52 protein-coding genes (1 of these 52 running past the window's edge) are annotated in these 56,141 nt (G+C 72.4%); 27 read left to right on the forward strand and 25 right to left on the reverse strand.

The window, feature by feature from the left end; translation table 11 throughout:
* The first annotated feature begins 153 nt into the window (after positions 1–153).
* Together thiD and thiC are read left to right on the forward strand one after the other, a co-directional pair.
* The gene (thiD, locus tag AB0F61_RS25775; protein ID WP_357814324.1) at positions 154–939 is read left to right on the forward strand and encodes a bifunctional hydroxymethylpyrimidine kinase/phosphomethylpyrimidine kinase; all 786 of its coding nucleotides are present in this window, start codon (positions 154–156) and stop codon (positions 937–939) included.
* A 17-nt stretch (positions 940–956) separates the two neighbouring features.
* Positions 957–2,549 (forward strand): phosphomethylpyrimidine synthase ThiC, encoded by a 1,593-nt coding sequence (gene thiC, locus AB0F61_RS25780; RefSeq protein WP_357814327.1) that lies wholly within the window; start codon positions 957–959, stop codon positions 2,547–2,549.
* A 156-nt stretch (positions 2,550–2,705) separates the two neighbouring features.
* Here the strand turns inward: thiC and AB0F61_RS25785 are convergent, their stop codons facing one another.
* The 4 genes from AB0F61_RS25785 to AB0F61_RS25800 all read right to left on the reverse strand — a co-directional run bounded on the left by AB0F61_RS25785 (position 2,706) and on the right by AB0F61_RS25800 (position 7,854).
* Entirely contained in the window at positions 2,706–5,732 is a 3,027-nt protein-coding gene (locus AB0F61_RS25785; RefSeq protein WP_357814330.1) for a hypothetical protein, read from the reverse strand.
* Between the two features lie 78 nt (positions 5,733–5,810).
* The gene (locus AB0F61_RS25790) at positions 5,811–6,119 is read right to left on the reverse strand and encodes a cupin (RefSeq protein WP_007465195.1); all 309 of its coding nucleotides are present in this window, start codon (positions 6,117–6,119) and stop codon (positions 5,811–5,813) included.
* On the reverse strand, positions 6,116–7,066 hold the full coding sequence (locus AB0F61_RS25795; protein ID WP_357814491.1) for an LLM class F420-dependent oxidoreductase: 951 nt from the start codon (positions 7,064–7,066) through the stop codon (positions 6,116–6,118). Before AB0F61_RS25795 ends, AB0F61_RS25790 begins: the two co-directional genes overlap by 4 nt.
* A gap of 2 nt (positions 7,067–7,068) precedes the next feature.
* A complete protein-coding gene (locus tag AB0F61_RS25800; protein ID WP_357814333.1) occupies positions 7,069–7,854 on the reverse strand; it encodes an ABC transporter ATP-binding protein in 786 nt (261 codons plus the stop codon).
* Positions 7,855–8,125: 271 nt separating this feature from the next.
* Between AB0F61_RS25800 and AB0F61_RS25805 the strand changes: the two genes are divergently transcribed.
* Together AB0F61_RS25805 and AB0F61_RS25810 are read left to right on the forward strand one after the other, a co-directional pair.
* The gene (locus AB0F61_RS25805; protein ID WP_357814335.1) at positions 8,126–9,157 is read left to right on the forward strand and encodes an ABC transporter substrate-binding protein; all 1,032 of its coding nucleotides are present in this window, start codon (positions 8,126–8,128) and stop codon (positions 9,155–9,157) included.
* A gap of 103 nt (positions 9,158–9,260) precedes the next feature.
* Entirely contained in the window at positions 9,261–10,115 is an 855-nt protein-coding gene (locus tag AB0F61_RS25810) for an ABC transporter permease (protein ID WP_357814338.1), read from the forward strand.
* Positions 10,116–10,284: 169 nt separating this feature from the next.
* Here the strand turns inward: AB0F61_RS25810 and AB0F61_RS25815 are convergent, their stop codons facing one another.
* On the reverse strand, positions 10,285–11,463 hold the full coding sequence (locus AB0F61_RS25815) for an ABC transporter substrate-binding protein (protein WP_357814340.1): 1,179 nt from the start codon (positions 11,461–11,463) through the stop codon (positions 10,285–10,287).
* Positions 11,464–11,907: 444 nt separating this feature from the next.
* Between AB0F61_RS25815 and AB0F61_RS25820 the strand changes: the two genes are divergently transcribed.
* The 4 genes from AB0F61_RS25820 (at position 11,908) to AB0F61_RS25835 (ending at position 16,481) form a co-directional block, all read left to right on the forward strand.
* Positions 11,908–15,018 (forward strand): sensor histidine kinase, encoded by a 3,111-nt coding sequence (locus tag AB0F61_RS25820; RefSeq protein ID WP_357814343.1) that lies wholly within the window; start codon positions 11,908–11,910, stop codon positions 15,016–15,018.
* Positions 15,015–15,422 carry a roadblock/LC7 domain-containing protein gene (locus tag AB0F61_RS25825; protein WP_007465177.1) on the forward strand — a complete coding sequence of 136 codons (408 nt, stop codon included), beginning with the start codon at positions 15,015–15,017 and terminating at the stop codon, positions 15,420–15,422. Before AB0F61_RS25820 ends, AB0F61_RS25825 begins: the two co-directional genes overlap by 4 nt.
* A gap of 89 nt (positions 15,423–15,511) precedes the next feature.
* On the forward strand, positions 15,512–15,877 hold the full coding sequence (locus AB0F61_RS25830) for a DUF742 domain-containing protein (RefSeq protein WP_124778091.1): 366 nt from the start codon (positions 15,512–15,514) through the stop codon (positions 15,875–15,877).
* Positions 15,858–16,481: an ATP/GTP-binding protein gene (locus AB0F61_RS25835; RefSeq protein ID WP_184178649.1), complete on the forward strand. Its 624-nt coding sequence runs from the start codon at positions 15,858–15,860 to the stop codon at positions 16,479–16,481. Before AB0F61_RS25830 ends, AB0F61_RS25835 begins: the two co-directional genes overlap by 20 nt.
* Before the next feature lie 43 nt (positions 16,482–16,524).
* On the opposite strand, the gene AB0F61_RS25840 is transcribed toward AB0F61_RS25835, so the two are convergent.
* Genes AB0F61_RS25840 through AB0F61_RS25860 form a run of 5 tightly spaced genes read right to left on the reverse strand, consistent with a single transcriptional unit; the run spans position 16,525 to position 24,086 of the window.
* Entirely contained in the window at positions 16,525–17,613 is a 1,089-nt protein-coding gene (locus AB0F61_RS25840) for a uroporphyrinogen-III synthase (RefSeq protein ID WP_357814347.1), read from the reverse strand.
* On the reverse strand, positions 17,613–17,960 hold the full coding sequence (nirD, locus tag AB0F61_RS25845) for a nitrite reductase small subunit NirD (RefSeq protein WP_357814350.1): 348 nt from the start codon (positions 17,958–17,960) through the stop codon (positions 17,613–17,615). The genes AB0F61_RS25840 and nirD overlap by 1 nt, the downstream gene beginning before the upstream one ends.
* Complete coding sequence (gene nirB / locus AB0F61_RS25850) at positions 17,957–20,494, reverse strand: nitrite reductase large subunit NirB (RefSeq protein ID WP_357814352.1); 2,538 nt, start codon at positions 20,492–20,494, stop codon at positions 17,957–17,959. The genes nirD and nirB overlap by 4 nt, the downstream gene beginning before the upstream one ends.
* The gene (locus AB0F61_RS25855; protein ID WP_357814355.1) at positions 20,491–21,930 is read right to left on the reverse strand and encodes an FAD-dependent oxidoreductase; all 1,440 of its coding nucleotides are present in this window, start codon (positions 21,928–21,930) and stop codon (positions 20,491–20,493) included. Before AB0F61_RS25855 ends, nirB begins: the two co-directional genes overlap by 4 nt.
* Complete coding sequence (locus tag AB0F61_RS25860) at positions 21,927–24,086, reverse strand: molybdopterin oxidoreductase family protein (protein WP_357814358.1); 2,160 nt, start codon at positions 24,084–24,086, stop codon at positions 21,927–21,929. The genes AB0F61_RS25855 and AB0F61_RS25860 overlap by 4 nt, the downstream gene beginning before the upstream one ends.
* A 237-nt stretch (positions 24,087–24,323) precedes the next feature.
* Between AB0F61_RS25860 and AB0F61_RS25865 the strand changes: the two genes are divergently transcribed.
* The 7 genes from AB0F61_RS25865 to glmM all read left to right on the forward strand — a co-directional run bounded on the left by AB0F61_RS25865 (position 24,324) and on the right by glmM (position 29,785).
* The gene (locus AB0F61_RS25865) at positions 24,324–25,019 is read left to right on the forward strand and encodes a methyltransferase domain-containing protein (RefSeq protein ID WP_357814361.1); all 696 of its coding nucleotides are present in this window, start codon (positions 24,324–24,326) and stop codon (positions 25,017–25,019) included.
* Between the two features lie 89 nt (positions 25,020–25,108).
* Positions 25,109–25,366, forward strand: a complete 258-nt coding sequence (locus AB0F61_RS25870; RefSeq protein ID WP_088950199.1) for a DUF6364 family protein — start codon at positions 25,109–25,111, stop codon at positions 25,364–25,366.
* Positions 25,356–25,649 carry a hypothetical protein gene (locus AB0F61_RS25875; protein WP_151488090.1) on the forward strand — a complete coding sequence of 98 codons (294 nt, stop codon included), beginning with the start codon at positions 25,356–25,358 and terminating at the stop codon, positions 25,647–25,649. The genes AB0F61_RS25870 and AB0F61_RS25875 overlap by 11 nt, the downstream gene beginning before the upstream one ends.
* Positions 25,650–25,778: 129 nt before the next feature.
* Positions 25,779–27,161, forward strand: coding sequence for a nitrate/nitrite transporter (locus AB0F61_RS25880; protein ID WP_357814365.1), 1,383 nt, complete (start codon positions 25,779–25,781; stop codon positions 27,159–27,161).
* Positions 27,162–27,370: 209 nt separating this feature from the next.
* Positions 27,371–27,814 (forward strand): 50S ribosomal protein L13, encoded by a 444-nt coding sequence (gene rplM, locus AB0F61_RS25885; protein ID WP_053653864.1) that lies wholly within the window; start codon positions 27,371–27,373, stop codon positions 27,812–27,814.
* Positions 27,815–27,834: 20 nt separating this feature from the next.
* Complete coding sequence (gene rpsI / locus AB0F61_RS25890; RefSeq protein WP_357814368.1) at positions 27,835–28,311, forward strand: 30S ribosomal protein S9; 477 nt, start codon at positions 27,835–27,837, stop codon at positions 28,309–28,311.
* Between the two features lie 118 nt (positions 28,312–28,429).
* Entirely contained in the window at positions 28,430–29,785 is a 1,356-nt protein-coding gene (glmM, locus tag AB0F61_RS25895) for a phosphoglucosamine mutase (protein ID WP_357814370.1), read from the forward strand.
* A gap of 20 nt (positions 29,786–29,805) precedes the next feature.
* Here glmM and AB0F61_RS25900 read toward each other — a convergent pair whose 3' ends face one another.
* A complete protein-coding gene (locus tag AB0F61_RS25900) occupies positions 29,806–30,552 on the reverse strand; it encodes an ABC transporter ATP-binding protein (RefSeq protein ID WP_357814373.1) in 747 nt (248 codons plus the stop codon).
* Positions 30,553–30,554: 2 nt separating this feature from the next.
* On the reverse strand, positions 30,555–33,380 hold the full coding sequence (locus AB0F61_RS25905; RefSeq protein ID WP_357814376.1) for an FtsX-like permease family protein: 2,826 nt from the start codon (positions 33,378–33,380) through the stop codon (positions 30,555–30,557).
* Between the two features lie 92 nt (positions 33,381–33,472).
* On the opposite strand from AB0F61_RS25905, the gene AB0F61_RS25910 reads away from it, so the two are divergent.
* Positions 33,473–34,105, forward strand: coding sequence for a PadR family transcriptional regulator (locus tag AB0F61_RS25910; RefSeq protein ID WP_357814378.1), 633 nt, complete (start codon positions 33,473–33,475; stop codon positions 34,103–34,105).
* 9 nt (positions 34,106–34,114) lie between these two features.
* Here AB0F61_RS25910 and AB0F61_RS25915 read toward each other — a convergent pair whose 3' ends face one another.
* Together AB0F61_RS25915 and AB0F61_RS25920 are read right to left on the reverse strand one after the other, a co-directional pair.
* Complete coding sequence (locus AB0F61_RS25915; RefSeq protein WP_357814381.1) at positions 34,115–35,308, reverse strand: pyridoxal phosphate-dependent aminotransferase; 1,194 nt, start codon at positions 35,306–35,308, stop codon at positions 34,115–34,117.
* A 182-nt stretch (positions 35,309–35,490) separates the two neighbouring features.
* Positions 35,491–36,315, reverse strand: coding sequence for a hypothetical protein (locus AB0F61_RS25920; RefSeq protein WP_357814383.1), 825 nt, complete (start codon positions 36,313–36,315; stop codon positions 35,491–35,493).
* Between the two features lie 237 nt (positions 36,316–36,552).
* Between AB0F61_RS25920 and glmS the strand changes: the two genes are divergently transcribed.
* Positions 36,553–38,466: a glutamine--fructose-6-phosphate transaminase (isomerizing) gene (glmS, locus tag AB0F61_RS25925; RefSeq protein WP_357814386.1), complete on the forward strand. Its 1,914-nt coding sequence runs from the start codon at positions 36,553–36,555 to the stop codon at positions 38,464–38,466.
* 6 nt (positions 38,467–38,472) lie between these two features.
* Here the strand turns inward: glmS and AB0F61_RS25930 are convergent, their stop codons facing one another.
* Positions 38,473–40,065 carry an alpha/beta hydrolase gene (locus AB0F61_RS25930; RefSeq protein ID WP_357814389.1) on the reverse strand — a complete coding sequence of 531 codons (1,593 nt, stop codon included), beginning with the start codon at positions 40,063–40,065 and terminating at the stop codon, positions 38,473–38,475.
* The gene (locus AB0F61_RS25935) at positions 40,062–40,358 is read right to left on the reverse strand and encodes a hypothetical protein (RefSeq protein WP_357814391.1); all 297 of its coding nucleotides are present in this window, start codon (positions 40,356–40,358) and stop codon (positions 40,062–40,064) included. Before AB0F61_RS25935 ends, AB0F61_RS25930 begins: the two co-directional genes overlap by 4 nt.
* A gap of 174 nt (positions 40,359–40,532) precedes the next feature.
* On the opposite strand from AB0F61_RS25935, the gene AB0F61_RS25940 reads away from it, so the two are divergent.
* The 6 genes from AB0F61_RS25940 (at position 40,533) to AB0F61_RS25965 (ending at position 45,981) form a co-directional block, all read left to right on the forward strand.
* A complete protein-coding gene (locus AB0F61_RS25940; protein WP_357814393.1) occupies positions 40,533–40,901 on the forward strand; it encodes a holo-ACP synthase in 369 nt (122 codons plus the stop codon).
* A gap of 55 nt (positions 40,902–40,956) precedes the next feature.
* Positions 40,957–42,426 carry an NAD(P)H-hydrate dehydratase gene (locus tag AB0F61_RS25945; protein WP_357814395.1) on the forward strand — a complete coding sequence of 490 codons (1,470 nt, stop codon included), beginning with the start codon at positions 40,957–40,959 and terminating at the stop codon, positions 42,424–42,426.
* A gap of 90 nt (positions 42,427–42,516) precedes the next feature.
* The gene (gene alr / locus AB0F61_RS25950) at positions 42,517–43,635 is read left to right on the forward strand and encodes an alanine racemase (protein ID WP_357814398.1); all 1,119 of its coding nucleotides are present in this window, start codon (positions 42,517–42,519) and stop codon (positions 43,633–43,635) included.
* Positions 43,632–44,735, forward strand: coding sequence for an alpha/beta hydrolase (locus AB0F61_RS25955; RefSeq protein ID WP_357814402.1), 1,104 nt, complete (start codon positions 43,632–43,634; stop codon positions 44,733–44,735). Before alr ends, AB0F61_RS25955 begins: the two co-directional genes overlap by 4 nt.
* A complete protein-coding gene (gene tsaE, locus AB0F61_RS25960; RefSeq protein WP_357814405.1) occupies positions 44,732–45,214 on the forward strand; it encodes a tRNA (adenosine(37)-N6)-threonylcarbamoyltransferase complex ATPase subunit type 1 TsaE in 483 nt (160 codons plus the stop codon). Before AB0F61_RS25955 ends, tsaE begins: the two co-directional genes overlap by 4 nt.
* Before the next feature lie 65 nt (positions 45,215–45,279).
* Entirely contained in the window at positions 45,280–45,981 is a 702-nt protein-coding gene (locus AB0F61_RS25965; protein ID WP_357814408.1) for a uracil-DNA glycosylase, read from the forward strand.
* A 42-nt stretch (positions 45,982–46,023) separates the two neighbouring features.
* Here AB0F61_RS25965 and AB0F61_RS25970 read toward each other — a convergent pair whose 3' ends face one another.
* Positions 46,024–46,728 (reverse strand): helix-turn-helix transcriptional regulator, encoded by a 705-nt coding sequence (locus tag AB0F61_RS25970; protein ID WP_357814411.1) that lies wholly within the window; start codon positions 46,726–46,728, stop codon positions 46,024–46,026.
* A 436-nt stretch (positions 46,729–47,164) separates the two neighbouring features.
* Here AB0F61_RS25970 and tsaB point away from each other — a divergent pair, with 436 nt between their 5' ends.
* Genes tsaB through AB0F61_RS25990 form a run of 4 tightly spaced genes read left to right on the forward strand, consistent with a single transcriptional unit; the run spans position 47,165 to position 49,629 of the window.
* The gene (gene tsaB / locus AB0F61_RS25975) at positions 47,165–47,842 is read left to right on the forward strand and encodes a tRNA (adenosine(37)-N6)-threonylcarbamoyltransferase complex dimerization subunit type 1 TsaB (RefSeq protein WP_357814414.1); all 678 of its coding nucleotides are present in this window, start codon (positions 47,165–47,167) and stop codon (positions 47,840–47,842) included.
* Positions 47,839–48,321, forward strand: coding sequence for a ribosomal protein S18-alanine N-acetyltransferase (gene rimI / locus AB0F61_RS25980; protein ID WP_357814416.1), 483 nt, complete (start codon positions 47,839–47,841; stop codon positions 48,319–48,321). The genes tsaB and rimI overlap by 4 nt, the downstream gene beginning before the upstream one ends.
* Complete coding sequence (gene tsaD / locus AB0F61_RS25985) at positions 48,314–49,360, forward strand: tRNA (adenosine(37)-N6)-threonylcarbamoyltransferase complex transferase subunit TsaD (RefSeq protein WP_357814419.1); 1,047 nt, start codon at positions 48,314–48,316, stop codon at positions 49,358–49,360. Before rimI ends, tsaD begins: the two co-directional genes overlap by 8 nt.
* 14 nt (positions 49,361–49,374) lie before the next feature.
* The gene (locus AB0F61_RS25990; RefSeq protein ID WP_357814422.1) at positions 49,375–49,629 is read left to right on the forward strand and encodes a hypothetical protein; all 255 of its coding nucleotides are present in this window, start codon (positions 49,375–49,377) and stop codon (positions 49,627–49,629) included.
* Positions 49,630–49,653: 24 nt separating this feature from the next.
* Here the strand turns inward: AB0F61_RS25990 and AB0F61_RS25995 are convergent, their stop codons facing one another.
* From AB0F61_RS25995 to AB0F61_RS26030, 8 genes are all read right to left on the reverse strand, one after another.
* Entirely contained in the window at positions 49,654–50,397 is a 744-nt protein-coding gene (locus AB0F61_RS25995; RefSeq protein ID WP_357814425.1) for a DUF4142 domain-containing protein, read from the reverse strand.
* A gap of 142 nt (positions 50,398–50,539) precedes the next feature.
* Positions 50,540–50,836: a DUF1707 domain-containing protein gene (locus tag AB0F61_RS26000; protein WP_357814427.1), complete on the reverse strand. Its 297-nt coding sequence runs from the start codon at positions 50,834–50,836 to the stop codon at positions 50,540–50,542.
* 19 nt (positions 50,837–50,855) lie between these two features.
* A complete protein-coding gene (locus tag AB0F61_RS26005; RefSeq protein WP_357814431.1) occupies positions 50,856–52,037 on the reverse strand; it encodes an ROK family protein in 1,182 nt (393 codons plus the stop codon).
* A gap of 22 nt (positions 52,038–52,059) precedes the next feature.
* Entirely contained in the window at positions 52,060–53,322 is a 1,263-nt protein-coding gene (locus AB0F61_RS26010) for an ABC transporter permease (RefSeq protein WP_357814434.1), read from the reverse strand.
* Positions 53,319–54,137, reverse strand: a complete 819-nt coding sequence (locus AB0F61_RS26015) for an ATP-binding cassette domain-containing protein (protein WP_357814437.1) — start codon at positions 54,135–54,137, stop codon at positions 53,319–53,321. The genes AB0F61_RS26010 and AB0F61_RS26015 overlap by 4 nt, the downstream gene beginning before the upstream one ends.
* 111 nt (positions 54,138–54,248) lie before the next feature.
* Positions 54,249–55,340 (reverse strand): substrate-binding domain-containing protein, encoded by a 1,092-nt coding sequence (locus AB0F61_RS26020; RefSeq protein WP_357814440.1) that lies wholly within the window; start codon positions 55,338–55,340, stop codon positions 54,249–54,251.
* Between the two features lie 181 nt (positions 55,341–55,521).
* Complete coding sequence (gene ybaK, locus AB0F61_RS26025) at positions 55,522–56,001, reverse strand: Cys-tRNA(Pro) deacylase (RefSeq protein ID WP_357814443.1); 480 nt, start codon at positions 55,999–56,001, stop codon at positions 55,522–55,524.
* Between the two features lie 10 nt (positions 56,002–56,011).
* Positions 56,012–56,141: the end of a methyltransferase domain-containing protein gene (locus AB0F61_RS26030; RefSeq protein ID WP_357814447.1), read on the reverse strand. It continues 1,067 nt past the right edge of the window; only the last 130 of its 1,197 coding nucleotides appear in the window; its start codon lies off the right edge, out of view; its stop codon occupies positions 56,012–56,014.

Consider the following 56,141-nt stretch of genomic DNA (forward strand, 5'->3'; position numbering starts at 1 on the left):
AGCGAGGTGCCGGCCGGGTTCGACGCGGTCACCGTGACGTCGGGGGCACGCCGACGTCATTGTCGTGGGCGCCGGTCCCGGTGGATCGGCTAGCCTGACCGCCCGGAGTGGGCACGGTCGGCCGCAGCCCCAAACCGCAACCAGGGAAAACCGATGACCCCGCGAACACTGCTGACCATCGCCGGCTCGGACTCCGGCGGCGGCGCGGGCATCCAGGCCGACCTCAAGGTCTTCGCCGCGCTGGGCGCGTACGGCACCAGCGTCCTCACGGCGGTCACCGCACAGAACACCAGGGGCGTCGACGCCGTCCTGCCGTTGCCGCCGCGCACGGTCACCGAGCAGTTGGACAGCGTGCTCGCCGACTTCACCGTCTCGGCGGTCAAGACGGGGATGCTCGGCACCCCGGCGGTCGCCGACGCGGTGGCCGAGGCCGCCCGGGACGGTCGGCTGCCTCAGCTCGTCGTCGATCCGGTGCTCGTCGCCACAAGTGGACACCGGCTCGGCGTGGTGGGCGCGGTGGAGCGGCTGCTGCCGTACGCCAGGGTGGCGACGCCGAACTGCGCGGAGGCCGCGGCCATCACCGGACGCCCGGTGGACGACGTGGCCGGGATGGTCGTGGCCGCCGAGGCCCTCGCGGCCGGCGGCCCGGAGTACGTCGTGGTCACCGGCGGTGACCTGGACGGCGGTGAGGCGGTCGACGTGTTGCACGGCGGCGGCGTGAGCACGCTGCTGCGCGCCCCCCGGGTGGACACCCGGCACACCCACGGCACCGGGTGTTCGTTCTCGGCGGCGATCGCCGTGCGGCTCGCGCTCGGCGATCCGGTGCCGGCGGCCGTGGGGGCCGCGAAGGAGTACGTGCTCCGTGCGCTGACCGGCGCACGGGGTTGGGAGCTTGGCGCGGGGCGTGGACCGCTGGACCACTTCGGCTGGTCCGCTTGATCACCAGGGAGGCTGTCATGCAGGCACGAGGCAAGGTGTACGTCGAGGGTTCGCGGCCGGATGTGCGGGTGCCGTTCGCGGAGGTGGAGCTGACCGGGGATCTTCCGCCGGTGCGGCTCTACGACACGTCCGGCCCGGGGTCGGACCCATCGGTGGGGTTGCCCGCGTTGCGGGGTCCGTGGATCGCCGAGCGCGGTGACGTGGCCCCGGTGCGGGGTGCGGGTACGCCGCTCGCCGGCGCGGACGGTCGCCGGCCGACGCAGCTCGCGTACGCGCGGGCCGGTGTGGTGACGCCGGAGATGGAGTTCGTGGCGATCCGGGAGAACGTCGACCCGGAACTGGTCCGGGCCGAGATCGCCGCCGGGCGGGCGGTGCTGCCCCTCAACGTCAACCACCCGGAATGCGAGCCGGCGATCATCGGCAAGGCGTTCCTGGTCAAGGTGAACGCCAACATCGGCACCTCGGCGGTCAGCTCGTCGGTCGCCGAGGAGGTGGAGAAGCTCACCTGGGCCACCCGCTGGGGCGCGGACACCGTGATGGACCTGTCCACCGGGAAGCGGATCCACGAGACCCGCGAGGCGATCGTGCGGAACTCGCCGGTGCCGATCGGGACGGTGCCGATCTACCAGGCGTTGGAGAAGGTCGGCGGCGACCCGGTGAAGCTGAGCTGGGAGGTGTTCCGGGAGACCGTGATCGAGCAGGCCGAGCAGGGCGTGGACTACATGACCGTGCACGCCGGGGTGCTCCTGCCGTACGTGCCGCTGGCCGTGGATCGGGTGACCGGGATCGTCTCCCGGGGCGGTTCGATCATGGCGGCGTGGTGTCTGGCGCACCACGAGGAGAACTTCCTCTACACCAACTTCGCGGAGCTGTGCGCGCTGCTGGCGCGCTACGACGTGACGTTCTCCCTCGGTGACGGGCTGCGGCCCGGTTCGATCGCCGACGCCAACGACGAGGCGCAGTTCGCCGAGTTGCGCACCCTCGGCGAGCTGACCACTGTCGCCTGGGAGCACGACGTGCAGGTGATGATCGAGGGTCCCGGTCACGTGCCCATGCACAAGATCAAGGAGAACGTGGACCTCCAGCAGGAGTGGTGCCACGAGGCACCCTTCTACACGCTCGGCCCGCTGACCACCGACATCGCGCCGGCGTACGACCACATCACCTCGGCGATCGGCGCCGCGATGATCGGCATGTTCGGCACCGCGATGCTCTGCTACGTCACGCCGAAGGAACACCTCGGCCTGCCGGACCGGGACGACGTGAAGGCGGGCGTGATCGCGTACAAGATCGCGGCACACGCGGCGGACCTGGCCAAGGGGCACCCCGGCGCGCAGGACTGGGACGACGCGTTGTCGAAGGCGCGGTTCGAGTTCCGTTGGGAGGACCAGTTCAACCTCTCGTTGGACCCGGAGACGGCGCGCTCGTACCACGACGCGACGCTGCCGGCCGAGCCGGCGAAGACGGCGCACTTCTGCTCGATGTGCGGCCCGAAGTTCTGCTCCATGAAGATCACCCAGGAGCTGAAGGAGTACGCGGCACGCGGCATGAAGGACAAGTCGGAGGAGTTTGTCTCCGGCGGCGGCCGGGTCTACCTGCCGTTGGCCTGACCTGACCCGCGCCGGGCGCGGCGGACCCGCCGTCCCGGAGTGATCCACTCGGGTTCACTGATATCGCGGTTTCCGGGCGGCTAGGACAGCCCGGCATCAATGAACCCGAGTGGATCAGGCGCGATCGTTAGGCGTTCCGACCCGTTGGAGGTCGGATCAGTCTCGGTGGTGCCGGCCGGTCGAGCGCAGGGAGCGTCTGCCGCTGTCCTGCTCCGGCTCGTTGTCCGACACCGGCTTGCCCAGACCGGCTACCCAGTCGACGAACTCCTCGTCCTGCGCCGGCAGGGCCTCCGTCGCGTCCGACGTCTCCGCGCCCCTCTCGTCGCTCCGCGACCTGTTGCGGCGGAACAGACCGCCGAGCCGTCCGCGCCGGGAGGGCTGCTCGGCCACCTTCGCGTTCGGCGCGGCCGGTGTCGCGTCGGCTCCGGCCGGGTCGTCGGTGCTCGCCCGGTCGTCGGTGCTCGCCCGGTCGTCGCTGCCGACCGGGTCGCCGGTGCCGGTGGGCGCGCCAGCCCGGTCCGGCACGACCGGAGACTCCGCCGGGACCGGGTGTCTGGTCGGAGCCGCCAACTCGCTGACCACGGCCGGGCCGGTCGTCGCCGGTCGGACCGTCGAGCTGTCCGGCGACCCCGTCGGGCCGGCACGGCGGGAGGTGTCGAACGCGTTCCAGGTGCCGGCCCGGCTCAGGTCCGGCAGCGGCACCCGGTGCCGGGGCTTCGGCGTCTGCCCGGTCGACTCGTCCGGGCCGGTCGGCGGCTCCGCTGGGGCGGCCCCCGACTCGGAAGCCTGCGGTGGCACCGTCCACGCCGGGGTGACCGGCCAGGCCGACGGCGCTGGCGTCCAGCGGACCCCGTCCCCGTCGCTGGCGGCGGGACCGTCCTCGGTGGTGGGCCGCGCGCTGTTGGTTCCGTCAGCTCCGGCAGCCGCCGATTCCCTGGCCGGGTCGGCCGGTCGCGCCGTGGGACCGGTACCGACATCCGGGGTACGCCGCGGATCGGCCGCCGCTGCCTCGGTGCCGGCCGGAGTGGCGGGCGCTCCGGCCGGGCCGGTGATCGGGGCGGGTGTCCTGGCCGGGCCGGCGGTGGTGGTCGGGGTGGGTGTTTTCGTCGGGCCGGCGGTGGTGGTCGGGGTGGGTGTCTTGGTTGGTCCGACGGTGGTGGTCGGGGTGGGTGTTTTCGTCGGTCCGACGGTCGTGGTCGGGGTGGGTGTCTTGGTTGGTCCGACGGTCGTGGTCGGGGTGGGTGTCTTGGTTGGTCCGACGGCTGTGGTCGGGGTGGGTGTCTTGGTCGGGCCGGTGGTGGCGGTCGGGGTGACCGGGGGGCTCGTCCGACCGGTTCCGGTGGTCGGGACCGCTGCCCTCGTGGGGGTCGCGGTGGTCGGGGTGCCCTCGGTGTCCCGGCCCTCCTGGTCGGCCACGGCAGTGCCGGCGACCGTCTCGTCGGTGGTCTGCGACCCCGATGCCGACGTGCCACCGGTTGGGTCGGAGGCAGCCGGCGGGCTGGCCTTCGGCTTACGGACTCGACGCGGCTTGACCGTCAGCGGCGCATCGACCGGGCCAGGCTGGCCCCCGCCCGCGTCGGCCGCTGCCGTGCTCGCTGCGCCCGCGTCGGCCGGTGGCGTGCTCGCTGCGCCCGCGTCGGCTGCCGCCGTGCTCGCTGCGGCGGCCGTGCTGTTCGTGCTCGTGCCGGCGGTGCCGGGGCCGGGTGTGTCCGCGCTGGTCGGGGTGGTGCCCGTCGGGGCGGTGGTGGTGGTGCCCTTGCGGGCGCGCCTGCCGGTCGTGCCCGTCGCGGTGCTGCCGGTCGTGCCCGTCGCGGTGCTGCCGGTCGGCTCGTCGGACGCGGGTCCACCCGCCGGAGAAGCGGCGTCGGCGCGTCCGGTCGTGGTGCCCGTGGTGGCGGCGTCGGTCGAGCCGCTGGCGGCGATCTTGGCCGAGGGCGGGGAGGTGACATCATCCCGGCTCGCCGGGGGCGTCTGCCTCCCGGCGGTGAACTCACCGGTCGGATCGGTCAGCCAGGCCGCCGGCGTCCCCGGAGCGGTGGGGGTGGCACCGTGCTGACCGCTCGCGGTGGTCGCCGGCCAGTCCCAGTGGGCCGGCACGGTGCGTACCCCATCGGAGCCGCCTGCGGCGCGCGGACCTGGGGCGGCGCTCGCCAACTCTCCGCCGGCCAGTTCCCGGCCGGCGGGCTCCGTACCGCTCGGGGGCGCGGCGGCCCGGTCGGCGGCGTCCGAGTCGTTCGCCGGATTCGGTGACGCGGCGTTGGGCAGGGCCGGGCCGGTGGGTAGCGCGTGCAGGATGTCGCTGGGCTCGATCGCCTGTGAATCCGCGGTGTGGACGCCCGACGGCCAGCGCAGCAGCGCGGCGGCGGCCGCGCCGAGCGCGCCGGCGAGGATGGCGATCAGCGAGCCGTAGTAGGGATTCACCTGGTAACGGTCCACGGAGTCGCCCGGGCCGGCGGTCAGGTAGGCGAATGCCACAAGCACCGGACCGGCCACCCCGGTCGCCCCGCTGATCAGTGGATCCTGCCCGCGCCAGCGCGCCAGTCCGGCGGTCGCGGCCCCGGCCAGCAGTGCCACGGTGGGCAGCAGGAGCAGCGCCAGCCGTTGAGCGGCGTTGTCGCTCAGCCAGCTCGGCTCCAGCACACCGAGCCGGACGGTCGGCAGCGGGCCGGCCGTGCCGAGCGACGGCAGGACGGAGATCAGCGCCAGCAGCCAGACCACGCCCGCCACGGCGGCCATGTTCCAGCCCAGCTCGGGCCGGAGCAGCACGGCGATCGCGGCGCCCGCCCCGATCACCGCGCCCAGGACGGCGCAGATGCCCACCGCCCAGACCGGGTCGACGGAGATCAGCTCCGCGGCGCGGGCGGGCTGCATGCAGAGCGGGGCGATGACGGTGGCGCCGAGCGCCGCCGCGCCGCCGATCGCCAACTGCCGGCGGGTGCTGGCCGCCGGAGCATCGCCGCGCGCGAGGCGTCCGGTCAGGACAGCGCCGGCGACGGCGGCGTTCGCGGCGAACCAGCCCACCCAGACGAGCTGGGCCGGCCACTGGTTGACGGTCGTACCGGTGAAGGCGCCGGTCAGCCGGACGATGCCGAAACCGTACGCGACGCCGAGCTGGCCGGCCCCGGCCAGCACGCTCACCCCGAGCGCCGTGAGCAGCAGTCTGCCCCAGGTCCGAAAGGCCATGTCCGGCACGTTACGCACCCCGTACACCCGGACGCCACCGGCGCGCCGCGCGGCGCGCCGGCTCACGCCTCGGCGGGTCTACTTGAGTTCGACCAGTCGGGCCAGGTAAGTCGTGTCTCCGACATTGGTGAGCATGTGTACGGCCCCGGGGTCCCGGTAGACGACTCCGCCGGTGGGCTCGTCGGCGTCGATCCGGGTCCCGTCGATCGTCTGTACGACGTTCTTCGCGCCCTCGATCGCCACCACCAGGTACGGGTGGTCGTGCCGGTGCAGTGGCTGGCGCTCACCTGGCTCAAGCCTGATGTGCCAGACCCGGACCCGGTCGTTCTCGTACACGATCTCCTGGCCCACCGGCCCGAGTTCGGTTCCGTCGATCACGTCGGTCATCGTTCTCCGTCCAGTTGGGGGAGCACCTCGGCGGCGATCAGCTCAAGGTGGTCGAGGTCTGCGAAGTCGATCAGGCGCAGGTGGACGCGGGTGGCGCCGATGGCGGCGAACTCGCCGATCCGCTGCGCGAGCTGCGCGGGCGAGCCGACCACCGGGTCCTCCGGCGGCAGCGCGCTCTTCTCGTGCAGGGGCGCGGCACGCCGCTGGGCCTCGGCGTCTGTCCGTCCGATGGCCACGACGATCCCGGCGGACAGCACCAGCGGCGCGCGACCGGACTCGGTCCGGCCGCTGCGCTCGCACGCCTCACGCACCCGGTCGTACGCCTCGGCGGTGTCGGCCACGGACTTGAACGGCATGTTGAACTCGTCGGCGTACCGGGCGGCCAGCTCGGGGGTGCGCTTGGGGCCGCGCCCACCGACGATGATCGGCGGTCCGGGCACCTGCACCGGCTTGGGCAGGGCCGGTGCGTCCACCAGGCGGTAGTGGTCGCCGCTGAAGCTGTAGGTCTCCCCGGCCGGCGTCCGCCACAGCCCGGTGATCACCTCAAGCTGCTCGGCGAGCCGGTCGAAGCGCTCGCCGACCGGGGGGAACGGGATGCCGTACGAGGTGTGCTCGCGCTCGTACCAGCCGGCGCCGATGCCGAGGTCGACCCGGCCGCCGCTCATCTGGTCGACCTGCGCGACCATCACCGCGAGCGGGCCGGGCAGGCGGAAGGTGGCCGACGTCACCAGGGTGCCGAGCCTGATCCGCTGCGTTTCCCGGGCCAGCGCGGCGAGGGTCAGCCAGGCGTCCGTCGGGCCGGGTAGGCCCGGGTCGGCGCCCATCGACTGGTAGTGGTCGGCGCGGAGGAAGCCCTCGTAGCCGCAGGCTTCGACAAGTCGGGCGAACCGGAGTTGAGTGTCGTAGCTGGCGCCACGGTTCGGCTCGGTGAAGACCGACACCCGCATGTTCATCGTCCTTCCACGCCGGCCGTGGCCGGTTCGTCGCGTTCCATCAGCAGCTCGTGGAGGTCGGCGCTGACGCGGGCGACATCGGCCAGGTGGGCGTTGCGGCCCAGGGTGCGCGGCCGGGGGATGTCGACGTCCACCACCTTGCGGATCCGGCCGGGGCGGGGGCTCAGCACGACCACCCGGTCGGCGAGCAGCACCGCCTCGTCGATCGAGTGGGTGACGAAGACGATTGTCGGCTTGTTCTCCATGTGGACCCGCTGGAGTTCGCCGGAGAGTTCCTCGCGGGTGAGCGCGTCCAGGGCGGAGAACGGCTCGTCCATCAGCATCACCCGGGGCTCGCCGATCAACGACCGGCACAGCGACACCCGCTGCTGCATGCCGCCGGAGAGTTCGTGCGGCAGCCGCTTCTCGAACCCGGCCAGCCCGGCCACGTCGAGCAGTTGCCGGGCGCGCTCGCGGTGCTTGGCGCGGCTCCAGCCGAAGATCTCCACGGGCAGCAGGACGTTGTCGAGCACACTGCGCCAGGGCAGCAGCGCCGGCTTCTGGAACAGCATGGCGATGTCCTGGCGGGGGCGGGAGATCGGCGTGCCGGCCACGGTGATCTCACCGGCGGTCAGCGGGAGCAGCCCGGCGATCAGGCGCAGCAGTGTGGACTTGCCGCAGCCGGAGCGGCCGAGCACGGCGACGAACTCACCCTCGGCGACGTCGAGGTCGATGCCACGCAGCGCTTCGACACGGCCTGATCGGCCTTCGAAGGTACGGGACACCCCGGCCAGTTGGATCATCTCCGGCGTACCTCCGCTGAGTGGACGGTCAGGAATCCGGCAAAGGCTAGCCGGCCTGTCCGCGTATCGCACCGTCCGGGGTGGTCACGAGGTTGTTTCCGTTCCGCAACCCGATACGCCTGGCGTCACAACTGTGGTGCTCTCGTACGCTGTGCCCGCGAAGAGTCCCCCCACGACGGCGGCGTCCGGCTTCCACCCCTTCCGCCGGCCCGTCACGACAACCCCCTCCGGCGGCCCGTCGGCCCCGGCTGGAAAGGACATGGTGCTACTGATGAGAAGGCTGCCCCGTACGGTCGCTACGGCCGCGCTGGCCACTGCCCTCGTTCTCGTTTCCGCCTGCAGCAGCGGGCCGGACTCGTCTGACGACGCCAAGGGCGGCAAGGGCGGGAAGCTGGAGCCGGTGACCTACCTCACCTCCTTCGGCAACTTCGGCCGTGACTCCTATGCCTGGGTGGCGAAGGAGAAGGGCTTCTTCAAGGACGCCGGCTTCGACGTCGAGATCAAGCCCGGCCAGGGCACCGGCGGCGTGATCCAGACCATCGTCGGTGGTCAGGCCGACTTCGGCCCGGTCGACCTCACCGGCAGTCTGCTCCAGGTCGGCAACGGCCAGGCGAAGGACTTCACGGTGGTCGCCGCCATCCAGCAGCGCACCATGGCCGGCATCGCCTCGGTCGAGGGCAAGAACATCGCCTCCCCGAAGGACCTGGAGGGCAAGAAGCTCGCCGACACGCCCGGGTCCGTGGTCCGCAACCTCTTCCCGACGTACGCCCGGCTCGCCGGTGTGGACGCGAGCAAGGTGACCTGGGTCAACGGTGAGGCGCAGGCACTGATCGGCACGCTCGCCTCCGGTGCGGTGGACGGCATCGGCCAGTTCGTCGTGGGTCAGCCGACCATCGAGGCGGTGGCCAAGAAGAAGGCCGTCATGCTGCCGTACAGCAACGTGATGCAGGACCTCTACGGCAACGTGCTGATCACCTCCTCCAAGATCGCCAAGGAGAAGCCCGAGATGGTGAAGAAGTTCACCGCGGCGCTGCTCAAGGGCCTGGAGTACAGCCTCGCCAACTCCAAGGAGGCCGGCGAGATCCTGAAGAAGAACGTCGACGCCGCCAACCCGGTCGCCGCCGCCGCCGAGCTGGAGCTGATGGCCGCGTACGTCCGGTCCGGCAACACCGGCACCGCGATCGGCACCCTGGACAGCGGTCGGGTCGCCAAGAGCATCGCGATCCTGCAGGGCGCGGGCGCGCTCAAGCAGAACATCACCCCCGAGCAGATCATCGACTTCAGCCTCGCGCCGAAGGCCTGATCGTCCGGTCGTCACCAGGGGGTGCGTCCCGCCGGGTTCCGGTGGGGCGTACCCCCGTCGCTCGTCGGCCCCCGGGGGGCCGTGGGATTTCGAGGAGGACAAGATGACCGACGTCCGGTCGGTGGACCCGGCGGTGGCGGCATCCCCACCCGTGGGTGTCGGACCCGGGGCGGCGGGTCGAGGTGCCGGTCTCCGCGCCGGGGCCGGGGCGGCGCTGCTGCCCGCGGCCGGCCTCCTGGTCGCCCTGGCGGCGTGGTGGCTGATCGCCCGGCTGGAACTGGTCCATCCCGCGGCCCTGCCGCCGCCTGGCGACGTGCTCACCGCGTTCGTCGACAAGCCCGCCCAGATGCTGGAGCACACCTGGGCCACCATGCTGGAGATCCTGATCGGCTTCGCGCTCTCGGCGGGGGCCGGTGTCCTGATCGGACTCTCCCTGGCCAGCTCCGGCACTGTGGAGCGGATGTTCACGCCACTGCTGGTGGCGGTGAACGCGGTGCCCAAGATCACGCTGGGCCCGTTGTTGGTGGTGGCGCTCGGTTGGGGCCAGAAACCGATCCTGACCATGGTGTTCCTGCTCTGCTTCTTCCCGATCGTGCTCTCGACCGCGACCGGGCTCACCACCACGCCGGCTGATCTGGCCGAACTGGTGCGCTCCTGGAACGCCTCCCGCTGGCAGGCGTTCCGCAAGGTGCGCTTCCCGGCCGCGTTGCCGCAGATCTTCGTCGGGCTCAAGGTGGCCATGCCGCTGGCCGCGATCGGCGCGGTGATCGGTGAGTTCCAGGCCGGCGAGAGTGGCCTCGGCTACGTCATCACGCAGTACGCCGGTGTCGGTGACACCGCCACCGCGTGGGCGGCGATCATGTTGGTGGCGTTGGTGAGCATTCTGCTCTACTCGGCGCTCCTGCTGATCGAACGGATCGCGCTGCCCTGGGTGCGGGAGACCACAAGCAGTCGCTGACCCGAGCGGCAAGATCAAGATTCGGAATGCGCAGGGCCGGCCTCCCCATCGGGAGGCCGGCCCTTTCTTGATCAACTCGGTTTTCGTGACGTCGCGGTGTCCACCTGTCCCGGTTACCGCGATATCGCCGACGTCGAAATGATCATGCTTGGCGCTGGCCCGACGGCCGTTACCCCGCCAGGCGCCAACGGCCGTTACGGGCGACAAGCGTGGTGAGCGCCTGCGGCATCAGCCCGCTGTGGTTGTCCGGCGTCATTCGGATCGGGCCCGACAGGCCGTCCATCTGGGACGTTTCGAGCACGTCCCGAATGCCGTTACGGTCCACCTTCCCCACCTCACCACCGGCACGAAGTTCCGCGTCGGCGATCAACTGGACGGCGTCCGCCGCGAAGGACGAGGACCCGTTGTAGCCGCCGAAGCGCGCGGTGTAGTCCTGGAACCACTGCCGCCGCGCCGCCTTGGCCGGGGTCGTCGCGATCACGTCGTCGATCACCATCGTCTGGGTGAAGATCAGCGTGGCCCGCTCGGTCGCCCTGGCCGCCGCGCCGAGGAAGAGGTCACCAGCCGCACTCGCGTCGAAGAAGAGTGACCCACGGAAGGTGGTCTGCGAAGCGGTCGTGGCGGCAAGTGTCGCCTGCTCCGGCGGGGTCCAGAAGACGAGCGCGTCGGGCTTGCCCGAAGCGAGCTGTTGGATCTGCTGGCTGACGTCGGTGTCGGTGGTCTTGACCCGCTGCTCGCGGAACGCGATCTCGACCTTGTCCAGCTCGCTCTTGAGCGCGGTCGCGCCCTCCCGGCCGTAGTCGTCGTCGCTGACGAGCACCCCCACCTTGCGGATGTTGTTGCGACGCAGTTCGGTGGTCAGCGCGGCGGCGCTGTCCGGGGCGTTGGGGCCGAGCTTGAACACGTAACGCCGTTCGGCGACCGGGCTGGCTATGGCACCGGAAGCGGCAAGCGCAATGGTGGGAATCCGCTTCTCGTTGATGGTCCCGACCGCACCGACCGCGCATTCGTTGCAGCCACCCATGATGATGGCGCTGACCTGAGAATCGTTGCTGAAGTCGACGATGTTGCGAAGGGACTCGGCCGAGTCGGAACGGTTGTCCTTAACCCTGAGTTTGATCTCCCGGCCGTTCAACGCGCCAGAGGAGTTCAACTGCTTGACCTTGAGATCGAGGGCGCGCTGGTATGTCCGGCCGACCGTTGCGGCGGCGCCGGACAGTTCGAGGTCGGCAGCGATCACGATCGGACTCGTGTCCTGCTCCGCCCCGCCAAACTGGCAGCCGGTGAGCGTGGTGGCCACTACGGCCGATGCGAGCGCCGCGATGGTCGCGGAGCGGATGGGGCTCAACTCAGTCCTCCAGGTGCGGGCGCGGGCGCTGCCCGGTCACCGCCGCTAATCCGTCCTCAGTGGAGGACGGGATCTCCTCTGCCGTACGGTGTGCGCGAAGCCTGCAAAACCTTGCCAATGGCCGGCGCTGTGGTCAAGCGCGGACCCCGGTAGCATTTTCGGGACGGTCATCCCACATGCTGGGGTAACGCAATGTTTGCAAAAGCTCACTTTGCATGCACGCGTGACCACTCAGGAGTTACATGCCCTGTTCAGGGGCTTGCGGAAATGAAGGTATCAGTTGCCCGGATCACGGGATGCGCTCCGTCCGACCGTTTCCTACCTCACTGCGGCTTCCCAAACAGGATCATCTCTGATGAAATCGCGGCCGTGCCGCGCGTGGTCCCCTCCGCTTACGGCATGGCTCGGTGGGTCAGGCGGGGAAGAAACGACGGAGGCGATGTCGTGAGCACCGGACCGACGACCCTGCCCGCGCTCGGCGACAGCGCGCGGCCCACGCGCCGGCGGATGCCGAGGCTGCGGGACGCCCGGATCCGGTCCAAACTGGCGTTGATCCTGGTCGTCCCGGTGGCGGCGGTGATCGCGTTGGCCACGGTCCGGCTGATCTCCGTCGGCGAGGGTGCCTTCGACGCCACCCGCGCCCGGTCACTGACGGCCCTCTCCATCGACGTCAGCGCGCTGACCCAGGACCTCCAGGCCGAGCGGATGGCCGCAGCGGCCTACCTGGCCAACCCGCAGCAGCCGGCCGACGCGTACAACCTGCGGGTCCGCCAGACGCAGCAGCAGGTGGACGAGTACCGCGCCGAGCGGGGCCGGATCGGCGAGGTGCCGACGGCCCTGCGGGACCGCCTGGCAGCCATCGACGACCACCTCGCCACCCTGGACGGCACCCGGCAGGAGGTGCTCGACCGCCGGCAGATGGCGGTGGCCGAGGCCGTGCTCCGCTACGGCGTCATCCTCACCGACCTGGTCGGCTACGGTGACGGCCTGGCCCAGCTGCCCGGCGACGAGAGCCTGGCGGACAGCCGCCGAGCGGTCTCCGCCTTCGCCCGCGCCAAGGCTTCGGTGGCCGAGGAGGAGGCGGTCGCCTTCACCGCGCTCACGGCGGGCCAACTCGACTCGGAGCAGTTCTCCTCGTTCGTGGCCACGCAGACCAGTCAGCAGGAGGCCCTGGTTGCCTTCTCACTGGCCGCCGACCCCGTGCAGCGTGCCCTCGTCAACAGCACCGTCTCCGGTGACGCGGTCGGCCTGGCCGACCGGGTCGCCGCCGACATCACCCGGTCGGTCGGGCAGCGCCCGCTGGTCACCGCACAGGACGCCACGGCCGCCATCGGCGCGGTGAACGACCTGATGCGCTGGGCCGAGATCCAACTACAGGACCGACTGCTCCAGCAGGCCGACCAGGCGCGCTCGGACGTCATCCGGCAGGCAGCGATCGAGTCGATCCTGGTGCTGCTGACCCTGATCATCGCTGTGTCGCTGGCCGTGGTGCTGGCCCGCTCGCTCAACCACTCGCTGCGCCGGCTGCGTGAGGGCGCCCTGTCGGTGGCCAACCACGACCTGCCCGACGCGGTGCGGCGGCTGCAGAACATGGGCAGCGTCGGCGACGGCGGGGTGGATGAGATCGTCCGCCAGGTTCGCGACCCGATCCAGCTCAACAGCCGAGACGAGGTCGGCCAGGTGGCGTTGGCCTTCAACGTCGTCCACCGGGAGGCGGTGCGGGTCGCCGCCGAGCAGGCCGCGCTGCGCACCAGCGTCTCGGCGATGTTCCTCAACCTGGCACGTCGTAGTCAGACCCTGGTCGACCGCATGATCGGCGAGCTGGACGCGATCGAGCGCGGCGAGGAGGACCCGAAGCGGCTCGCGCAGCTCTTCGAGCTCGACCACCTGGCCACCCGAATGCGCCGCAACGACGAGAACCTGCTGGTCCTGGCCGGCGCCGACTCCGCTGTGCCGCGTCGCGACGACGCGCTGGTCGTGGACGTCCTGCGCGCCGCCCAGTCCGAGGTGGAGCTGTACAACCGCATCGAGTTCGGGACGGTGGACACCGACGTCTCGGTCGCCGCGCACGCCGTCAACGACGTGGTCCGTCTCGTCGCCGAACTGCTCGACAACGCCACCCGGTTCTCACCACCGAACACCACTGTGGTGGCCGACGGTCGCCGGATCCGCGACTACGTCCTGATCCAGATCGAGGACCGCGGGCTCGGCCTCACCGACGAGCAGCTCGACTCGCTCAACCGCCGGCTGGCCGCCCCGCCGAGCGTCGACGTCGCCGCGTTCCGGCTGATGGGTCTGGCCGTGGTCAGTCGGCTCGCCTCCCGGTACGGCATCCGGGTCGAGCTGCGCCGCAACGTCGAGGGCGGCACCGTCGCCCAGGTGACGTTGCCCGCCGCCACCGTGGTGCTGCCCACCAACCGGGGCCGTGAGCAGGTGCTCACCCGGCCGCGTCAGCCGATGGCCGTGGAGCAGACCCCGCTCACCCCGGCCGGTCACACCGAACAGTTCGCCGGTGCCGCGACCTCCGCGGCGACGCTGCCCGACCAGTGGCGCACCAACGCGCCGGCTCCCGCCCAGTGGCAGTCGCCGCTGGACTCGCGGGACACCACCCCGGCCGTGCAGGCGGGTGGCTACCCCGGTGCCCGCTCGACGACGCCGCCGCCCGCCGCCCCGGCGCCCGCCACCCCGATCCCACCGGCGCGGCCCGCGTACAGCACCGGCGCGGGCGCCTCGCCGGGCGGCCCGACGGTGGCCTACCCGACAATCGATCCGCTGCCCCGGCGCGGCTCGACCGCGGAGGCCGCGGACGGGCGCAACGCACCGGGTCTGCCGGTCGGACCGGTCGCCGGCGCTGGCGCGGTGGCACCGCCTCCCGCGCCGTCGGTGCCCGCCGCACCGGTCAGCGCCCGGCCCGACTTCCCCGCCGAGGCGCCGATCTTCCGGGAGATGGAGGCGGTCTGGTTCCGGTCGCACGGCGACGACGCCACCGCGATCTTCACCCGACCCAACTTCGACGAGCCGCCGGCGCCGGCCGCCGCTCCGGTCGATGCCGGGCCGCGCACCCAGCGGACCGCAGCCTCCGCGCCGACCACGGCACCGGCCCGACCGACCCTGCCGACCCGCACGCCGGGCAGCTCCAACACCGACGGCGCCACCGCGCCGGGCACCTCGGGCCGGGGCAGCGCGAGCACCGGTGGGCCTGGTACGCCGCCGTCGTACGCCCCGCCGCCGGCCGCCCGGCCGGCCGCGCCCGCCACTCCGGTCGCTCCGCCGGTGGGCTCGGATGCCTGGCGGACGGCGGCGGACGAGGGCTGGTCCCGGGCCAGCCGGGCTGCCGAACCGGCGCCGGCCGGAACCACCCGCTCCGGGTTGCCCAAGCGGGTGCCGCAGGCGCAGCTCGTGCCCGGCGGTATCGAACCGAAGAGCGGCCGGGACCGCAGCCGGCGGACCCCAGATGAAGTACGGGGTCTGTTGTCGGCCTACCACCGCGGTGTACAACGTGGTCGGACGGCCGGCACGGATCTGAACAGCACCTCGACCAAGGAGAGCCGATGAACAGGCCAGCGGCCATGCAGGACATGGGTTGGCTGCTCACCAACTTCGCCGACAGCGTGGCGGGCATCGCCCACGTGGTGGCGGTGTCCGCCGACGGGCTCCTGCTCGCGTCCTCCCGGGATCTTCCGGGGGACCGGGCCGACCAGCTCGCCGCGATCACCTCCGGCGTGGTGAGCCTGACCGAGGGCGCTGCCCGGATGTTCAGCGCGGGTGGGGTGTTGCAGACAGTCATCGAGATGGACAGCGGGTATCTCTTCCTGATGTCGATCAGCGACGGATCCTCGATGGCCGTGCTGGCCGCTCGTAGCTGCGACGTGGGCCAGGTGGGCTACGAGATGGCGCTGCTCGTCGAGCGGGTGGGTGCCGCGCTGGTGCCGCTGCCGCGGGACGCGGTGCGCTCGTAGCACCGCGGGACGGCGCTCGGACCGCGCGCCGGGTCAGGGACAGGAGGCGGCACACACCGGCTCCACCGGGAACGAGGAGGTGATCAGGGATGGACCAACGACGCGCTGACCCGCGCGGCGCACTGGTGCGTCCGTACGCGGTCACCCGCGGTCGTACCGAACCTCGTCAGGACATCGCCCTCGAGGCAGTCCTCACCGCGTCTCTCACCCAGGTCGCCGAGTCCCGCTTCGCCGGGCACGACAAGCACCGCATCGCCACGGTCTGCGAGGGCCGAGCACAGTCGCTGGCGGAGATCGCCGCGTACACCCGGATGCCGCTTGGCGTCGCTCGGGTGTTGGTCGCCGACATGGTGGCCGAGAGCCTGCTGACGTTACACACTGCTGCTCCCGCCGAGGGGTTCGAGGAGCGGATGGAACTGCTTGGAAGGGTGCTAAGTGGACTTCGCAGGCTATGACCCCGCTGGGGGGCGGCCAGGCCGGGGAATCGTCTCCGCGAAGATCGTCGTCGCGGGCGGCTTCGGCGTCGGCAAGACGACACTGGTCGGGGCGATCTCCGAGATCACACCGCTGACCACAGAGGCGTTGATGACCGCGGCAGGTGTCGGCATCGACGACCCGTCCAAGGTCCCGGGCAAGGAGACCACCACGGTCGCCATGGACTTCGGCCGGATCACCATGGCCCAGGACCTGATCCTGTACCTCTTCGGTACACCCGGTCAGACCCGCTTCTGGTTCATGTGGGACGAGATCATCCGAGGTGCGGTGGGTGCCGCCGTGCTTGTCGACACGCGCCGGATCACCGACGCGTTCGCCCCGCTCGACTACTTCGAGAACCGCAACCTGCCGTACGTGGTGGCGCTCAACCGGTTCGACGGCGCTCCCCAGTACGAGCTGGAGGAGGTCCGCGAGGCGCTGGCCATCTCGCCGCAGGTGCCGTTGGTGATGACCGACGCCCGGCACCGGGACTCGGTGAAGCAGGTGTTGGTGACCGTCGTCGAGCACGCCATGCTGCGGCTCCAGGCCGAGCACGGGCGGGGCTTCCCCACGCCGGTCGGCTGACGCGTAGCGTCACGGCCGGCGCCCACCCGCCGGCCGTGACGCGTCAGTCGACGCGGAGCCGGTAGCCGCGCTTCACGATGGTCTGCACGACGCGCGGCGCGCGCAGGCCGGCCCGGAGGCGGGCCACCGCCATCTCCACCGCATGCTCGTCCGCGCCCCGGGGCAGCGTCCGCAGCAGCGCCGTGCGGGACAGCACCCGGCCCGGAGACTGGGCGAGCGCCCGCAGCACCGCCATCGGGGCGGGGGCGAGTGGCCGCAACTCGCCGTCGATCACTGCGGCGTGCCCGCGCAGCGTGAGCAGGTGCCCGCCGGCCTTGAACGTCACGGTCCGGCGGGGCAGCTCGTCGACGATGGTCCGCACCAGCGCGCCCAGCCGGGCACGGCCCGGCGCGCTCACCGGCACCCCGTGCCGCAGCAGCGGCTCGGCGGTCACCGCGCCGACACAGCTCGCCAGGACGTCGCCGCGGAACGCGGACAACACCGCGTCGGTACGGTCCCCGGCCGCTCGCAGGAGAGCCTCCACCGCGGGTGCCGAGGTGAAGGTCACCGCGTCCACCAACCGGCCGGTGATCAGGTCGATCAACCGGTGCAGCGGCGCCGGGTCGGTCGGCGGTGCCCACCGGTAGACCGGCACCTCGATCACCGTGGCGCCGGCCGCCTCCAACGCGAGCGTGCAGTCGGGCTGCCGCTCACCGTGCAACTGCATGGCGATCACCTGCCCGGCCACGCCACGCCGGCGCAGGTGGTCAACGACCTCGTCGCAGCTCTCCGAGGTCGGCGACCACTGGTCGTGCAGCCCCGCCGCACGAATCGCACCGCGCGCCTTCGGGCCGCGGGCCACCACGTACGAGCTGGACAGCACCGAGCGCAGCGGCTCGGCCAGCCCCCAGCCCTCGGCCGCCTCCAGCCACCCGCGCATGCCGATGCCAGTGTTTGCCATCAGGATGTCCGGCGGCTGGTTGAGGCAGGCACGGGTCGCCTCGCGCAGCTCGGTGTCGTCGGACAGCGGCACGATCCGCAACGCCGGGGCGAGCACCACCCGGGCGCCCCGCCGCTCGAGCAGCGCCGCCAACTCGTCGCGCCGCCGGTCGGCGGTCACCCCGATGGTGAAACCCGCCAGTTCTTCCCGCATCAACCCTCCTGTCGCAGCCGCACCTCGACCAGCCCGTTGCGGCAACGCGCGTCGTGCCGGCCCACGGCCACCCCGGGCAGGTCGAGGCACTGCCCGCTGCGCAGGTCGTACACCTGCTTGTGCAGCGGTGAGGCGACAGTCGGCACGCCGCCACGGCTGCCCACGATGCCCCGCGACAGCACGTACGCGCCGGAGACCGGATCGCGGTTGTCGATCGCGAACAGCTCGTCCGCGGTCCGGAAGAGGGCGATCTGCACGCCGTCGACCAGGGCGGCGACGCCCCGGTCCGGTTCCAACCGGTCGAGGTGGCAGACGGTGGTCCAGGTGAGCGTGAGGGTCTGGGTCATCGCCGTACCTCCGGTAGGCCGAGGGTGACCGGTTGCCGACGCCGACCGTTTGTCGGCTCGGATCCGGTCGGGGGATGGTCGCGTACGGGTACCGGCTGGCCGCGTTCCAGCGCGAAGGTGATCGACGGATCGGGCACGTCCGGAGCGTTGACGAACGAGGTGTAGCGGCGCAGCCGGTCCGGGTCGTTCAGCACGTCGCGCCACTCGTCGGAGTACGACGACACGTGCCGGGCCATCGCCGCGTCGAGGTCGGCGCAGAGGCCCAGCGCGTCGTCCACGATCACCGAGCGGAGATGGTCGAGGCCGCCGTCCATCGCCTCGATCCAGCCGGCGGTGCGTTGCAGCCGGTCGGCGGTGCGGATGTAATAGATCAGGAACCTGTCGATAAGCGTGATCAGCGCTTCCGTGGACAGGTCGGTGGCGAACAGGTCGGCGTGCCGGGGACGGAAGCCGCCGTTGCCGCCGACGTAGAGGTTCCAGCCGGTCTCGGTGGCGATGATGCCGAAGTCCTTGCTGCGTGCCTCGGCGCACTCGCGGGCACAACCGGAGACCGCGGACTTGATTTTGTGCGGTGCGCGCAGGCCCCGGTAGCGCAGCTCAAGCGCCACGGCCAACCCCACCGAGTCCTGCACCCCGTACCGGCACCAGGTCTCGCCCACGCAGGACTTCACCGTCCGCAGCGCCTTGCCGTACGCGTGGCCGGACTCGAAGCCGGCGTCCACCAGCCGTTGCCAGATCTGCGGCAACTGCTCCACCCGCGCACCGAACAGGTCGATCCGCTGCCCACCGGTGATCTTCGTGTAGAGCCGGAAGTCCCGGGCGACCTCACCGATCACGATCAGCTTCTCCGGGGTGATCTCACCGCCCGGGATCCGGGGCACCACCGAGTAGCTGCCGTCGCGTTGCAGGTTCGCCAGGAAGTGGTCGTTGGTGTCCTGCAACGACGCCTGCTCACCGTCGAGCACGTGCCCACTGCCCAGCGACGCGAGGATCGACGCCACCACCGGCTTGCAGATGTCGCAGCCGCGCCCCCGACCGTGCTCGGCGACCAGCCGGGAGAACGTGCGGATGCCGCGCACGCGGACGATCTCGAACAGCTCCCGCCGGCTGACGTCGAAGTGCTCACAGAGCGCACTGGACTGCACCACCCCGGCCGCGTCCAGGAGCTGCTTGAGCATCGGCACGCAGGAACCGCAACTGGTGCCGGCCCTGGTGCACGCCTTCAACGCCGGCACGTCCGCGCAGCCGTCGGCGATGGCGGCGTCCACGTCGCCACGGGTCACCGCGTTGCACGAGCAGACCTGGGCGGCGGCGGGCAACGCGCCGGCGTCCGCGCCGCCGCCGTCCGGGGCGAGCAGCGCCAGTGGCGCGGCCGGCAGCGGACCACCCACGCTGGCCCGCAGCGTGGGGTACGCGCTGGCATCGCCGACCAGCACCCCGCCGAGCAGGGTGTGCGCGTCGTCGGACAGGACCAGCTTCGCGTAGACCCGGGTGGCCGGGTCGGTGAACGTGACGTCCAGGCAGCCCTCGGTGGTGCCGTGCGCGTCGCCGAACGAGGCCACGTCGACGCCGAGCAGCTTGAGTTTGGTGGCGGTGTCCGCGCCCGGGAAGGTCGCCGCCCCACCGACCAGCCGGTCGGCCACCACCTCGGCCGTCGCGTACCCCGGCGCGACCAGGCCGTGGCAGGTGCCGTCGACCGCCGCGCACTCACCGACCGCCCAGATCCGCTCGTCGGCGCTGCGGCACGTCTCGTCGACAAGCACGCCGCCGCGCGGGCCCATCGGCAGACCGGCCGTCCGGGCCAGCTCGTCGCGCGGCCGGATACCGGCGGCCACCACCACCAGCTCGGCGTCGACAGTGCTGCCGTCGGACAGTTCCAGGGCGGCGACCGCGCCATCCGGGCCGGGCCGGATGGCGGTGGTCCCCACCCCGAGATGGGTTCGGACACCCAGGTCGTCGACGTAGCGGCGGAGCATCGCACCGCCGGCCTGGTCCACCTGCACGGGCATCAGCCGGGGCGCGAACTCGACCACGTCGGTGCTCAGGCCGAGCAGCCGCAGGGCGTTCGCGGCCTCCAGACCGAGCAGCCCACCGCCGATCACCGCTCCGACCCGCCGGCCCCGCGCGTACGCCCGGATCGCCGCCAGGTCGTCCAGGGTCCGGTAGACGAAGACCCCGGGCAGCCCGGTGCCGGGCACCGGCGGCACGAAGGGGTACGACCCGGTGGCCAGCACCAGCGCGTCGTAGTGGTACTCGCCTACGGCGGTGGTCACCACCTGCCGGTCCCGGTCGACGGCGGTGGCCGGCTCACCGAGGCGCAGCAGCACCCCGTCGTGCGGGGTGTGCACGTTGAGTTCGTCCTCGCTCACCCCGTCGAAGTACGCCGAGAGCCGCACCCGGTCGTACGCCGGACGCCCCTCCTCGGCCAGCACTGTCACCCGCCAGCGTCCGTGCGGGTCCCGGGCGCGCAGCGCGTCGACGAAACGCTGCCCGACCATGCCGTTGCCGATGACGACCAGTTCGCCGCCGTTCATCGCGTCACCTCCACCGATTCCGCTTGGCTCAGCCAGTCGACGATGCCGCCGACCGCGTCGCGGCAACCGCCGCAGCCGGTGCCGGCCCGGGTCGCGGCCACCACCGCGTCGACCGTCCGGGCCCCGGAGCGCCAACTGCGCACCAGAGCGCCCTTGCTCACCGTGTTGCACTGACAGACCGTGGCCCCGTCCGGCATCAGTGCCGGTGACGCGGCGGGTGCCGCGCCAGTCGTGCCGAGTGCCCGGCCCAGCAGCAGCGCCCGCCGGTCGGTCGGCACCGGATGGCCGCGGTCGAAGAGCTGGATCACCGTGCCGACGGCCGGGTTGTCGCCGAGCAGGATCGCGCCGACCAGTCGCTCGTCCCTGATCCGCAACCGGGCGTACGTGCCCCGGCTCGGGTCGGTGAAGGTCAGCTCCTCGCCGGGCCCGCCGCCCACCGCGTCGCCCATCGAGGCCAGGTCGATCCCGGCGGCCTTGAGCCGGGTCACCACCGGCCGGGGTCGGTACCGGGCCAGCGGGTCCGTCCCGGTCAGCACGTCGGCGAGCACCCGGGCCTGGGCCCAGGCGGGTGCGACAAGCCCGGTGAGCACGCCGTCGTGCTCGGCGCAGTCGCCGATCGCCGAGATGGACCGGTCGCTGGTACGGAGCCGGTCGTCCACGAGCACGCCCCGACCGACATCCAGCCCGGCCGCCTGCGCGAGGGCGGTGTCCGGGCGGACGCCGCAGGAGAGCACCAGCAGGTCGGCGTGCAGCGTCTGGCCGTCGGCCAGGTCGAGGCGTACGCCGGTGGCGTCCGCGGCCACGCCGATCGCCGGCACCGCGAGTTGGCTGGTGACGCCGAGACCGGCGAGCGTGCCGGCGAGCACCGCACCGGCCGCCGGGTCGAGCTGTCGTTCCATCAGGTGCCCGCGCGGGTGCACCACTGTCGTGGTCAGCCCTCGGCTGGACAGCCCGCGGGCGGCCTCCAACCCGAGCAGGCCACCGCCGAGCACGAGCGCGCTGCGCGCGCCGTCCGCCGCGGCGAGGATCCGCCGGCAGTCGTCAAGGGTCCGGAAGGGGACCACCCGATCCGGCAGGTCGGCCGGGTCGAGGCCGGGCAGTGGCGGCACCACCGCCTGGGCGCCGGTGGCCAGCACCAGGTGGTCGTAGGCGATCCGTTCGCCGTCGGCGGTGCGGACCTCCCGGGCGGACCGGTCGACGGCGGTCACCGTCACGCCGGTGCGCAGGTCGATGCCGTGCCCGGCGGCCTCGGTCAGTTCCACGTCCGGCTCGTCGACCCGGCCGGCGAGCAGGGTGGAGAGCATGATCCGGTTGTACGCCCGGTGTGGCTCCGCCCCGAGCACTGTGACCTTCCGGTCGCCTTCCCGGGCGTGCAGCTCTCCGGCGAGGCGGGCGCCCGCCATCCCGTTGCCGACGATGACCACCCGGGCGGTCATGCCTTCTCCACCCGAACCGCGCAGATCTTGAATTCGGGCATCCCGGAGATGGGGTCCACCGCGTCGTTGGTCACCGAGTTGGCCCTCCCGGCCCCCGCGTAGTGGAACGGGGCGAACACCGTGTCCGGTCGGATCCCGGCGCTGAGTCGGGCCGGGGCGCACAACTCACCTCGGCGCGAGGTGACCCGCACCGGGTCCCCGTCGTCGACGCCGAGCCGGGCGGCCAGGTCGGGGTGCAGCTCGACGAATGCCTCACCGGCGGCGCGGCGTAGCGCGGCCACCCGGCGGGTCTGGGTGCCGGACTGGTACTGCGCGAGCACCCGGCCGGTGGTGAAGTGCAGCGGGTACGCGGCGCTGACCTCCTCGGCGGCCGGTCGGTGGTCGACGGGGTGGAACCGGGCTCGGCCGTCCGGGGTGGGGAACCGGTCGGCGAAGAGCCGCGGGGTGTCCGGCCCGTCCTCGGTCGGGCAGGGCCAGTAGACGCCGTCGGCGTCGTCGATCCGGGCCCAGGTGATGCCGGCGTAGTCGGCGGCCCCACCGGCCGAGGCGCGGCGCAACTCGGCGAACACGGCGGCCGGGTCGGCGGGGAACCGCGCCGCCGCACCGGCACCCGGCAGCGTGGTGTCCGGCGCGCCGGCCGGTTTTTCGGCGGCGGCCAGGCGGGCCGCGAGGGCGGAGATGATGTCCAGGTCGGTCCGGACGTCCGGCGGGGGCGGGCGGAGCGCGCGCCGACGTAGCACCCGACCCTCCAGGTTGGTCATGGTGCCGTCCTCCTCGGCCCACTGGGCGGTGGGCAGCACCACGTCCGCCAGCGCAGCCGTCTCGGAGAGCAGGAGGTCGGCGACGACAAGCAGGTCGAGGTCGCGCAGCCGGCTCTCGATCCGGGCCGCCCGGGGTGCGGAGATCACCGGGTTCGAGCCGAACACCAGCAGGGCCCGGGGGCCGTCCGGTGTGCCGAGCGAGTCGAGCAGTTGGTAGGCCGGCACACCCGGGCCGGGCAGCTCGTCGGCCGGCACCCCCCAGACGCCGGCCACGTGCTCGCGGGCCACCGGGTCGTCGATCCGCCGGTAGCCGGGGAGTTGGTCGGCCTTCTGCCCGTGCTCCCGCCCACCCTGGCCGTTGCCCTGGCCGGTGAGGCAGCCGTATCCCGAACCGTCGCGGCCGGGCAGCCCGAGGGCGAGGGCGAGATTGACGTACGCGGTGACCGTGTCGACGCCCTTGGCATGCTGCTCGGCCCCACGAGCGGTAAGGATGATCACTCGACCGCCGGTGCCCAGCGCGCGGGCGGTCGCCTCCAGGTCGGCCACCGGCACTCCGGAGAGCTGCTCCGCGCGGGCCGGCCACCAGGCGGCGACGCTGCGGCGGACCGCCTCGAACCCGGAGGTGCGGTCGGCCACGTACGCCCGGTCGACCCAGCCCTCGGTGAGCGCGATGTGCAGCAGCGCGTTGGCCACCGCGAGGTCGGTGCCGGGCAGGGGTTGCAGGTGCAGGTCGGCCTGGCGGGCGGTGGCGGTGACCCGGGGGTCGACGACGATCAGCTTGCCGCCGTTGCCGCGCTGCTCGGTGAGCCAGCGCACCAGGGGCGGCATGGTCTCCGCCGGGTTCGCGCCGACCAGCAGCAGCGTGTCGGCCCGGCCCAGGTCGGAGAGGGGGAACGGCAGGCCTCGGTCGAGGCCGAAGGCACGCATCCCGGCGGCGGCCGCCGAGGACATGCAGAACCGTCCGTTGTAGTCGATGTGCCGGGTGCGGAGCCCGATCCGGGCGAACTTCCCGAGCGCGTACGCCTTCTCGTTGGTCAGGCCGCCGCCGCCGAAGACGGCTACCGCGTCCCGGCCGGCTGCGTCCTGAACGGCGCGGACGCCGTCGACGATCCGGTCGAGGGCGACGTCCCAGCTCGCCGGGCGGAGTTCGCCCGTGGCGGGGTCGCGCACCAGGGGGGTGGTCAGCCGCTCCGGGTGGTCGAGCAGTTCGGCGGCGGTCCAACCCTTCTGGCAGAGCCCGCCCCGGTTGGTGGGGAACTGGCGGGGGTGGACCGTCACCCCGGTGTCGTCCTCGCGTAGCACCATGCCGCACTGAAGCGCGCAGTACGGGCAGTGCGTCGCCACCTGCCGGGGCGTGCGCCCCGGTCGAGTCGCCGACCATGCACCGTCTGTCATGTCGGCAAAGCGTGCCGCCGGGCAGTTTCCAGTCCGGGTCTCTTCTGTTTCGGTCCTGTCAAGTGGGGCTCACACCGCACAGGAGCAGCGGACGTGGCGGGTGGGTGGTGTCGGTCGACCTGCCGTCCGTCGTCGGCAATTGATGCCGCTCATGTCCCACCAAGCGGTAGGTGCCGTGCTCAACCGACCGACCTCGCCTACTATATGGGAAAACCGTCTCATTAAATGGGAGCAGCGATGAGCGTGGTGGACGTGTTCGACGCGGTGGCCGGCACCTACGACGAGGAGCGCCGGCGCCTGATTCCCTGCTTCGACGCCTTCTACGGCACGGCCGTCCAGGTGGCCGCGCCGCCGCTGCGCGCCGCGCTCGCCGCCGGTCGTACCCCCGAGGTGTTGGATCTGGGCGCCGGCACCGGCCTGCTCTCGCTGCTGCTGGCCGCGGCGGTGCCCGGAGTCCGGCTGACCCTGGTGGACGGGGCGCCGGCGATGCTCGCCCGCGCCACCGCGCAGTTGCGCGACCGGTCCGTGCCGCACCGGTCGGTGCGGGCCGACCTGTCCGACGAGCTGCCGCCGGGCCGGTACGACGCGGTGGTCAGCGCGCTGGCCATCCACCACCTGGACGACGCCGGCAAGCGCGCGCTCTACCGGCGGGCCGCCGCCGCGCTGGCGCCGGGCGGGGTGTTCGTCAACGCCGAGCAGGTCGCCGGGCCGACCCCGGAGCTGGAGCGGCGCTACGACGAGGTGTGGATGGAGCGGATCGCCGAGCTGGGCGCGTCCCCCGAGGAGATCGCCGGCTCCCGGGGGCGGATGCGGCACGACCGGCCGGCGACAGTCACCGACCAGTGCCGGTGGCTCGCCGAGGCCGGTCTGGTCGACGTCGACTGTTACTTCAAGGAGTGGCGCTTCGCGGTGTTCGGTGGTCGGGCCCGGTGAGAGCCGCCGGAATGGGCGTTTCGACGCCGTACGCGAGCCGGTCGGCGCGGGGATGACTGGCAGTCATACCGCTGGGTAGTCTCAGCGGCATGACTGCCAAGGTGACTCTGTCGTTTACCGACGAGACGATCGAGGAGGCGCGGCGGTTCGCCAAGCGGGAGGGGCTGTCGCTCTCGGCGTGGATGGACCAGGCCGCCCGCGAGAAGGCGCTGCGCGAGGTCTTCACCGCGCACGCCGCCGCCGTGGGCCGCGCCGGCCTGGACCTGGAGTCCGCCGCTCTCGCCGACGCCCGCGAGGTGGGTATGGTCAACGACCTGCTCTCCGGCGGACGCCCGCGTGCTGCGTAGGGGAGAGGTCTGGCGCATCGAGGGCGCCCGCGAACGCCTCGGTCTCGTGATCAGCTCGGACGTCTACAACTCCACAGACGTGCCCATCGTGATCGTGGTCGAGGTGGTCGAGGAGTCACTGCTGCGCGACTCGCCGCTGGCCGTGTCGATGGGCCGGTACGTGGTGATGCCCGACCGCATCTCCTCGCCGATGAAGAAGTGGTTCACCGACTGCGTGGACGTCGCCGACACCGACACCATGCTCCGGGTCGGCCGCGCGCTGCGCATCCTCCAACAGCTCTGAGCACCGACCTCACCACCGCCGACGGCCCGTGGTGCGATCCCCGTTTCCGGGCCGACCCAGGACGGGCACTGCCAGGTAACCAGGCGTTCCTAGCGTCTCTCCTCGTCACATCGACGAGAAGGAGCCGCCGTGAGCACGCTCACCAGCACCGCAGTCACCGCCGCGCCGTCGGCCGCCACCGCGCGTGGGCGCCGGCTCGACGACTGGCGTCCCGAGGACCCCGACTTCTGGCAGGCGACGGGCGCGCCGATCGCCCGCCGCAACCTCTGGGTCTCGATCTTCGCCGAGCACGTCGGCTTCTCGGTGTGGAGCCTCTGGTCGGTGACAGTGCTCTTCCTCGGCCCCGCGTACGGCATCGACCCGGCCGGGAAGTTCCTGCTCACCGCCGTGCCGGCGGCGCTGGGGGCGGTGTTGCGGCTGCCGTACACGCTGGCGGTGGCCCGCTTCGGCGGGCGGCGCTGGACGACCATCAGCGCCCTGCTGCTGCTGGTGCCCACGGTGCCGATGACGGTGCTGCTGGAGCCCGGGGTGTCCTACTCCACCCTGATGGTGCTCGCCTGCCTCACCGGCGTCGGTGGCGGCAACTTCGCCTCCTCGATGGCGAACATCAACCTGTTCTACCCCCAGCGGCTCAAGGGACGCGCCCTCGGGCTCAACGCCGGCGGTGGCAATCTCGGCGTACCCGCTGTGCAGTTGGTCGGGCTGGCGGTCCTCGCCACCGCCGGTGCCGCGTACCCCCGGTTGGTCCCGGCGGTCTACCTGCCGCTGATCGTGTTGGCCGCGCTGGCCGCGAGCCGCTGGCTGGACACCGTGCCCGGGGCGCGCAACGAGCCGGGCGCGCTGCGTGAGGCGGCCCGCGACCCGCACACCTGGGTCATGTCGCTGCTCTACATCGGCACCTTCGGGTCGTTCATCGGGTTCGGTTTCGCCTTCGGTCAGGTGCTCCAGCTCCAGTTCGCCGAGCGGTTCCCCACCCCGGTCGACGCCGCCTGGTTGACCTTCCTCGGCCCGCTTGTCGGCTCGCTGATCCGGCCGCTGGGCGGGCACCTCGCCGACCGGCTGGGCGGATCCCGGGTGACCTTCTGGAACTTCGTCGCGATGGCGTCCGGCGCGGGCATCGTGCTGTACGCGGCCCGGGAGCGCTCGTTCGGGCTCTACCTGGCCGGGTTCATCGCCCTCTTCGTGTTCTCCGGCATCGGCAACGGCTCCACGTACAAGATGATCCCGGCGATCTTCCGGGCCCGGGCGGCGGACGCGGTGGCCGACGGCCACCGCGATCCGGAGGCCGCCGCCCGTTGGGCGCGGCGGATGACCGGCGCGTTGATCGGCATCGCGGGCGCGATCGGCGCCTCCGGTGGGGTGCTCGTCAACGTCGCGTTCCGGCAGTCGTTCCTCGGCTCCGGCAACGCCGACGCCGCCTACCTGGCCTTCATCGGCTGGTACGCGCTGTGCTTCGTGGTCACCTGGGTCGTCTACCGTCGTCCGGGCGCCGATCGGCTCGCCGGCGTGTGAGCTGAGCCACCGCCGGCGGGTCGCCGTGCGGATCGGCACCCCCGTTTTGACCTGCGGACACCGCGCCGGGTATCGTTGCCTGCTGTTGTACGACATCCAGAGGCGTGCCCTATCAGGTACGCTTGGTCGTTCGTGCGCGCTGGTCCGGCCTGCAAGATCTGGTCACCTCGGCGCGCGACCCCAGACCGACGACGAGACAAGGTAGACCTGTGCGTACGTACAGCCCGAAGCCGGGTGAGATCGAGCGTCAGTGGCACGTCATCGACGCCTCTGATGTCGTGCTGGGCCGCCTGGCCACCCACGCCGCCACGTTGCTGCGTGGTAAGCACAAGCCGACTTTCGCGCCGCACGTCGACACGGGCGACTTTGTCGTCATCGTGAACGCGGGCAAGGTTGCGTTGACCGGCAACAAGCGCCAGACCAAGGTTGCTTACCGCCACTCCGGTTACCCGGGTGGTCTGAAGCAGATCGGCTACGACGAGCTGCTGACCAAGCGCCCCGAGCGGGCCATCGAGCTGGCTGTGAAGGGGATGCTCCCGCACAACAAGCTCGGCCGTCAGCTGATCAAGAAGCTGAAGGTGTACGCCGGTGCCGAGCACCCGCACCTCGCGCAGCAGCCGGTGCCGTTCGAGATCAAGCAGATCGCGCAGTGAGCGCGGGCGAAGGAAGCAGCATGACCGACATCACCACCGAGACCGAGGTCGCCCCGGAAGCTCCCGAGGCCACCGAGGCGCCGGCGCCCGTCGCCCGCGCGCCTCGTGGTGACCGGCCGATCCAGACCGTGGGCCGCCGCAAGGAGGCCATCGTCCGGGTCCGTATCGTCCCGGGCACCGGCAAGATCACCTGCAACGGCCAGGACCTCGAGGCCTACTTCCCGAGCAAGGTGCACCAGCAGCTCATCAAGGACCCGCTGGTCACCGCCGAGAAGCTTGAGCAGTTCGACATCATCGCCAACCTGCGTGGCGGCGGCACCACCGGCCAGGCCGGTGCGCTCCGACTCGGCATCGCCCGGGCGCTGATCGTCAACGAGCCCGATGACCGCCCGGCCCTGAAGAAGGCCGGCTTCCTCACCCGGGACGCCCGGGTCAAGGAGAGCAAGAAGTACGGCCTCAAGAAGGCCCGTAAGGCTCCCCAGTACTCGAAGCGCTGATCTTTTCCAGCGCGTTGTACTTCTGACGGACGGCCGGTTCGCCTCCCCCCGACTCGGGGGAGGCGGCCGGCCGTTTCGTTTTCTCCACATCGGCAGCGCACCACGGAGGTTGGCGGGTATGGGTCGGTTGTTCGGCACGGACGGCGTACGCGGGCGGGCGAACGCGGATCTCACCCCGGAGTTGGCGCTGGCGCTCGCGGTGGCCGCCGCGCACACGCTCGCCGAGACGGACCGCAGCCACCCGCCGCTGGCCGTCGTCGGCCGGGACACCCGGGCCAGTGGCGAAATGCTGGAGGCCGCAGTGGTCGCCGGCCTGACCAGCGCCGGTGCCAACGTGGTGCGGGTCGGCGTGCTGCCCACCCCCGCGGTGGCGTTCCTCACCGCCGAGGCCAAGGCCGACCTCGGCGTGGTGCTCTCCGCGTCACACAACCCGATGCCGGACAACGGCATCAAGCTCTTCGCCGCCGGCGGGCACAAGTTGCCCGACGAGATCGAGATGAAGATCGAGGCCGCCGTGGAGGCCAACGCCACCACCGCGTGGGACCGGCCCACCGGTGCCGGCATCGGCCGGGTGCACGACCTGCTCGACGGTGCCGACCACTACGTCCAGCACCTGGTCGGGGCCGTGCCGCACCGGCTGGACGGGATCAAGGTCGTGGTCGACTGCGCCAACGGCGCCGCCGCCGAGGTCGCCCCGGTCGCCTACCGGGAAGCCGGCGCGGAGGTCGTCGCGATCCACGCCGAGCCGAACGGCCTGAACATCAACGACGAGTGCGGTTCCAACCACATCGAGGCGCTGCGCGAGGCAGTTGTCGAGCACGGCGCCCACCTGGGCATCGCCCACGACGGCGACGCCGACCGGATCGTGGCGGTCAGCGCCGACGGCGACGAGGTCGACGGCGACCAGGTGATGGCGATCCTCGCGCTTGCCATGCGGGACGCCGGCACGCTCACCCAGGACACTCTGGTCGCGACCGTGATGAGCAACCTCGGCCTGCGGTTGGCCATGTCCGCGCAGGGCATCCGGCTGATCGAGACAAAGGTCGGTGACCGGTACGTCCTGGAGGCACTGCGCGCGTCCGGGCTGGCGCTCGGCGGTGAGCAGAGCGGGCACATCGTCATGCCCGCGCACGCCACCACCGGCGACGGGGTGCTCACCGGCCTGCACCTGATGGCTCGGATGGCCGCCACCGGCAAGTCCCTCGCCGAGCTGGCCTCGGTGGTCACCAAACTGCCCCAGGTGCTGATCAACGTGCCGGTCGGCGACCGGACCGTCGGCGCAGCCGCACCGGCCGTTCGCGCCGAGGTCGAGCGGGCCGAGGCGGAGCTGGGTGAGACCGGGCGGGTGCTGCTGCGCCCGTCGGGCACCGAGCCGCTGGTCCGGGTGATGGTCGAGGCCGCCACCGAGCAGACCGCCCGCGAGGTGGCCGAGCGGATCGCCGAGCTGGTCCGCTCCGCCAGCCCGGCCGGCTGAGACAGCCACCGGCTGCGGCGTCACAACCGCAGCCGGGCCACGCGTTCGTAGGTGTCGGCCGGGTCCTCGCCGCTGGTGAGGTCGAGATCCTCGACCACCCGGCCGTCGGCGAGCCTGACCAGCCGGTCGCACCGGGCGGCGATGGCCTGTTCGTGGGTGGCCAGCAGGATGGTCATGCCGTGCCGGTCCCGGAGGTCGAGCAGCAGGTCCAGGATCTGCCCGCCGGTGGTGGAGTCGAGGTTGCCGGTCGGCTCGTCGGCCAGCAGCAGGCCCGGCGCGCCCATCAGCGCGCGGGCGATGGCGACCCGTTGCTGCTGACCGCCGGAGAGCTGCGCCGGCAGGGCCCGCTCGCGCCCGGCCAGGCCGACCGCGTCGAGCAGCTCCCGGGCCCGTGCCGCGTGGTCGGCTCGGCCGCGTCGCGGCAGCACCGGGGCGATCACGTTGTCCAGCACTGTCAACGCTGGGAGCAGGTGGTAGCGCTGGAAGACGAATCCCACCCGCTGCCGGTAGCGGGCCAGTGCGGCGCGGCGCAGCGACGTGATCTCCACGTCGTCGACGGTGATGGTGCCGCTGTCGGCCTGCTCGATGGCACCGATCAGGTGCAGCAGTGTCGACTTGCCGGAGCCGCTCGGACCGGTGAGCGCCACCACCGACCCGGCCGCGATCTCCAGTGAGACGTCGTCGACGGCGGTGAGCTGCTCCGCGCCGGTGCGGAACTGCCGGCGCAGCCCGAGCGTCCGAACCGTGCGGCCCGTCGTTGCCTCCATCGTCACTCCTCTGCGAGCAGCCGTGCGGTCGGTAGCCGGCGCAGCAACGCGGCCGGCACGAGTGCCGCCAGACAGGTGAGGAGCACCCCGCCGAGCGCCACCGTGGCGGCGGCCAGGACCAGGGCGGCCGGCAGACCACCGACCAGCCAGGCGGCCCCGGCGAGCCCGAGCCCCGCCCCGGCCACCGCCCCGAGCGCGCCGATGAGGAGCCCCTCGTAACCCACCAGGCGGCTCAGTGCCGCGTCCGTCCACCCGATCGCCCGCAGCGTGGACAGCTCGGCGGCGCGGTCCCGGACGTTCAGGTACAGCACGTCGGCGACGGCGCCCGCGCCCAGCAGGACGGTGACGACAGCGGCCAGTGTGTCCGCACCCCGGACGCTGAGCGAGACGGTGTCGCCGAGCAGGTTGCCGACGATCGCGCCACGGAAGGCGTAGGCGGCGGCGGTGACCACTGTCAGCGCGGCCAGCCCGATGGCCAGCGCACCGGCACCGAGCACTGTGCGCCCGGGGGTGCGGACCAGGTTGACCAGGGCCATCCCGAACAGGCCGCGAGGCCGCCGTACCCACCGAGCCGGGGCCACCAGCGGCCGCAGGGCGGCGGCCGGATGGGTGCCCGCGGCTCGCAGCGCCGGGACCAGGCCCGCCACCAGCGCCAGCAGCAGACCCACCGGTACGGCGAGCGCCGCCCGCCGCCAGCCGATCCCGATGTCCAGTGCGGCGGCCAACGGGAACGCCAGCCCGAGGGCCAGCACGCCGGCGGCCAGCCCCAGCGCGGCCACCTCACCGAGGACCAACGCCGCGATGCGGCGGGCGGGCCAGCCCAGGCAGGCGAGCACCGCCAGCTCGGGACGCCGGTCGCGGACGGCGGCGGAGACCGCGTTGCCGAGGAACAGCCCGCAGACCACGAGCACCAGCCCGAAGAGGACGAGGCTCTTGCGGTCGACGGCTCTGGTGATGACCGAGGCCACCCCGAGGGCGGACCACGGCTCGGTAAGCCGCAGCTCGGGCCGGCCGAACGAGCCGGCGGGCAGCTCCACGGTCTGCGGCGCGGGCGATGAGCCGAAGGTGAGATCGACGTCCAGCCCGGTCGTGTCGGCGATCCGCTCGGCGATGAGCCGGACCCGTTCGGCGGACCGTTCGGTGTAGCCGGCGACGTCGGTGACCCGGACCCGGATCGCGCTGATCGGCGCCGTCCGGGCGGGGGAGGCGCTGCTCTCCAGCAGCTTCGGCACCGCGGCCAGGGTGGTGAGCAGCAGTGGTGGCGAGGAGAGGTAGCCGGCCGGGTTGCCGTTCGGTTCCAGCGGCTGGCCGCCCAGCGCCTGGCGGCTGCGCTCGTCGGCGCCATCGGTGCGGGGCGGTTCGTAGGTCTCCAGCGGGACCCGGGACAGGTCGCTGAACCCGCTCAGCTTCTCCGGATCGAAGATGCCGACGGTCCGCCAGGCTATGAGCTGGGAGAAAGCGCCCGGTGGTTGCATGGGGACCGCGGTCAGCGGGCGGAAGCCGTTGTCGTCGGCCGACCACGGACGGCCGTCGAAGTTGTACGTGTTGTCGCTGCCGAAGGTCGCGGGATCCAACGGTGGTCGCGGGACAGCACGGAGAGTGCCGTCGGGGCGTCGGTCGTACTCCGTCGCACCCGCTTGGACGATCGTCTGCAACTCACCCCGGCAGCAGCCGGTCGGGGAGATCCCCTCGGAGAGCAGGTCGCGATAGCCGTCGGCCAGCGCGTACTCCTCGGTCCCGGCCCTGACCCCGGTGGCGTTGTCCAGCGCATACTCCATGTCGGCGATGCTCAGCCCGGCGGGCCGCGCCTGCGGCAGCCGGGTGAGGGCGGACCGCACGGTGACGTCGAGGTAGGGGCGGCTGGTGGTCAACACCGGGATGAACCGCTCGGGCACATGCGCAGGGAGGTGGGTGTCGGTGGCCGTGTCGTCGGGCCGGAGGGAGCGGCCCTCGGTCACCGCGTCGTCGAGGCCGACGAGCCGCTGTTCCGCGTCGGGGTCGACGGCGGCCAGCAGGAACGGCACCGTCACGAAGTAGCTGGCCACCAGTCGGTCGGTGGCGACGCGTTTGGCGCGACCAGACTGCCAGCGGTTCTCCTCGAAGCGCCCGTCGGGTAACAGCCGGACGGTGTCGACGCTCCAGTTCTTCCGTTCGGAGACCCATCCGTTCCCCGGTTGCGGGGTCGCGTGGGGGTCGCAGATCGGCTGGCTCTGTCCGTCCGGAAGCAGTTCCCGTGGGACATCCCCGCAATTCTGGTCGTACGGGTACTTCCGGCCGTCCGAGTACGGGATCGAGGAGAGGTCCGTGTCGTAGCCTCCCTCGGGATAGAGCAGTGGGCGCTTGGTCACGTACACGTAGCGTGGACGGCTCGGGGCGGTGGAGAGCCCGCGGTCGGCGGTGAAGGTGGGGTCGATCCGGATGACCTGCCGTTCAAGGGAACGGTCGACCGCGTCGGTCAGGTCGAACCGGACCGACACCGATGAGGTCGAGTAGCCCAGCATGGCGATCGGAGCGGCCACGTCGACGCCGGCGACCTGCTGCACCTGCTCGTACTGCGCGGGAGTGATGCCACCGAACAGCCCGGAGAGGTAGTTGGGGCGGACCAGCCCACGTTCGGCCTCCAGCGGCGTGCGCGTCCCCTGGGGACGGACCAGGATGTCGTAGGCGGACTGCGTGTTGCGCTCCAGCGCACCGGTGACGTCGAGGCGGGAGGTGGTGGTGGCGCCGGTCAGGACGACGAAGCCGGTGGTCGCCACCAACACGCCCGCCAGCAGCGCCACCGACCGGCCAGCACGGCCGCGTAGCTGCGCCCAGATGAAACCGAGCATGTCGCGCCTCCCCGTGTGCTACCCCACACTCTGCGCGTTACATTGTCACAATGCAAGGCCTGGCCCGTCGGTCAGCAGAATCGGAGGAGACGGTGGCCATCCAGCACGCGGTTCTGGCACTGCTCGCGCGCGGCCCGAGCTACGGCTACGAGCTGAAGGGCGCCTTCGAGGCCGCCACCGGTCCACAGTGGGGGTCGCTCAACATCGGCCACCTCTACCAGATCCTCGACCGACTCTCCCGGGACAGCCTGGTGGTCGCCGAGCGGCAGGCCCAACCGGTGAAACCCGACCGGGTCGTCTACCAGATCACTCCCGCCGGGCGGGCCGAACTCGCCCGATGGCTCGACGAGCCGAGCCCGCGCAGTGGCGGCTTCCGGGACGACTTCTTCCTCAAGGTCACCGCCGCCGCCCGATCGGGCTCCGCGCAGACCGTCCGCACCGTGCTCAGCAACCAACGTGGGCACCTGCTTCGCGAGTTGCGCAACCTCGACGGGCTGCGCCGCAAAGCCGCCGACCCGGTGGTCGGGCTGCTGCTCGCCGCGGCCAGCCGACACGTCGAGGCCGACCTCGCCTTCGTCAACGACGCCGAGGCGGTGCTGCTGGCCGACGGTGGGGCGCTGCTCGCCGCCTTGGCCGTCGCGCCGTCGGAGATCGCGGCGTCCGTCGCCGACGCCTCCTCGCCCCCGTCGGCGGACGACACCGGACCGGCCCGGGCGGCCGGCTGACCACACCGGTCAGCGGCGCTCCCGCAGCCCGCGCAGGCGGGTGACCGCATCGGTCAGCACCTCCGGGCGCTTGCAGAAGGCGAACCTGACCAGCCGCCGGCCCGCCTCGACGTCGTCGTAGAAGACCTGCGTCGGCACGGCCACCACGCCGCAGCGCTCCGGCAGCGAGCGGCAGAACTCCACCCCGTCCCGGCCACCGAGGGCGGTGATGTCGGCCGTGACGAAGTACGTCCCCTCCGAGCCGAGCACCTCGAACCCGGCGTCGGTGAGACCGCCGACGAGCTGGTCCCGCCGCTGCTGGAGGCTGTCCCGGAAGCCCGTGTAGTAGTCGTCCGGCAGGGCCAGCGCCACGGCGACCGCCGGTTGCAGCGGGGCCGCGTTGACGTAGGTGAGGAACTGCTTCACCCGCAGCACCGCCGAGACCAGGGCCGCCGGGCCGCTCGCCCAGCCGACCTTCCAACCCGTGCAGGAGAACGTCTTGCCCGCCGACGAGATGCGCAGCGTCCGCTCCCACATCCCCGGCAGGGTGGCAAGCGGCACGTGCGGGTGCGCCGCGTCGGTGAAGACCAGGTGCTCGTACACCTCGTCGGTGACCGCGTACGTGTCGTGCTCCTGGCACAGCTCGGCGATCAGTGCCAGCTCGGCCGGGGTGAAGACCTTGCCGGTCGGGTTGTGTGGCGAGTTGAGCAGCACCAGCCGGGTCCGCGGGCCGAACGCCGCGCGCAGCGCCGCCGGGTCGAACGCGTACCGGCCGTCGGCCGCGGGGCGCAGGGTCACCGGTCGCCGGACCGCGCCGGCAAGCGCGATCGAGGCGGCGTACGAGTCGTAGTACGGCTCGAAGCAGACCACCTCGTCACCCGGTTCGCAGAGGGCGAGGATGCTGGCCGCTACCGCCTCCGTCGCGCCAGCGGTGATCACGATCTCGCCGTCCGGGTCGTACGACAGGTCGTGGAACCGCAGTTGATGGGCCGCAACCGCCGCGCGGAGAGCGGGAATCCCCGGGCCGGGCGGGTACTGGTTCTGCCCGCCGCGCAGCGCCTCGGCGGCGGCGGCCAGCATCTCCGGTGGGCCGTCGGTGTCGGGGAAGCCCTGGCCGAGGTTGACCGCGCCGGTCCGCACGGCGAGGGCGGACATCTCGGCGAAGATCGTGGTGCCGAACGGCCGCATCCGGGCCACCAGCGGGTCGACATCGGTGCTCGTCACCCGAGCCAGCCTACGGCCATCCGCGGGTCAACCCCAGGCCCCACGGGCCCACCATGCTTCCTTGATCAACTCGGGATCGTTGACATCGGGGTATCAACGGCGTTCCGATGCCCCGACACCAATGATTCCGAGTTGACCAAGCCCCGTGTCGATGAGGTCTCGTGTCGGTCAGGTCGAGCAGGTCACTGGACAGTGCGCGGACCGGCGGTGGGTGCGGTCCAGTCGTCGTCAGGATTGACGTACGGGCCCTCGACTGCAGGGTCGGAACCGGTCTCGTCGAGCAGCAGACCAGCCGCGCAGAGGCAGCCACAGATCAGCAGGACCAGCGCCACGAAGGCAGCGACGGCGATCCCGATGATCCGGCCGTTGTTCCTCGGCGAGTTGCCGCCGGCCTGCGGATAGCCGGGGTAGGCGTACGGCGGCGGATAGCCGGGCGGCGGCCATCCACCGGGCGGCGGCCACCCTGTTGCCGGCGGTCCGGCGTGCGGCGGTCCGGCGGGCGTGGGCCAGCCTGCGGGCGGAGTCGATCCGGCGGTCGCCGGGCCTGCGGCGTCGGTCGGGGACGGTGTCCAACCCGTGCTCGGAGGTTCGGGCGCCCACGGCGCCGCACGCTGTTCGGGCCACTGGTCCGCGGGTGCGGACGGGTTCCACTGGCCCGCGGGCGCGGGCGGGGCCCACCGGTCCGCGGGTGCGGACGGGGCCCACTGGTCCGCGGGCGCGGACGGGGTCGACAGGTCCGCGGGTGTGGGCGGCGTCCACTGGTCCGCCGGCGGGGACGGGGTCCACGGCGCGGCCGGCGAGGGCTGCGTCCACGGGGTCGGGGGTGCCCACGGCCTGCCCGGGGCCAGCGGGTCGGGTGCCGGGAAGGGGGCGGAGGAGGGCGGCGCGGTCGGATCCGGTGCGGAGCCCGCCCCTGGCGAGGGCGGCTCGGCGGAGGCCCCCGCTGCGCCGCCGGTGGACGGATCCGCGGGGGAGGAGGCGGGCTCGGGCGGGGGCGCGTCGGTCATGGCTGCTCCGGGCGGGAGTGGGTATGGAACGAACGGGCCGTGGACGGGAGCGCCAAACCCGCCGAGAGACTTTCGCACCCGCTGACGCCCCGCAACCCCGCCGTCCGGGGCGGTTCGCGAGCGGCCGGTGTCGCTCGTCCCGTTGCGGCCGCCCAGGCACCGATCGCTCAGATTCCGTGATTGATAACCCGACTTTCGAGCACCCATCATGAGTGAAACTGGGTTAGGCTGCGGGCCATGTGTGGAATCGTGGGATACGCGGGCGCGCGCCCCGCTCTCGGCATCGTGCTCGACGGGCTGCGGCGGCTGGAATACCGCGGCTACGACTCGGCGGGCGTCGCGATCGTCTGCGACGACCGGCTGCTGACCGAGAAGAAGGCCGGCAAACTGGCAAACCTGGAGAAGGTGCTCTCCGAGCGGGCCGCCGACGACCCGACCTCCTGCGCGGCCAGCCCGATCGGCATCGGTGACGGCACCACCGGCATCGGGCACACCCGGTGGGCCACCCACGGCGGCCCGACCGACCGCAACGCCCACCCGCACGTGGCCGGCGACGGACGGGTCGCGGTGATCCACAACGGCATCATCGAGAACTTCGCCAAGCTCCGCGCCGAGCTGGAGGCCGACGGCGTCCAGTTCGCAAGCGACACCGACACCGAGTGCGCCGCGCACCTGCTCTCCGCCGCGCTGGCCGACCTGCGTGCCGCCGGCCAGCCGGACAATCCACAGTTGCTCGCCGCCGGCATGCGCGTGGTCTGCCAACGGCTGGAAGGCGCCTTCACGCTGCTCGCCGTCGACGCCTCCGTGCCCGGCGCGGTCGTCGGCGCCCGGCGCAACTCGCCGCTCGTGGTCGGCCGGGGCGAGGGGGAGAACTACCTGGCCAGCGACGTGGCCGCGTTCATCGAGCACACCCGGGAAGCGGTCGAGCTGGGCCAGGACCAGATCGTGCTGATCACCGCCGACAGCATCGAGATCACCGACTTCGAGGGTCAGCCCGCCGCCGGCAAGGACTTCCACATCGACTGGGACTCCTCGTCGGCCGAGAAGGGCGGCTACGACTGGTTCATGCTCAAGGAGATCGAGGAGCAGCCGCAGGCCATCGCCGACACCCTGCTCGGCCGGCTCACCGAGACCGGTGAGATCGCCCTGGACGAGGTCCGCCTCAGCGACCAGGACCTGCGCGACGTCGACAAGATCTTCATCGTGGCCTGCGGCACGGCGTACCACGCCGGCATGGTCGCCAAGTACGCCATCGAGCACTGGACGCGGATCCCCTGCGAGGTGGAGCTGGCAAGCGAGTTCCGCTACCGCGACCCGGTGCTCGACCGGTCCACGCTGATCGTGGTGATCTCCCAGTCCGGCGAAACCATGGACACGCTGATGGCGCTGCGCCACGCCAAGGAGCAGAAGGCCCGGGTGCTGGCGATCTGCAACACCAACGGCTCGACCATCCCCCGCGAGTCCGACGCCGTGCTCTACACCCACGGTGGGCCGGAGATCGCCGTCGCGTCCACCAAGGCGTTCCTCACCCAGGTCGTCGCCTGCTACCTGATCGGCCTGCACCTGGCCCAGGTGCGTGGGATCAAGTTCGCCGACGAGGTGGGCGCGGTCGTCGCGCAGTTGCAGGAGATCCCGGGCAAGCTGCGTGAGCTGCTCGACCGGATCGAGCCCGTCCGTGAGCTGGCCCGGGACCTGAAGTCCGAGCCCACAGTGCTGTTCATCGGCCGGCACGTCGGCTACCCGGTGGCCCTGGAGGGCGCGCTGAAGCTCAAGGAACTGGCGTACATGCACGCCGAGGGCTTCGCGGCCGGCGAGCTGAAGCACGGCCCGATCGCCCTCATCGACAAGGGCACACCGGTGATCTGCGTGGTGCCCTCGCCGGTCGGCCGGGGCATGCTGCACGACAAGGTCGTCTCCAACATCCAGGAGGTCCGGGCCCGTGGCGCGCGGACCATCGTGATCGCGGAGGAGGGCGACGAGGCCGTCGTCCGGTACGCCGACCACCTGATCTACGTGCCTCGTACGCCGACCCTGCTGGCCCCGCTCGTCACCACTGTGCCGTTGCAGGTGCTCGCCGCCGAGATCGCCGCCGCCCGTGGGCACGATGTGGACCAGCCCCGCAACCTGGCCAAGTCGGTCACCGTCGAATAGGCCCCCTCAACGCCCCAGCACGACCCGGGCCATCCCGTCCAGCGCGGGATTGCCCGGGTCCCAGTAACCGGTGTGCCCGCCGCGCCCACTGGCGAAGACCCGACCGCCGAACCCCGGATCCGACGGGTCGTGACCGAACCACAGCTCGTGCCCGGTCCGGTCGGGCCAGCCCAGCACGGCGGCCAGCGGAGCCGCGCCGAGCAGGGCCCGTCGGCCGAACTCCTCCGGTTGGCGGGCGGCGCGGATCACGTCGTCGGGGGCACTGCTCGCCCACACCTCGCCGGGTGGCACGCCCAGCTCGGCGGCGTGCGACGCGCCGACCCCGGGCGAGCCGACGAAGACCAGCGCGTCGGCGGCCAGCCCGTGCTCCCGGGCGGCCGTCCCCACCACCACCGACCCGTAGCTGTGCCCGAGCACGGTCTGCCGGGCCGGCGGACCCTCGTGACTGGCCCGCAGCCCCTCCTGGAAGCGGTGCAACGCCGGGCCGGCGTCCCGGGCCTGGCCCGCCGAGGCCGCCTCGGTCAGGAAATCCGGGGCGTCGTAGTCCAACCAGAGCACCGCCGCGCTGCGCTCACCCGGGGCCAGCGCGACGCAGCGGTCCAGCACACGCGCCGCCCGGCCCAACTCACCGGCAGCGTCGTCGAGACCGGCGGTCATCCCCGGCACGTAGGTGAGCACCCGGTCGGCGTGGTCCGGGTCGCCGAGCGCCACCACCGCCCGGCCCTCACCGCCCGCAGCCAACCCGAGCAGGTACGCCCGCGGCTCACCGCCCGCCGCCAGCCGCCCGGCCAACGCGTCCAGGCCGGCCAACCGCCCGGCCACCCCGTGCAGGCGGACCGACGTGAGCGGCCCCGGCGGCACCCGGGTCAGCAACCGCCGCCGCTCAGCGAGCAACTCCGCGCGCCAGACCCCGAGCCGCAGCCGGTTGGCCTGGTCCCGGGCGGCCACCGGCACTCCGTCCAGCTGGCCGACAAGCGCACCCTCGTGCCCGATCAGCCACCGGCGCTGCGCCGGCGTCAACCCGGACCACCAGGCGCGGACCAGCGTCGGCGCGGCACCGGCTGCCGGCCGACCCGGCGGTGGCGGGGACGCCCAACCCGAGCCGGCGGCCCGGGTCAGCTCGTCCAGACGGTCTGCGGCGACCCGATCCGCCGCTCCGGCGGCGTCGAGCGCGTCGCGCAGGGCCGCCGCCACCCGGGCCGCCGCCACGCCGGCCCGCTCGGTGGGCCGGACCCGGGTGGGATCCAGGTGCACACCGCCCGCGCGGTCCACCACCAGCCCGGCCGCGTCCGCCTGGGTGACCGCCTCCGCGAGCCGGGCCTTCGCGACAGTCAGTCGGCCCGCCAGCTCGGCCAGCACCTGGTCGACCTCGATCAGTGCGGGTGCGATGGAGGCCAGCTCGGCACGGAGACCGGCGAGTCGCGCGTCCGCCGCCGTGGCCGCCGTACCGGACCAACCGCTGCGCAGGCGCGCGCCGGCCGCGCCCACCTCGCCGACCTGTCGCTCGACCGGCCCGGTCAGCCCGGCCCAGGCCACCCCGGCGGACCGCCAGCCGCCCGGATCGGCCGCCCAGAGCTGCCGGTAGCCGACGCCGGTCACCGGGGCAACGCGGCGAACCGGCCGGCAGCCCGGTCGTCCGCCGTCTCGTACGCCTCCGCCGCCGCCCGAACCCCACCGGAGGTCGCCGCGACCTGGGCGCCCAGCCGGCAGAACCAGGCGTGCCCGGCGGATTCCAGCCCGGCCAGAGCCGCGCCGGCGCGCCACTCGGGCGCGACCACCAGCAGCCCGGGCACCCTCGCGAGGCCCAACGCCAGCCGGTACGCCTCGTCGTCGAGCGTGCCGGCGACCGCCCGCAGCTCCTCCGGCGCGACGGCGAACAGCTCATCGGTCATGACCACACCCCCGTGGACGATCGGCATCGACGCGCTGACGCTAGGCGGGCCCGGCGGGCCCCGGAGTGCCCTGTGGACAGCGGGTGGTGGGCCGTACCCCGGCGTGTCCACAGGCGTTGCCCAGCGCGGGCCCGACGGCTAATCTGCGGCCCCGGCCGCCGGTAGGGTGGTGTGGTGATCGTCGCTGTCGGCATCGACGTGGTCCTGGTCGACCGGTTCGCCCGGGCCCTGGCACGGACGCCGCTGCTCGCCGACCGACTCTTCACCACCGCCGAGCGGCACACCCGCTCCGGCAACCCGCGCCCGCCGGAGTCGCTCGCCGCCCGCTTCGCCGCCAAGGAGGCAGTGGCCAAGGCGCTCGGGGCCCCGGCCGGGCTGAGCTGGCACGACTGCGAGATCAGGGCCGACCCGGACGGCCGCCCCTGGCTGGCTGTCGCCGGCACCGTCGCGGCGGCGGCCGAGGCGCGCGGGGTCAACCACTGGCATCTCTCGTTGTCGCACGACGGGGGGATCGCGTCGGCCATGGTGGTCGCGGAACGGTGACGTCGACCGGGCGGACCGGTCGGGTCCACCCGCGAACGGATGGGGAGACGGTGGCATGAGAGCGGTGTGGCGGGTGGCCGACGTACGGGCGGCGGAGGCCGGGCTGATGGGCACGCTGCCGGAGGGGACGCTGATGCAGCGGGCCGCCGCCGGGCTGGCCCGCCGAGCCGCGCTGCTGCTCGCCGAGCGCGGCGGCGTCTACGGCGGCCGGGTCCTGCTCCTTGTCGGCTCCGGCGACAACGGCGGTGACGCGTTGTACGCCGGGGAGCGGCTGGCCCGCCGAGGTGTCCAGGTGTCCGCCCTGCTCCTCACTCCCGGGCGTGCGCACGCGGCGGGGCTGGCCGCGCTGCGCGCTGCCGGCGGCCGGCTGGTGGAGCAGCCCGCCGGCCCGGTCGACCTGGTGCTCGACGGCATCGTCGGCATCGGTGGCACCGGCGGGCTGCGGTCCGGCGCGGACGCGGTGGTGCGGCGGCTCGGTGAGCTGCGTGGACGTGACGGTGACCGGGCCACAGTGCTGGCGGTGGACGTGCCGAGCGGGGTCGCGGTGGACACCGGGTACGTGCCGCTGGCCGCGTCCGGCCGGCCGGACGCCGTCCACGCCGACGTGACCGTGGCGTTCGGCGCGCTGAAGCCCGCCCTGGTGGTCGGGCCGGCCGCCGTCCTGGCCGGGCAGGTGGAGCTTGTCGACATCGGGCTGCGGCCGTGGTTGCGAGGCACCCCGGCGCTGCGGGTCACCGAGTGGTCCGACGTGGCCGACTGGTGGCCGGAGCTGGGCCCCGCGTCGGAGAAGTACACGCGGGGGGTGGTGGGGCTCGCGACCGGTTCGGCGACCTACCCGGGTGCGGCGGTGCTCTCCGTGGGCGGTGCGCTGGCCGGGCCGACCGGTCTGGTCCGCTACGCCGGCGGCGCCCGCGACGAGGTGCTGCACCAGCACCCCTCGGTGATCGCCAGTGGGCGGGTCGCCGACGCGGGTCGGGTGCAGGCCTGGGTCTGCGGTTCGGGGCTGGGCACCGGTGCGGACGCGGCGGCCGAGCTGCGCGCCGTGCTGGCCGCCCCGGTGCCCGTGGTGCTCGACGCCGACGCGTTGACCCTGCTTGTGGACGGTTCGCTCGCCGACCGGCTTCGCGGCCGGGACGCGCCGATCGTGGTCACCCCGCACGACCGTGAGTTCACCCGACTCTGCGGTGAGGAGCCCGGCGCCGACCGGGTCGGCGCGGCGCTGCGGCTGGCCGCCTGGATGAACGCGGTGGTGCTGCTCAAGGGCGACCGCACGGTGATCGGCACGCCGGACGGTCGGGCGTACGTCAACCCGACCGGCTCCCCGGCACTGGCCACCGGTGGCACCGGCGACGTGCTGGCCGGGCTGCTCGGCTCGCTGCTGGCGGCCGGGGTGCCCGCCGATCGGGCCGCTGCCGCTGCCGCGTACCTGCACGGGCTCGCCGGCCGGGAGGCGGCCCGGAGCGGGCCGGTGACCGCGCCCGACGTGGTCACCGCGCTGCGCCCGGTCGTCGCCCGCCTGGGCTGATCCGGTCGGTTCCGGGCGGAACGACCGGATCGACCGCCCGGGACGTGCGTCGCCGCCCGCGCTGATCTCCGTGGAAAGTAGGCTGGGCGCATGTGGCAGGCCGAGGTACGCGTCGATCTTGACGCGATCCGCGAGAACGTGAGCCAGCTCCGCTCCGGCACCAACGCCGAGTTGATGGCCGTGGTGAAGGCCGACGGGTACGGCCACGGGATGCTTCCGGCCGCCCGCGCGGCGCTCGACGCCGGGGCGGACTGGCTCGGTGTCTGCACCCTCGACGAAGCGCTCACCCTGCGGCGGGCCGGGGTGACCGTGCCGGTGCTGGCCTGGCTGCTCGCGCCGGGCGTGCCGTTGCACGAGGGGGTCAGCGCCGGGGTGGACCTGGGCGCCGCCAGCCTGCCGCAACTGGACGAGATGATCGAGGCGAGCCGCCTCGCCGGGCGTCCCGCCCGCCTGCACCTGAAGATCGACACCGGGTTGTCCCGCGGCGGGGCGACAGTCGCCGACTGGCCGGCGCTGCTGGCCGCCGCCGCGAAGGCCCAGGCCGACGGCCTGGTCGAGGTGGTCGGCGTGTGGAGCCACTTCGTGTACGCGGACCTGCCCGGCCACCCCACCACCGACCGGCAGGTGGCCGTCTTCCACGAGGGGCTGGACATGGTCGAGCGGGCCGGGCTGCGACCGCGCTGGCGACACCTCGCCAACTCGGCGGCCACCCTGACCCGCCCGGATACCCACTTCGACCTGGTCCGTCCCGGCCTGTCCATCTACGGGCTCTCCCCGGTGGCCGGCGAGACGTACGGGTTGCGCCCCGCGATGACCGCACGCGCCCGGGTGATGCTCACCAAGCGGGTTCCCGCCGGCACCGGGGTCTCCTACGGGCACACCTACACCACCGAAGCCGAGGCGAACCTGGCAGTGGTCCCGCTCGGGTACGCCGACGGGGTCCCCCGGCACGCCTCCAACACCGGGCCGGTGCAGCTCGGCGGCGTACGGCGGACGATCTCGGGGCGGGTCTGCATGGACCAGTTCGTGCTCGACTGCGGCGACGACCCGGTGGCGGACGGCGACGTGGCGACACTCTTCGGCACCGGCGCGGACGGCGAGCCGACCGCCGACGACTGGGCCGAGGCGGTCGGCACGATCAACTACGAGATCGTGACCCGGTTCGGCAGCACCCGGGTGCCTCGGGTCTACGACGGCGAGCGGCCGTGAGCTACCGCATTCCGCGTCCGCGGACCGCGGTCGGCCGGGTCGCGGGGATCGTCGGCGCCGCGGTGGGGGTGGCCGCAGCGGGTCTGGCGGCTGGGGTCGCGACCGAGCGCACCCTGGTCCGCCGGCTCAAGGCCGACCCGGCCGACCGCTACGCGCACGAGATGTTCGGCGAGCAGCGGTACGACGAGGCGTTCCGCCTGGAGTTGCCGGACGGCACGGACATCCACGTCGAGGTGGTCGAACCGACCAGGCCGGTGCCGGGGCGCCCCACGGTGGTGCTCGTGCACGGCTTCTGCCTGGACATGGGGACGTTCCACTTCCAGCGCCAGATGCTCGCGGCTCGCGGTGACTACCGGATCGTCGCGTACGACCAGCCCGGTCACGGTCGGTCCGGCCGGCTGGAGACCGGGGAGTACGACCTCACCGTGCTCGGCCGGACGCTGCGCCGGGTGATCGACCGGACCGCCCCGGACGGGCCACTGGTGCTCGTCGGCCACTCGATGGGCGGCATGACCATCATGGCGTTCGCCGAGTTGTTTCCAGAGCTGTTCGGCGACCGGGTGGTGGGTACCGTCCTGATGGCCACGTCGGGCGGGCTCGTCGCGGAAACCAAGCTTGTCGCGCCCGCGCTGCTCGGCCGGGTCGGCGGTCCGGTGCTGTACATGGTCAGCAATGCCACCCGGTACGGCGGGCCGGTGATCGACAAGGCCCGCAAGTCGACGTCGAACGTGGCCTGGCTGCTGACCCGCAAGTACGGTTTCGGCACCCGCAAGCCCAGCCCGGCGCTCGTGTCCTACGTGGAGACGATGAACTCCCGGACGTCGGCCGACACGGTGACCCGCTACCTGCGGACCCTGGCCACCCACTCGCGCTTCCCGGCGCTCGCGGCGTTGGCCGCGACGCCGGTGCTGGTGGTGGTCGGCGACAAGGACATGATCACGCCGGTGACGCACTCCGAGGAGATCGTCCGGCGGTTGCCGCACGCCGAGTTCATCAAGATCAAGGACAGCGGTCACGTGGTGATGTTGGAGCACGCTGACGAGGTCAACGCCGCGCTCGCGCGGTTCCTCGAATCACTTGGAAAGCCGGAGGAACGGTGAGTTACGTCGTCAAACTGCCGACCGTCGAGGACACCCGGGAGTTCGGCCGGCGCCTGGCCGGGCTGCTGCGGGCCGGTGACCTGGTGCTGTTGACCGGTCCGCTGGGCGCCGGTAAGACCGCGCTCACGCAGGGCGTCGGCGCCGGGCTCGGTGTGGTCGGCGACATCACCTCGCCGACCTTCGTGATCGCCCGGGTGCATCGGCCTGATCCGGCCCGGGGCGGCCGGGTCGCTCTGGTGCACGCCGACGCGTACCGGTTGGGTGCCGCCACCGACCCGCGCGCCGAGATCGACGACCTGGACCTCGACGCCTCGGTCGACGATTCGGTGACGGTGGTGGAGTGGGGCGAGGGCCTGGTGGAGCAGTTGGTCGACGCGCACCTACGGGTCCGCATCGACCGCCGCGACGACGACACCCGGATCGTCGAGCTGGACCCGATCGGTGGCGACTGGGCCCGGCGGCTCGCCGACCTGGGTTAGGCCGGCCGCTGTCGTACCGGATGCCTAGAGTGCGGGGGACCGACCCGCGCTGTGAGAGGTTCCTGATGCCCGACGATGCCCCCGCCCTTGACCTGCTGGCCCTGCTGCCGGAGCCGTGGCGTGCCGTGCTCACCCCGCACCTCGACCCGGCCCGCACCGCCGCGTTGGCCGAGTTCGTCTCTCGGGAATACGCGACGCAGACCGTCTTCCCGCCGCTTGAGGATCTGTTCTCGGCATACCGGCTCTGCCCGCCGCAGGGCACCCGGGTGCTGATCCTCGGGCAGGACCCTTACCACCGGGCGGGGCAGGCACACGGGTTGAGTTTCAGCGTCCGTGACGGTGTGACGGTGCCGCCGTCGTTGCGCAACGTCTTCAAGGAGTTGGGCGAGGACGTCGGCGTCGCCAAGCCGCGCAGCGGCAACCTCGACGGTTGGGCCGCCCAGGGTGTGCTGCTGCTCAACGCGGTGCTGACCGTCCGCCAGGCCACCCCGGGCTCGCACGCCAACTCCGGCTGGGAGGAGTTCACCGACGCGACAATCAGGGCACTTGACGCGTTGCCGGACCGGGTGGTCTTCCTGCTCTGGGGTGGCTACGCCCGCAAGAAGGCGGCGCTTGTCACCAACCCGCAGCACGTGGTGCTGGAGGCCGGCCACCCCAGCCCGATGAACCCGCGCGGCTTCCTCGGCAGCCGTCCGTTCAGCGCGGCCAACAAGGCGCTCGCCGACGCCGGCCTGCCCACCATCGACTGGGAGCGCACCGCCGGCTGAGGAAGCTGCCGGCGTGCTGTCGTCGGCGCGGCCGGCACTGGTTCAGCCTTCGTTGGCCAGTTGCCGGTCCCGGTAGCGGCGCAGCAGCTCGCCGGCACGCGGGTCGGTCAGCTCCAGTTCGACGAGCGGCACGACCTGGTAACTGCGCCCACCGTGGCGCACCTCGATCGTCTCGGGCAGCTCGTCGCACATCGTGGCCCTGATCTCGCCGTACCGGGTCGACCAGCGGTGCTCGCCCGGCTCCTCGGGCTCCAACCACACGCCGCCGAACTCACCCCAGCGGGCGTTCCACCGCTGGCCGTAGTTCGTCTCCAGCCACCTGGTGAACGGTTTGGAGTCCTGCCAGCGCAGGGCGATCTCCAGCGCGTCGACCGGCACCGGCGCGCCCTGCAACAGCGCTGCGGTGCCTCCGGTGATCACCTGCGGGAAGTCGGTGAGCCGGCCCAGTAGCTCGTCCAGGCCAAGCTCGTCGATCCGCTCGGCGATCGGCCGGGCGGCCAGGTCGTCGATCCGGGCGTCGAGGTGTGCGTCCAGCGGCTCCACCCCGACGACCAACTGCACATCCATCGCGGCAAGCAACCGCTCCAGCACGGCGATGCTGGGCGCTCGATCGCCGCCTTCGATCCGGGCGACCGTCGCCTGGCTGATTCCGGCCAACTCGGCCAGCTCGCATTGGCTCAGCTCGCGCGACTGCCGTTGCTGACGGATGGCACTGCCGAGTAGACCGACGAGACGAGTGGATGGCATTTCGGGATGGTGGACCACGTCGGCAGCGGCGGAAACCGCTGAGGCGGATTCACGACTGGACGGCCTTCGCCCCGCTTCACCGACCCGCCTCCGGCGACCCGGCCGTTCCCTGATGAGCGATATACCTGTGAGTCATAAAAATGACTCACAGGTATATCGCTCAATACCGGTGTGGCCCGCCGCCCTCCGACGCGTCGGGCCCCGGCAGGTCGGGCAGTGCGTTGGTCGGCGGCGGTTCGTCGGGCGACGCGGCAGGTCGGGCCGCCTGGTAGATCGGGCGACGGGGCAGGTCGAGCGGGGGCAGGTCGGGCGGGGCGTCGGTCGGGCAGAGCGGTGCGCCTCGACCCGGGGCGGGCTGGACAGCGCACGTGACCGGGGGCCGTGGTGGGGCGGGGCGTGATCGGGGCGCGGGGCGGGGCCGCTAGGCTGGCTTACCGTGCTCGTACTCGTGGTGGACAGCTCGACCCCCGCGGTGACCGCGGCGCTGGTGGAGGTCTCGGCCGACGGCGTGGCGTCGCGGGCGTCCCGGTGCACGGTCGACGCCCGCGCGCACGGCGAACTGCTCGCGCCCCAGGTGGACGCGGTCCTCGCCGATGTCGACGCGCGCCCGCGTGACCTGGCCGCCATTGTCGCCGGGCTCGGCCCGGGGCCGTTCACCGGGCTGCGGGTCGGCCTGGTCACGGCCGCGACGATGGGCCAGGTGCTTGGCATCCCCACCTACGGCGTCTGCTCGCTTGACGGTATCGGCTACCCGGCGGCGTCCGGTGAGCCGGTGTTGGCCGCCAGCGACGCCCGGCGCAAGGAGCTCTACTGGGCCGTCTACGACGGTGCCGGGGAGCGGATCGTCGGCCCTGAGGTGTCGACGCCGGCGGTCGCCGCCGCGCGGGCCCGGGAGCTGGGCGCGACGATCGCGGTCGGCGACGGGGCGCACCGGTACGCCGAGGCCCTGGACCTGCCCGTCCGGGTCGAGCCACGGTACCCGGACGCCACCGTGCTGGCGCTGCTCGCCGCCGAACGAATCCGAGCGGGTGCCCCAAGTGAGCGGCTCACCCCGCTCTACCTGCGCCGTCCCGACGCGGTGGCGGCGACCGGCCGCAAACCGGTCCTGCCATGACCGCGGTACGACTCGAACCGTTCCGCTGGTGGCACATCGATGACGTGCTACCGATCGAGGCGGACCTCTTCGGCGCCGAGCAGTGGTCGCCGGCCATGTTCTGGAACGAGCTGGCCAACGGGCACCACTACCGGGTCGCCGTGGACGCGGACGGGGCGGTGCTCGGTTACGCCGGGCTCGCCGGTGTTCCGCCGGGCGAGGTGTGGGTCCAGAACATCGCCGTCCGCCGGGACGCCCAGCGGCGCGGCGTAGGCCGCGCACTGCTTGAGGAACTGCTCGCCGAGGCGGCCCGACGTGACTCCCGCAGCACCCTGTTGGAGGTCGCCGTGGACAACGCCGCGGCCCAGCGGCTCTACGCGACGTACGGGTTCGAGCCGGTCGGGGTGCGGCGCGGCTACTACCAACCGAGCAACACCGACGCGCTGGTGATGCGGCGCGACGCCGAGCCGACCGGGGACGGACCACACCACCATGGCTGACGAACCACTGATCCTGGGAATCGAGACCTCCTGCGACGAAACCGGCGTCGGCATCGTGCGGGGGCACACCCTGCTGGCCGACGCGCTCGCCTCCAGCGTCGAGGAGCACGCCCGGTTCGGAGGCGTGGTGCCCGAGGTCGCCAGTCGGGCACACCTGGAGGCCATCGTGCCGACCATGGACCGGGCCCTGACCGAGGCCGGCGTCACCCTGGCCGACATCGACGCGATCGCGGTCACCTCCGGGCCAGGGTTGGCCGGTGCGCTGCTGGTCGGCGTCGCCGCCGCGAAGGGGTACGCGCTCGCCGCCGAGAAGCCCGTGTACGGCGTGAACCATCTTGCCGCCCACGTCGCGGTGGACACCCTTGAGCACGGCCCGCTGCCCGAACCCGCAATCGCGCTGCTGGTGTCCGGCGGACACTCGTCCCTGCTGCTCGTCGACGACCTGGCCCGGGGTGTCACCCCGCTGGGCGCCACCATCGACGACGCGGCCGGCGAGGCGTTCGACAAGGTCGCCCGGCTGCTCGGGCTGCCGTTCCCGGGCGGCCCACCGATCGACCGGGAAGCTCGGGCCGGTGACGCCGCCGCGATCGCCTTCCCGCGCGGCCTGACCGCCGCGAAGGATCTCGCCGCCCACCGGTACGACTTCTCGTTCTCCGGGCTGAAGACCGCTGTGGCCCGGTGGGTCGAGGCGCGTCAGCGGGCCGGCGAGCCGGTGCCGGTGGCCGACGTGTCCGCGTCCTTCCAGGAGGCGGTCTGTGACGTCCTCACCAGCAAGGCGCTCGCCGCCTGCCGTGCGCAGGGCATCGACACTCTGGTGATCGGTGGGGGAGTGGCGGCGAATTCGCGGCTGCGGGCGATGGCCGAGCAGCGGGCCGAGAAGTACGGCATCCAGGTCCGGGTGCCCCGACCGAAGCTGTGCACCGACAACGGGGCGATGGTGGCGGCGCTCGGGTCGCACCTGGTCGCCGCCGGGGTCGCGCCCAGCCGACTGGATCTGCCTGCCGACTCGGCGCTGCCGTTGACCACGGTCAGCGTGTGACGGGAGCGGCGGACATGATCGTACGGATGTGGGAGGCGCGCGCCGAGGCGTACGGTGTCGCCGATTTGATCACCTGGGTGTGCGACACCGCCCTGCCCCAGTTGGAGCACGACCCGCTGCACGTCTCCAGCGAGGTCTTCTCCTCCACCGACCACCGGGTGGTGGTCATCTCCAAGTGGCGCAGCAACCCGCGCCCGTTGCCCGATCCGCCCGCCCTGCTGGTGGCCCGCGCCCCGCACTCCTGGGACTTCACCCAGGTCGACCGCTGACGCGAGCCACCAACGAGCGGTGGTTCAGCTACGACGCAACATCCGGTACGTGGCGATTCCGCCGGTGCCCAGCGCGGCGAGGAAGACCAGCCAGACGACCGTGCTGCTGACCCCGACCTGTGGGCCGGCGTTCGCCTTGGCGGCGGCCAGCAGCCCATCCTGACCGGGGGCGGGCAGCGCGGCCGGCGGCAGCTCCGGCCAACGGACCAGCCCGGTGCTCTCCAGCATCTGCATGTGGTGCTGGACGAACGCGTTGGCGTCCTCGCAGAGCTTGCGGACGGTGGCGTCGCGGGTGCTGGCCCGGACCGCGCCGATCACCGGGAAGATCTTGCCGTGGGCGACCCGGAGCCGGGTGACGAAGATCTGGTCGAAGCGGGCGCCGGAGGCCTTCTGCATCTCCGCCAGCCAGCCCTTCTGCTCGGCCGTCGGCTCGCTGGGGATGCTCGCGCCCAACTTGTTGGCCGCGTCCACCGTGAGCTGGTCGAGCCGCTGGTGCTCGCTGGCGATGCCGGCGCCGATCTCCCGGACCTTGGCCGACTGGCCCTTCTCGGCGGCCATCTGGCCGGCTGGCATCTCCCACAGCCCGGCCAACCGGACCCCGTTGAGCAGCGTCATGTCGGCGGCGTTGAGCTGCTGACCGCCGCCGGCCGGCGCGGCGACGGCCACGCCGGGCAGGACACCGACCGCCGCGACGATCGCGATGAGCAACATCGCCGCTCGGTGGGTCCGGTTGCCCAGTCGGCGATGGGCGGATCTGAGCGGTGCCATGTCTGTGGGGCCTCCTCGGTCCGGACCGAAACGCGTCTGGACCGGGCAGCCACGTCCTGCCGGCTGCCCGTCCGACCACTGGTACGGACTGATCACGCGATCAGTTCACCGGAGGGCGACGCGGATCAGCGGGTCACGCGGATCAGCGGGTGACGGCGAGGAAGCCGCCGAGCAGCAGCAGAGTGAGCGCGGCGGCGGCGAAGAGCACCAGCAGCTCCCGACGCCCGTGCCCGACGGGGTCGGTGTCGACGGTCGGGTGGGGCAGGGCCGGCAGGTCGCGGGTCAGGGCGGCCAGGTCACCGAGGGTGCGCGCCGTCCACACCGCACCGGCCCGCTCGGAGAACTCGTCGAGGGTCAGCCGGCCCGCCGCGGTGTGCCGGTGCAGCTCGGCGACCACCCGGTTGCGGTCGTCGTCGGAAGCGCGCAGCTCGACATCCACGCTGGACAGCGTACGCGGATCAGCCCACGTCGAGGGGGTCGGCGAGGAGCCGTTCGAAGGCCAACTCGGCGGCCCCGATCAGGGCGGCGTCCTCGCCCAACTTCGGCGTACGCAGGCGGACGTGCTCCAGGCAGGCGGCGAGCGCGTTGGAGTTGAGCCGGCTGCGGACCTGGGCCGCCGACGCGAGGTAGAGGTGGCGCATGGTGCCGCCGAAGATGACCATTTCCGGGTTGAAGACGTTCACCAGGTTGGCCAGCCCGAAGCCGAGCCAGTCACCGGCCTGGCGGACCGCGGTCTGTGCGCGGGCGTCACCGCGGTCGGCGGCGTCGAAGACGGCCAGCAGCGCGTCGGGACCTCGGGCGTCCGAGCGTCCGGCGGCGCGGAGCAGACCGTGCTCGCCGATCTCGGTCTCCCAGCAGCCCCGGGAGCCACACTCACAGGGCTTGCCGTCGAGGACCACCTTCATGTGGCCGACCTCGCCGCCGTACCCACCGTGGCCGGTCAGCCGGCGGCCACCGGCGATGATGCCGGCGCCCACGCCGACGTCACCGTAGAGATAGAGGACGTTGTCGCAGCCCGCCGCCACACCCCGTGCGTGCTCGGCGAACGCCGCGACGTCCGCCACGTTGCCCACCGTGACCGGCACCTCGACGCCCAACTCGGCGGCGAGGGCCGCGCCGATCGGCTCGTCCACCCAGCCGGTGGTCGGGCCGAGCCGCACCAGGCCGTCGTCCCGGCGGACCATGCCGCAGACCGCGACACCGGCACCGACGCAGATCGCGTCGGGCGGCACCGCCTGCTGCATCTCCTTGAGCGCGCCGGCCAGCAGCGGCGCGGCCTCCGCGGCCAGCAGGCCGCGTGGTCGATCCAGCTCCCGGCGGTCCAGGACCGCGCCACCCAGCCCGATGCGGGCCGAGCGCAACCGATCCACCTCCACTGAGTACGCGTACGCGTACACCCGGGCCGACTCGGGCCGGACGACAAGTGACGGTCGGCCGGCCCGGCCGGTTTCCTTTGGCGCCCCCTCGCTGACCAGCCCCACTGCGGACAGGTCGGCGGTGAGCGCGCCGATGGTGCTGCGGTTGAGACCCAGCGTCGTGGTCAGTTCGGCGCGCGTCGTCGCCCCGTGGACGTGTACGTGCCGCAGCAGGGCCCCGAGGTTCTGCCGTCGGACGTCGTCCTGGCTCGGTCCTGGGCGCATCGTGGTGCTACCTCCCGCGCGGTCAGCGGGTGCCGGTGGCTGCCGCGCGGCGGCGGGAGAGAGCGTCGACGCTGGCGGCGAGCATGAGCACGACACCGGTTACCACGTACTTGACTCCCGCGCTGTAACCCATCAGGCCCATTCCATTTTCGATGACCGCGACCACCGCGCCGCCGAGCACGGCGTCGAGGACGCGACCCTTGCCACCGAAGAGGCTGGTGCCTCCGATCACCGCCGCGCCGACCGCGTAGAGCAGTACGTTACTGCCCCCGGTGTTCGGGTCGACGGAGTTGGCCCGGCTGGCCGCCACGATGCCACCGATGGCGGCCATGGACGAGCAGATCATGAAGACCGAGATCCGGATCCGGTCGATCCCGATGCCGGCGCGACGGGCCGCTTCCCGGTTGCCGCCCACGGCGTAGATGTGCCGGCCGTAGCTGGTGCGTTGGAGCACGAAGGTCCAGACGATCAGCAGGACCGCGATGATCGGCACCACGATCGGCACACCCTTGAGCGAGACGACCAGGACGTTGCGGCTGCGCTCCAGGTTGAGGACGTACACCGCCGCGCCGAGGATGACGGCGAGCCCGCCGATCCGCAGCGCCACCACCGCGATCGGGTCGGTGATCAGACCGCGGGCCACCCGGTTGCGGTGGCGCAACAGTTGCACCGCGGCGTAGCCGACGACCGCGAGGGCGGCCAGCGCCCAGCCCAGGGCGGGGGCCAGGTTGCGGTTGGCGATGGCGACCAGCACATCGTCACGCACGGAGATGTTGGTGCCGTCCTTGACGAGCATCAGCACGATGCCCTGGAAGGCGAGGAAGCCGGCGAGGGTGACCACGAAGGACGGAACGCCGATCTTCGCGACCAGCAGGCCGAGGCTGGTGCCGATGACCAGACCGGTGCCGACCGCGGCGAGCACGGCGACCCACCAGGGATAGCCGAGCACGGTGACCACATTGGCCAGCACCGCCGCGCAGACACCGCTGGCGAAGCCGGCGGAGAGGTCGATCTCGCCGAGCAGCAGCACGAAGACCAGGCCCATCGCGATCAGCGTGACCGCCGCGCCCTGGGTGAAGAGGTTGGCGAAGTTGCCGGCCGACAGGAACGACGAGGGCCGCATGACCGCGAAGACCGTGCAGAGCACGATCAGGCCCAGTACGGCTGGGAGCGCGCCGACGTCGCCACCGCGTACCCGGCTCAGGTAGTTGCGGACGTGGCCCCCGACGGTCGGCGGCGGTGTGACGGCCGCGGGGCCGTCCTTCCGCACGGCGGTGGTGGTCATCGGGTGCCTCCTGAGATCGAGTCGGCCGGCCGCGGGCCGTCGCCGTTGCTGCCCGGGTCGGTGGCGAGGCCGAGCCCGCCCGAGCGCCCGGCGGTGATCAGCTCGACCACCTGGGCGTGGGTGATGTCGGTGGTCTTCACCTGGGCGACCATCTGGCCGAGGTACAGCGCGGCGATGCGGTCGGAGACGGCGAAGACGTCGTTCATGTTGTGCGAGATGAGCACCACGGCCAGGCCGTTGTCGGCGAGGCGGCGGACCAGCTCGAGCACCTGGGCGGTCTGGGCCACGCCGAGCGCCGCGGTCGGCTCGTCCAGGATGACGAGCTTGCTGTTCCACAGCACCGCCTTGGCGATGGCCACGGTCTGGCGCTGACCGCCGGAGAGGCTGGACACGTGTTGACGCAGTGAGGTGACGGTGCGGATGGAGAGCCCCGCCAGCGTCTCGGCGGCGAGCTGCTCCATGGTCGGCTCGTCCAGGACGATGCCGCTGCGCTTCTCCCGGCCGAGGAACATGTTCTGCACGATGTCCAGGTTGTCGCAGAGCGCGAGGTCCTGGTAGACGACCTCGATGCCGAGCGCGGCAGCGTCGCGGGGGCTGCCGATGTGCACCGGTTCGCCATTGAACAGGATCTCGCCGGCGTCGGTGGGGTGGATGCCGCTTATGCATTTCACCAGGGTCGACTTGCCGGCGCCGTTGTCGCCGACAAGTGCTGTCACTTCACCCGGGTGGACGGTCAGGGCGACGTCGCGGAGCACCTGGACAGGACCGAAGCTCTTGTCGATCCCGCGGAGTTCCAGCAGGGGGGTCGCGGACACGGGGGTCTCCTTAAGGGAGGGTCGGGGCCCGTCCGGCGGGCACCGCCCGGCACGGGAGTCGACTCCCGTGCCGGGCGGTGGGTGTCGTCCCGGCGGGTACTGCGGCGTCGGTCAGCTGATGCCGGCTTCGGCGCAGAGCTTGGCGTACGTCCCGGTGCAGACCTGCTCCTTGGTCACGTAGCCGTCGGCGATGACGTCCTTGACCGTCTCCTTGTAGATGGCCTTCGGGGTGAGCAGCACCGAGGGGACGTCGCGGCCACCCTCCGGGTCCTTCACCGTCTGCCCGGTCTCCTTCTTCTCGCCCTTGGCGAGCGCGATTGCCAGGTCGGAAGCGGCCTTGGCCTCTTCCCGGACCGCCTTGTAGACGGTCATGCACTGGTCACCGACGAGGATGTTCTGCAGGCCCTCGACGCTGGCGTCCTGCCCGGTCACCGGCACCTTGCCGTTGAGCTTGTTCTTCTTGAGGATCGAGATGGCGGCGTTGCCGAGACCGTCGTTGGCGGCCAGCACGCCATCGATCTTGCCGCTGGCCTTGGTGAGCTGCTGCTCGAAGATGGTCGCGGCCTGCGCGTTGTCCCACGCCGGCACCGCGTCCTCAGGGCCCTTGACGTATTCCTTGGCGTCGAACTTCGGCTTGAGCACCGAGTCGTAGCCGGCCTTGAACAGGGTGGCGTTGTTGTCGGTGGGGGAGCCGTTGAGGTATGCCACGACCGGGTTCTTGGCGCCCTTGTCGGTCAGGCACTTCGTCAGGCCCTCGCCCTGGAGCTTGCCGACGGTCTCGTTGTCGAAGCTGACGTAGTACTGGGCGGAGCCGCCGAGGGTGAGCCGGTCGTAGTCGATGGTGGCGACGCCCTGCGACTTGGCCTTGTCGAGCACGGCCTTGCCGGTGCCGGAGTCCAGGTTGACGATCATCAGGGCGGTGACGCCACCGGTGATCATCTGGTCGGCGATGGTCTGGAAGGCGGTCTTGTCGTTCTGGGCGTTCTGAATGTCGTACTGGACGCCGGCGGCCTTGAACGCCTCTTCCAGGAATCGGCGGTCTGCGGTCTCCCAGCGGACGGAGGACTTGCTGTCCGGGAGGATCACGCCGATCTTGGGAGTCTTGGCGGAGGCCGCCTTGTCGCCGGAGTCGTCGCTACAGGCGGTCAAGCCGCCGGTCGTGAGCAGGCCCACGGCGGCGATGGTGAGGATCCCCTTACGCATGTGCAGGGTCCTTTCGGGGGTGGGGGAGGCGTTGTGTTTGTTGTGTCCGGCAACGTATTTCGCGTCACACCGCCTCCACAAGACCGCGCAGGTGCCAAGTTTGTTGGGAGCGATAACAATTCAGCAACGCGACTGTTACTCCGTGGGTATCCCAACGGTGGAGTCGACGTAACGAGAGGTGTCAGCGGGTCTGCAACGGGGCGGTGCGGGCGTCGGTCAGCGCCACCAGATCCGCCGCGGCCAGTTCGAGTTGCAGACCGCGTCGACCAGCCGAGACATAGATCGTCGGAAGGTCCAACGCGGATTCGTCCACCACGGTGGGCAACCGCCGACGCTGCCCGAGCGGGCTGATCCCACCGCGTACGTACCCGGTGGCCCGCTCGGCGACCGCCCGGTCGGCAAGCGCCGCCCGCTTCCCACCGACCGCCGCCGCGAGCGCCTTGAGATCCAGCTCGCCGGTGACCGGAACGACCGCCACGGTGAGCGCGCCGTCGACCTCGGTCACCAACGACTTGAAGACACGCTCCGGTGCCACGCCGAGCGCCACGGCCACCAGCGCGCCGTAGTTCGGGGCGTCCGGGGCCACCCGGTACGGGTGGGTGCGATGCGCGACACCGTGCTTGACCAACAGTGCCGTCGCCGGAGTGCCAGGTCCCGCCACGCCGATGACGCTAGTCGACCGGACGGCCGATCAGCACCGTGGGCGCCCCACCAACCCGGGTGAGCACCAGGCTCGCCGCGGCATCACCGGCCAGCCGCAGGTCCCGCCGGAGCTGCTCCGGGGTGAGCGCGGAACCCCGT

It is taken from the genome of Micromonospora sp. NPDC023888 (assembly GCF_040639415.1).
Taxonomy (GTDB): Bacteria; Actinomycetota; Actinomycetes; order Mycobacteriales; family Micromonosporaceae; genus Micromonospora.

Bases quoted from the DNA above. Each gene is read 5' to 3' on its own strand.
- AB0F61_RS25970 (WP_357814411.1), bottom strand. From the start codon at position 46,728: ATGCCATCCACTCGTCTCGTCGGTCTACTCGGCAGTGCCATCCGTCAG.
- thiC (WP_357814327.1), top strand. From the start codon at position 957: ATGCAGGCACGAGGCAAGGTGTACGTCGAGGGTTCGCGGCCGGATGTG.
- AB0F61_RS26005 (WP_357814431.1), bottom strand. From the start codon at position 52,037: ATGCGCCCAGGACCGAGCCAGGACGACGTCCGACGGCAGAACCTCGGG.
- AB0F61_RS25935 (WP_357814391.1), bottom strand. From the start codon at position 40,358: ATGACCGATGAGCTGTTCGCCGTCGCGCCGGAGGAGCTGCGGGCGGTC.
- AB0F61_RS25920 (WP_357814383.1), bottom strand. From the start codon at position 36,315: ATGACCGACGCGCCCCCGCCCGAGCCCGCCTCCTCCCCCGCGGATCCG.
- AB0F61_RS25965 (WP_357814408.1), top strand. From the start codon at position 45,280: ATGCCCGACGATGCCCCCGCCCTTGACCTGCTGGCCCTGCTGCCGGAG.
- AB0F61_RS25805 (WP_357814335.1), top strand. From the start codon at position 8,126: ATGAGAAGGCTGCCCCGTACGGTCGCTACGGCCGCGCTGGCCACTGCC.
- AB0F61_RS26020 (WP_357814440.1), bottom strand. From the start codon at position 55,340: ATGCGTAAGGGGATCCTCACCATCGCCGCCGTGGGCCTGCTCACGACC.
- AB0F61_RS25840 (WP_357814347.1), bottom strand. From the start codon at position 17,613: ATGCGGGAAGAACTGGCGGGTTTCACCATCGGGGTGACCGCCGACCGG.
- AB0F61_RS25830 (WP_124778091.1), top strand. From the start codon at position 15,512: ATGGACCAACGACGCGCTGACCCGCGCGGCGCACTGGTGCGTCCGTAC.
- AB0F61_RS25795 (WP_357814491.1), bottom strand. From the start codon at position 7,066: ATGCGGGTGTCGGTCTTCACCGAGCCGAACCGTGGCGCCAGCTACGAC.
- nirB (WP_357814352.1), bottom strand. From the start codon at position 20,494: ATGAACGGCGGCGAACTGGTCGTCATCGGCAACGGCATGGTCGGGCAG.
- AB0F61_RS25995 (WP_357814425.1), bottom strand. From the start codon at position 50,397: ATGGCACCGCTCAGATCCGCCCATCGCCGACTGGGCAACCGGACCCAC.
- tsaD (WP_357814419.1), top strand. From the start codon at position 48,314: ATGGCTGACGAACCACTGATCCTGGGAATCGAGACCTCCTGCGACGAA.
- nirD (WP_357814350.1), bottom strand. From the start codon at position 17,960: ATGACCCAGACCCTCACGCTCACCTGGACCACCGTCTGCCACCTCGAC.
- thiD (WP_357814324.1), top strand. From the start codon at position 154: ATGACCCCGCGAACACTGCTGACCATCGCCGGCTCGGACTCCGGCGGC.
- AB0F61_RS25865 (WP_357814361.1), top strand. From the start codon at position 24,324: ATGAGCGTGGTGGACGTGTTCGACGCGGTGGCCGGCACCTACGACGAG.
- AB0F61_RS25990 (WP_357814422.1), top strand. From the start codon at position 49,375: ATGATCGTACGGATGTGGGAGGCGCGCGCCGAGGCGTACGGTGTCGCC.
- AB0F61_RS25800 (WP_357814333.1), bottom strand. From the start codon at position 7,854: ATGATCCAACTGGCCGGGGTGTCCCGTACCTTCGAAGGCCGATCAGGC.
- AB0F61_RS26010 (WP_357814434.1), bottom strand. From the start codon at position 53,322: ATGACCACCACCGCCGTGCGGAAGGACGGCCCCGCGGCCGTCACACCG.
- AB0F61_RS25860 (WP_357814358.1), bottom strand. From the start codon at position 24,086: ATGACAGACGGTGCATGGTCGGCGACTCGACCGGGGCGCACGCCCCGG.
- AB0F61_RS25945 (WP_357814395.1), top strand. From the start codon at position 40,957: ATGAGAGCGGTGTGGCGGGTGGCCGACGTACGGGCGGCGGAGGCCGGG.
- AB0F61_RS25825 (WP_007465177.1), top strand. From the start codon at position 15,015: ATGAACAGGCCAGCGGCCATGCAGGACATGGGTTGGCTGCTCACCAAC.
- AB0F61_RS25810 (WP_357814338.1), top strand. From the start codon at position 9,261: ATGACCGACGTCCGGTCGGTGGACCCGGCGGTGGCGGCATCCCCACCC.
- AB0F61_RS25905 (WP_357814376.1), bottom strand. From the start codon at position 33,380: ATGCTCGGTTTCATCTGGGCGCAGCTACGCGGCCGTGCTGGCCGGTCG.
- glmM (WP_357814370.1), top strand. From the start codon at position 28,430: ATGGGTCGGTTGTTCGGCACGGACGGCGTACGCGGGCGGGCGAACGCG.
- glmS (WP_357814386.1), top strand. From the start codon at position 36,553: ATGTGTGGAATCGTGGGATACGCGGGCGCGCGCCCCGCTCTCGGCATC.
- AB0F61_RS25870 (WP_088950199.1), top strand. From the start codon at position 25,109: ATGACTGCCAAGGTGACTCTGTCGTTTACCGACGAGACGATCGAGGAG.
- AB0F61_RS25790 (WP_007465195.1), bottom strand. From the start codon at position 6,119: ATGACCGACGTGATCGACGGAACCGAACTCGGGCCGGTGGGCCAGGAG.
- rimI (WP_357814416.1), top strand. From the start codon at position 47,839: ATGACCGCGGTACGACTCGAACCGTTCCGCTGGTGGCACATCGATGAC.
- AB0F61_RS25785 (WP_357814330.1), bottom strand. From the start codon at position 5,732: ATGGCCTTTCGGACCTGGGGCAGACTGCTGCTCACGGCGCTCGGGGTG.
- rpsI (WP_357814368.1), top strand. From the start codon at position 27,835: ATGACCGACATCACCACCGAGACCGAGGTCGCCCCGGAAGCTCCCGAG.
- AB0F61_RS25855 (WP_357814355.1), bottom strand. From the start codon at position 21,930: ATGACCGCCCGGGTGGTCATCGTCGGCAACGGGATGGCGGGCGCCCGC.
- AB0F61_RS25900 (WP_357814373.1), bottom strand. From the start codon at position 30,552: ATGGAGGCAACGACGGGCCGCACGGTTCGGACGCTCGGGCTGCGCCGG.
- alr (WP_357814398.1), top strand. From the start codon at position 42,517: ATGTGGCAGGCCGAGGTACGCGTCGATCTTGACGCGATCCGCGAGAAC.